Below are 57671 nucleotides of genomic sequence, written 5' to 3'. Positions count from 1 at the left end.
TTTCTTAATATTTCTTTTACTATTTTTGATAGAGACCGGCACTCCCCCTACAATAAAAGTAATTTACCTCGTTCAACTGTTAAGGATGACCAAAGTGTCCAGAAACCTAATAACAATAGTGTTATTATGAATGAATTAATAACCACCCTTGGAAGTTCAGAAATTAGAGAAAGCGAAATTCTAATTCAGAACTATCCTTTCGAACCTTCAGTTGCCTACCCGGGCCGAACTTTTATAGCCTCTGAAATTGAAGGTGTCGTACTCGATTTTGGAAACCCAAAACTCCATGTTACAGGAGATATCGTTTTTGTTGCAGCTAAATATAAAAACGAATTAAAAGCCTTTGCTAAAAAGAATCAAATTTCAATTTTACCTTACAGTTGGAATTGGGACTGGGTATTAGAGCCGTTTTTAGATACTGAATTTTCCAAAGCAGATCAAAGGAAAACCATAGAACAATTGCTTAAAAATGGGTTAAGAGAAAATGAAATAATGGAACTTCGTCAAGAAGTTGGTAATCAGATGATAGCCTATAATTTTAACACATTACTTTGGGAGTGGGTGGGTCTTAGTTTATTTGATGTGCTTTCTGCAATGAAGGCTAAATATGCCAAGGCAAAGTATAGGGATTTTTATCAAAGAGCTTTAGAAATAGAAAAAAGAAGCACAAATCATCCCGGCAGGACATAGCCCCGGAATCTTTGCTGAGTTGCAGTCGAAGTAAGGTTTGATTCATTCAAAATCCCTCAAAAAGAAAAAATAGATGCAGAAGTTAAAAAAACAAGGTGTTTGAGGTTTAAGATATCTTGTATTTGCTTTTAGAAAAGGCATTTTACACTTCTGAAGCCTAAGATAACCAAAGAATAATTATTACGATCACAGAGTCATGTCGATTGCCGGGGAGACGTCTAAAAATAATAAAAAGGCTTGAATACACTTTTTCAAGCGGGAATGATTGAAAAATTAGTACCACTCATTCGGATGGGCTAACAATAAACCTTGCATGGTGTAATATTGTACAAAACCACTATTCAAACCATGAGTTTACCCGCCGACACTTGTGCTACAGTCTTGGAAGAATATATATTCGAACAAATTTGTAAAGGGCTTGAACAAATAGCTATAAATGAAAAAGACAGTATATATGCATATTCGCTGTATTGCTACGACGCTTTTGCAGATCCTCTGAGAGCAAACCTTACCCTGGGGTACAACACAATAGAGCATTATCGATCCGAAATGGATGCGGCTTATAATGATAAAGAACCTGAAACCTTTTTTGATTTTATTAATACCCCACATGATGATATGGAGGCCAAATGGAATTATGCCTTTTGGCTGCAAAACGATATAGTTTCAATAGGTACAGCAGATGATAAAAAGGGAAAGGAGCTCATCACAAATTGGATAAAAGAACAGGGATTCTATTATACCGAAGAAGAGTCGTGGAAAAATTTTGAGGCCTGTATGGAAAAGGCAAGAGCTGTTACGAAGCAATTCCTAAAGATTCTCGTTAAAGTGGTTCAGCGATTGCACCAAAAATTTAATTTAAAAGTTCCAATCCTTATTCATCAGTTAGAATCTTTCGAGGGAATCACAGAATATAACATTGAAGCCAACGGGAAATCCCTGGTAAAAGAGTATTTAGATACCTATGGAGAATATGAGCAGGAATTATATGCCCATATGCTATACAGCTTTTTGGATATTATCGATGGAATTCAGGAAAGTATAGTCGATTCGATTTATGCCTACTCCCTTTTGATTAAACATGAAAATAATGATCCAAGGCGACCGACCTTAACTATTGGGTATAATACTAAATCCAATTATCTGAATCAGATAAAGAATACCCGAAATTGTCAAGAAGCAAAATGGAATCACAACTACTGGTTACACGATAATATTGGTGAAATAGGCAGTGTTAATGATGTTCGGGGAAGAGATTTGATCGAAAAATGGTCTAGATATGAAGCGTTGTTCTATACCTATGAAGAGTATTATCAGGGGAGTATGGAATGCCTTGAAAAGGGAAAAAAAATCACTGATAATTTTATTAAAACTGTAAAAAATGCCATCGAAGGGATGCTGAGTATCCATCGACTGAATAAACCAATGATTATGTATACAGACCAAAACCAGGTAACGCTGATCAATGATTCTTTAGAAGCCGAGGGTGAACAATTGGTTTTGGAGTTTAGAAAATGGGTTTCAAAAAGGAATCAGTAATATTTGAAACATCAGGCTTATGTAAACTGGTTTCATTCGTTCGGATGGAACACTTTTTAACCCGGGTCCCCCTAATATTGTGTGTAAATCAAATCTTTAAAAAATAATTTAATCATGGAACAAATACCCGCAAGTCCAAGCGAAGCTTCGCAATTAGCAGTATCAAGTAAGCAACTTTCAGCATATGGATATTATGTCTTGTCAGACGGACTCTTTTATGCTATTGAGCCGTATTCAATCAAAATGGAATTTGGTTTTAATAAGTTAGGAGGCCTTAAATATGCTCCAGCTTCCAGCGATTTTAAAATTGTTGTTTTCCGTCCGGATTGGTACTATGAACACACTTCATTTTTTGCTCAGGATCTCGATATAGTTAACCACGATTATACAAAACGTATTGAGCCTAAAATTGTACAGGTTGCAGAACATGTATACGAATTGGAATTTCCGGCCCTAGAGAAAGGACAGTTATTGGTGATACGAGATTATAATAATTTATATGGGATTGGTATTGGAAGTATCTCTGATGCTTTAATTGAGTTATTTAATACTACCAAAGCTCCACCACATGCTGTAATTGATAATCTTAAAAAAGCGTTGAAGTCCTTTCCTGATAATTTAGTTATACAGGCATTAAAAGGAGTATGGGAGTATAAGGTTTTAGAAGAAAAAACCGAAAAGGTTTGGAATGCGGTTCAGGAAAAACTTCAGAACTACAAGGGCCGGGAAGATCGTGAAGGGAAACTGGTATTGGCCGATGATGTGCTGCATGAAATTCAATACTATTTGTCACTGGCGGATAATACCCCACGTAAAGTTGAGGCTGAAGCCCTGATTGCAGAAATAGAATCTTATAAAAGCAACAAGCCTCAGGTCGAAAAGCAAGAGCTTCCTGATATATCACAACTGGCAGAACATGTAGTGTGCTACTCAGGAGATACATTTACCTTAACGATGGTAGATGTAGGAGAAGAGGTGTTACTTCGATTTAAAGGAATTCCAAATGAATATGATAATGTGGTGATCCGTCATAAAAAGCAAATTCAAAATGAAGCCACAGGAGCATTTATCCTGCAAACAGACGAGATAAATGGTGAAAATTGGAATACCTTCTGTTATGAGAATGATGGTTGGGGCGGTTTATACACCTATGTTTATCCACCTCAGATAAATAATCAGGTGTATATACAAGAAGGAGGAATAACTGAAGATACCCCATTGAAACTATATAAAGATTATAGCAAACAATAAATGCTTGAATCCAATTAAGTTGTGAATTGGCAATAAAGAGGAGTGATCTGGACTTTTGTACATAATTGCTCCTTTTTCATATGCTTTAATGGTTAACAACTAAAGGTTAAGCCATATGGATAGCAATGGAGACATCCAAAACATGATAATTCTTCAAAAAAAATAACAATTATATAGATTCCTCCGCTTCGGTCAGAATGATTTTTTAAGAAGTCAATCATTTCAACCCAACTTTGTACCTTTACGTTTTAAACCGTAAAAATGAAAGTACTTCATATCGATAGCAATCACCCGCTACTTATAGAACAATTAAAAGCTTTAGGTTTTCGTAATGATGAAGATTATATATCTTCGAAAGAAGCTATAGAGGCTAAAATAAGCGAATATGACGGGTTGGTTATTAGAAGTCGTTTCCCAATAGATAAACAATTCATAGACAAGGCAGTAAACCTTAAGTTTATCGGAAGAGTGGGTGCCGGACTCGAAAATATAGATTGCGATTATGCAGAAAGTAAAAACATTAAGCTAATTGCGGCCCCTGAAGGAAATCGAAATGCGGTTGGTGAACATGCCTTGGGGATGTTACTTTCCTTAATGAATCATTTTAAAAGAGCCGATAAAGAAGTGTCTAATGGTTTCTGGAAAAGAGAAGAAAATCGGGGGGTAGAACTCGATGGTAAAACCGTTGGTATCATTGGCTACGGAAATATGGGAAAGGCGTTTGCAAAAAAGCTACTCGGATTTGACGTTGAGGTGATCTGTTATGATATCCTGAATGGTGTCGGTGATGCCAATGCCAAACAAGTTTCATTAGCTGAATTCCACCAAAAGGTAGATGTGGTAAGTCTTCATACCCCTCAAACACCACAAACCCTGGCAATGATAAATAAATCGTTTATCGATGCCTTTGCAAAACCTTTTTGGTTCATTAATACAGCCCGGGGAAAAAGCGTAGTAACAGCCGATTTGGTTGCTGCACTGAAAACAGGTAAAATTATTGCCGCCGGACTTGACGTTTTGGAATATGAAAAAGCTTCTTTTGAAGATATGTTCGTTGGTAATACCATGCCTGAGCCTTTTCAATACCTGATACAGGCTGATAACGTTATTTTAACGCCTCATATAGCGGGTTGGACCCTGGAAAGTAAAGAAAAGCTCGCACAAACCATTGTAGATAAAATCAAAGCACATTTTTCTTAACTTTAAAGAATAAACAGGTAATCAGCACTCCGTCGGGATAAACCGAAGAGAAACCCTATCGTTAGTATCAAAGTGATGAAAGAAGCTTCGAGTCATCTCGTCCATCGATGTATGGAGTAAACCTGTAATGAGGAGTCGTGAATGGAAAGGCTTTGTTTTAGATTGAAATAGTATAAAAGCCTTGCCTTTTGAACCTTTGAAAATGGAATATTAGTTGTTTATCTATATTTTTTATGCAATACAAAGCCACTACCATTCAGGAATATATAGAGCAGTTACCGGAAGACCGAAAAGGAGCCATTCAAAAACTTTTGGGAATAATTCGTAGTCATATCCCACCAGGTTTTGAAGAAACTCTCAGTTATGGAATGATAGGTTTTGTAGTGCCTCATAGTTTGTATGCTCACGGTTATCATTGCGAACCCAAACTACCACTCCCATTTGTTAATCTCGCTTCTCAAAAAAATTATATAGCACTCTATCATAGTGGGATTTATGCTGACAAAAATTTATATGAATGGTTTGTAGTTGAGTATCCGAAACATGCAACATCAAAGCTAGATATGGGTAAAAGCTGTATCCGATTTAAAAAAATGAGCGATATACCCTATGACTTGATTGGCGATTTAATGACCAAAATGACTCCACAGCAATGGATAGCACTTTATGAAAAAAATGTAAAACGATAACGAATGAAAAAAAGGGTAACAGGTATCGGAGGTTTCTTTTTTAAAGCAGACGATCCGGATAATTTAAAGGACTGGTATAAAAAACGCTTAGGAATCCCAACAGATCAGTATGGTTGGTCTTTTAAATGGAGAAAGGATGATGATCCCGAACAAAGAGCTTTAACCCAGTGGAGTCCATTTGATGCATCCACCGATTACTTTAAACCGAGTCAAAAGCAATTTATGTTTAACTTCAGAGTTGAGAATTTAGAAGAACTTCTGGAAGTGTTAAAAGAAGAAGGAGTTACGGTAATTGGCAGTATAGAGAAATATAGCTACGGGAAGTTTGGCTGGATCTTAGATCCGGAAGGTAATAAAATAGAGCTGTGGGAGCCCGTTGACGAAGAACTATTGTAACTTGTAAAAAAATTACTAATTTTAATTAGCATATTACCCTTAATTCATTTCAAGAGGGACTATTTATTATTCTAACATATTAACGCCACAAAGCGGTGTCAAAACACCTAAGATGGTGCAAACATTAATTATATACAATCATGAGTGAAGAGCACAAAGACTTCGGAGAAAAAGCAAAAGAATTTGCCCACGAAGCAAAAGAAGAAGCCAAAGAAACAGCCAAAGAATTTAAAGAAGGAGCCAAAGAAACATTAGGCGGACCTGAAAATAAAAAATTACTTGCCGGTATTTTAGCCATTGTCCTGGGAGGGTTTGGTGTTCATAAGTTCATTTTGGGATACAATAAAGAAGGAATTATCATGCTTGTTGTTACCTTAATTCTGGGGGCAATTACCTGTGGTGTTTTAGGTGGCGTTGTTTGGATTATCGGTCTGATAGAAGGAATCGTTTATTTGACCAAATCAGATGAAGATTTTTATCAAACGTATCAGGTAGGTAAAAAACCGTGGTTCTAATAAAAATCACTGAATAAAGACTTTTAATATTAAAGAAAACTGCTTATCAATAGTTCTGTTCGCTTCAGGGTCTATGAGACCATAGACCTTTTATAATATGAAGGAGAACTGTTTGGTGAAGGAGACGGAGTTGAAGAGGCGTATGTATATAGGCCTCCTTTTAAGAGGTTGTTTTCTGATCAGCATTAATAATCAACAATGGGTTTTACCAAAAGAGTTATTCATACCATAGAGCAAAATGAGTTGGCAAAAGTATTCAAAGCCTTAAGTCATCCTGCCAGAGTTGCTATTATGGAATTTATCAGCGAGAATCCGGGCTGTATTTGTGCCGAAATGGTACAAGATATGGAACTCGCTCAATCTACCATTTCTCAACATTTAAACGAATTAAAAGCTGCAGACCTGCTTGAAGGAGAAGTAAAAGGAAAAAAAATGTGTTATACCATTAATTTTGATAAATGGTATGAAACCAAGCAAGCTATCAATGATTATTTTATGAGAACCTCCAAATAAAGGAGAGCGCTAAATAGCAACAAAAAGTATACTGAAGATTTGTTATGTCAGATGACAATAATAAAACTTTATTCCGGGGAGGATCCGTTCATAAACTTACGTTCAAGCTCTTCCTGAAACTCTTCCATAACCGGTTTTACAGTACTCTCTGGCAAATCGGCAATACGTATATACATCAAGCCATCCACCGAATTATTAAATAACGGGTCAACATTAAAAGCTACTACTTTAGCATTTTGTTTAATGTATTTCTTAATCAATACAGGTAATCGGAGGTTGCCGGGTTCTACCTCATCAATAAAGCGATCAAATTTATTCAGATCGGCCTCAGTTTCATCAAAAACAAAGTCTTTGTCCGCATCTTTAAGCTTTACCTTAAACTCTTTCTTCGGACGAACATACTGTGCAACATAAGGATCCCAGTAATGCGACTTCATGAATTCGATCATTAGCGATTTGGAAAAACTCGTAAATTGATCACTGATACTTACCCCGCCAATAAGATATTTGTGCTCAGGATGTCGTAAAGTAGTATGAACGATACCCTTCCATAATAAAAATAAGGGCATTGGTTTTTGTTGGTATTCCTTGATGATAAAAGCACGACCCATTTCAATCGATTCGCTCATCATTTTAAATAATTCAGGTTCAAATCGAAAAAGATCCTGTAAATAGAAACCGTCAATCCCATATTTTTCAAAAATTTGAGAACCCAATCCCATGCGATAAGCCCCCACGACCTCTTTGGCCTCATCATCCCAAAGAAACAAATGATGATAAAACGCGTCGAAATGATCCAGATCAATAGGTTGATTGGTGCCTTCACCAACTGCGCGGAAGGTAATTTCTCTTAACCTTCCCAGTTCCTGGAGGATATTCGGTATATCTTGAGCTGCCGCTAAAAAGATCTCATAATTTTTACTGGTAAAAAGTCTGCAATCTTTCTGTCGGATGCTTTCAATTTCTTCAATAATAATTTCCCGATCGATAGGAGTGATGATCGCCTTAGGTGACTTGGGTAGTTTTAAACTGGTTGGCACCATCTTTAATAGACTTTCCCGCTCATACGAGTTTGAAAGCATATAGGTTTTTCGGCGTAGGAATTCTGTGAATTCACCCAGGTCTGAATGTTCCTTTTGAGCATCTACAGAAATAGGACGTCCAATTCGTACTTTGATAACCCTGTTTTTTTGGGTTAACAGTTCCGATGGGAGTTTGGCAGTCCTGAAGGTGTCATTCATTTTCGATAGTCGATAAAAAAGACGACTGTTTTTTGCATGAAAATAAATAGGTACTACAGGTACCTCCGCTTTTTTGATCAATTTCATAGCGGCTTCTTCCCACGGTTTGTCTACGATAAGTTTGCCATCGCGATACGTCGACACCTCCCCCGCTGGAAATATACCTAAGGGTTTGCCTTCTTGAAGATGTTTGAGTGATTGCTTAAACCCGGCAATACTACTTTTCGCATCTTTGTGATCCTCAAAAGGATTCACGGGCATGATATAAGGCTTCAACGGAGCAATGCGATGTAATAAAAAATTAGCAATAATTTTAAAGTCCGTACGCTTCTCCAACATTAACTTTAATAATAAAATACCATCAATTCCTCCTAAAGGATGATTTGAAATGGTAATAAAAGCGCCATCTTTCGGCAGTCGTTTAAAATCTTCTTCCGGAATTTCAAACTTAATCTGAAACTCATCTAATATGGAATTGAGAAAATCGAGATCACTCTTGTCTTTGTTGTTAGAGTAGATCTTATTGAGGGTAGATATTTTAAGGGCTTTCATAAGTAACCAACCCACAAAGGTTCCTAAGAAACCATACTTGTCGAATTTTATAACTTTCGAAACTTCTTTTGCCGTAACTAAGCCCATTAGTAATTTTGTTTAACAAACAAACTTACATAAAAAATCGTCATCTAAAATTAAATAATTTTGGATGACGATCCTATTGGTTTGTAATCAGTGGTTTCTGAATTATTATTTTACCACCAGCTGTACGGTTTTTTGTGTACGTTGTTCCAACAACACTTCTCGTCCGTTTTGTAACGAAGCGATGGCCTCATCGTTAAAATGTCTTATGGTATAAAGCGAAACATCTTCATAATGCGTAACCTTGAATTTTGAACGCAAGGTTTGCAGCAGTTGTTCCAGCTTATTGAACTTATTATCCACACACACCGAAAAACTAATGGCAGAGTTCTGAATGAGGTCTACCTTCATTCTGGAGTCAGCTAATAATTTGAATATCTCACTAATATTATCCTCTACAATAAATGAGAAGTCAAGTGAAGATAACCTGATGAGCGTCTGATTTGTTTTTAAAATAAAACAAGGAGTTTCCGGCTCTATACCTTTTCCTTTGGTCACTGTGGTTCCCGCTTCTTTCGGATGTACAAAAGACTTAACGTGTAAAGGAATCTCTTTACGTTGTAAAGGCTGTAAGGTTTTCGGGTGTATTACCGAGGCTCCATAAAAGGCAAGCTCAATAGCCTCCCTGTAAGATATTTTGTTCAACAAAGCAGTCTTTTCAAAATACCTAGGATCCGCATTAAGAACACCTGGTACATCTTTCCAGATGGTAACCGAAGAAGCATTTAAACAATACGCAAGGATGGCAGCGGTGTAATCCGAACCTTCACGCCCTAGTGTGGTGGTGAAGTTATTTTCATCACTTCCTAAGAACCCTTGGGTAATATTTAGAGACTTTCGATTTACATTTTCGTTAATACTTTCCTGGGTAAGTTCCCATCTAACACCGGCATCTCTGTAGCTGCTATCCGTTTTAATAAGGGTGCGGACATCTACCCAGTTATTCTTGATGCCAATTTCATTTAAATATGCACTAACAATGGTTGTAGAGATTAATTCACCATATCCCACTACCTGATCGTATACAAAGCTATATTTGGGAGACTTGTTCCATGCCAGAAAACCTTTTACCTCCTCGAACAGCGTCTGAACCTTTTTGAATACCGGATGTTTTTCATTCTCGAAAAGATCAAACAAAATAGTATTGTGAAACTTAACGACTTCCTGAATAGATTCCTGAAGTTCCTGCTTGTTTTCAAAGTAATTCTTAACCACAACCTCCATGGCATTAGTGGTTTTTCCCATTGCAGAAATAACAACCATGGTATCGTCATAACCAACGGTTTTTAATACTTCTACGACATTTTTCACTCCATCGGCATCCTTTACCGATGCACCTCCAAACTTGAAAATTCTCATATTTAATGCTGTTCAATAAAGTTTTTAATCGCTTGTTCGTTCATTTGAACGGTATCCCAATCTCTCATCACATCGGCACCATTCTTTTCGTAAAATGTAATGGCAGGTTCATTCCAGTCCAGTACAGCCCATTCAATACGCTTAACACCTTTTTGATGTCCGTATTTAATCACTTCGGTAAAAAGAGCAGACCCTAACCCGGTTCCTCTCATTTTTTCGCTTACAATGAGATCTTCCAAATGAACGGTTTTACCTTTCCATGTTGAATAGCGCTGGTAGACCAAAGCCATGCCAACAATTTTGCCGTTAACTTCCGCCACGAAACAATGAAATGCCGGATGGGCACCAAAACCATCTTCGATCAGATCTTCTACAGTCACCTCAACAGCATTGGGCTCCTTTTCAAAATCTGCCAATTCCTGTATCAGTTCCCGAACGGAACACATGTCCTCTTTATGTGCTTGTCTTATTGTATAATCCATAACTGTTACAAAATTCACAAATAGTTAAATAATACACAAATTGATTTTAGCGAAAACGTTGTAGTTTCACAAAAATATCGATATTTGTTGTTCAAAACACAACTATATTAAACATGGCTAAACAAAACCAGACGCTCGGTGAATTTATCATCGAGAAACAAGCTGAATTTAAATATTCTTCTGGCGAACTTTCCAAATTAATTAATGCTATTCGACTGGCTGCTAAAGTAGTAAATCATGAAGTTAATAAGGCAGGATTGGTTGATATTTTAGGTACAGCAGGAGAAACCAATGTACAGGGAGAGCAACAACAAAAATTAGACGTCCTGGCAAATGATGCTTTTATCCGAACCTTAACCAACAGGGAGATCGTTTGTGGTATTGCATCAGAGGAAGAAGATACCTTTATCAGTATCAATAGTTCCGATAAAAACCACCAGAATAAATACGTGGTGTTGATCGATCCACTCGACGGTTCCAGTAATATTGACGTAAATGTATCTGTCGGAACAATCTTTTCCATATACAGGAGGGTTACCCCTGTAGGAACCCCTGTTACAGAGGAGGATTTTTTACAACCCGGTAAGAACCAGGTAGCTGCAGGTTATGTGATCTACGGAACTTCTACCATGTTGGTATATACTACAGGCCACGGGGTAAACGGATTTACATTGAACCCTGCAATCGGAACCTTTTACCTGTCACATCCCAACATGACCTACCCTGAAAATGGAAGGATATATTCTATCAATGAAGGGAATTATGTGCATTTTCCACAGGGAGTAAAAGATTATATTAAATATTGCCAGGCAGAGGAAGAAGACCGTCCTTACACCTCTAGGTATATAGGGTCTCTTGTTTCCGATTTTCATAGAAATATGATAAAAGGTGGGATTTTCATCTACCCTAAAAGCTCGAAAGCTACCGATGGAAAACTCAGGTTGCTTTACGAGTGTAATCCGATGGCCTTTCTGGCTGAACAAGCCAATGCAAAGGCTAGTGATGGATTTCGACGTATATTGGATATAGAGCCTACAGAACTTCATCAGCGCGTCCCATTTTTCTGCGGAAGTAAAAGAATGGTAGAAAAGGCAGAAGCATTTATGCAACGCTAAAAAATTATAGAATAAAAAAAGCGGCTTTAATTAAAGCCGCTTTTTTTATCTATATATGAATGAATTATCTGTTCATGTGCTTGATCTCTTCCTTGAAAGTCTCAAGGTCAACACCAAGATTTAATAAATACATCGCTTTCTTTACGATAAACTCAGCATTAGCAGCAGTAAAACCTAATCCAATGGCTAAACGAATCATAATTCTCATTTCATCATCATCAGCAATATGATCCACATATACCATACGTCCGATATCATATAAACGTTCTAAACGAGCATCGTATAAAACCGGAGGATTAATTTGGTATGCAGTAGGGTTTTCTAAAACTGCATTAAAATCTTCTTCAGAAATGTCTAGGTTGCTCGCTAAACGATCTAAAAAAGCTCTTTCTTCCTCATTAATAGTTCCGTCAGTCATAGCTACGCGAACTATCGAGGCAAAATGATCGCGGTTACGCTCTCTAAAACCGCTTGAATATAAATCTGAAATCGACATTTTTTTTATAAAATTTTGGTTCGACAAATATAATCAAACCTTTAGGGATTTGAAATATCCGTTTCAATAAAATTTATCGGTCGGCGATATTGATTAAAACGAATCTATTCATAATCTTACAGATGCTTTTCAAATAGCGCCTTTAAAGCGTCATTGGATTGACCTAAACTGATTTTAGTTTTCACAACCGTTCCTTGTTTGTCTACCAGTGTATAATGCGGGATACCCGAAATATTAAATTTGGCTGCCAGATAATTCCATTCATCCTCAGATACCCGATAATGCTCCCCTTTAATCTCCGGAATCATATTATTCCAAGTGGTTTTCGGTGAAGTGTGGTTCGTGATGTAGACAAAGGCAATGTCCTTGTCTTTTAACTCTTCCTTTAGTGGTTTTATACGCTTAATGCCTGATCTGCAGGGTGCACACCAGGTTGCCCAAAAGTCAACATAGACCACTTTTCCTTGGTATTTAGATATAATGGCTTCAAAAATTTTATCGGCTTCGGTAGTCGGAGTGTCATGAACTGTATAGCCTTGATTGTTTTGGTTGGCTGCTATTTTAACCTTGGTGCGCTCGTTTTCATAGCTTAGATATTTCTTTAAATAGGGATCGTGAATTTTCCCTGAGTAATTCTGTAAGGATATATCAGAAATTGGCGTCAACTCTTCGTTTATCGGACCAGATATGGTCTGCATGGTCAACAGATCTTCCATCCAGGTGCTTTTATCCTTGAAGAAGTTGTGGAATTGTTTTATGTATTCTTGTTTGAGAAGGTCCATTGCATATGCCCTCCGGTGTTCTTGGTATTTGTTGTAAAACGCTTCTTTGCCTTTGTTTAGTTGTTCATCTTGATGATATTGCGTCAGTTTACGTTGCTCTTCCTGGTTTAATAAATTCCTGGATGCTTTTTGTATAGCAATTTCTTCTTCTGAAAATGTGACGCCAGCTTCTTTAGCATAGATTAAATAGCTGTCTGTTTTTAGGCTCTTGAATAGATCTTCATGTTTATCTTTAGGTGTTTTTTGAATTAAGGCAGTTAGTTTGTTGCGATACTTTTTTAGGATTTCTTCATTAGACTGATTAAAATCTTCTCGCTTTTTTAATGCGATCGCATTCTCTTTTTTATAAGCTTTTTCCAATTCTAATAACTCCTTTTCATCTTCAGTGAGTTCAATCCCCTTGTTTTTTAATATGGCAGCAAGTTCTATAATTTCCGGGTGTTGGATCATTATTCTTTTTCCGCCTCTTATTCCATTCGAGAATCGTATGCGGTTTAAAAAGCTGGAATAGCTACCGGCTACGGCAGCAAGTTTATTATTGTAGATTTCAGGATTTAAAAAGTCGAGGTACGTGCTATCTATTTTCGGTGCGTTTTTATCCCTTCTGTACATGTCGTAACTCAAGATGTTTTCATAGAGTCCGTAGGAAAGATTTAAGCGTGCTACTTGTTTTGCTTTATTACTTATAAAGCGTTCATCCAATATACTGTCCAACATTTCAGCTTGCGATTGATAAATAGCAATACATTTTTCCTTATAAATATCCGGCGTGTAATTCTGAATATTTTCAACCAATTGGTAATACTGTCTGTTGCCCTGTCTTAGCTTGTGCAGGCTGGATAAATCGGTGTTGAGTTGAGCGCAATCACCGGCAAAAAAGCCTTCGTCCTCCTTGTTTGAATTGATAAGTTGCCAGGTTTCTTTTCCAGGGGCCACACGAATACTTGAAGAGTGTTCCGGGAATCGTACATAGATTTCCTGAGGATAGTAAAGAGGAAATTTAATGGTAAAACTCCCGTCATCTTTAATTTTTACCAGGAACGGTTCCTGATTTCCGGTAAAAACATTGTTGACATAAATTATCCCGGTTTTTTTGTCTGTTTTATTGTTGTATCCCTTGATAATGCCCGAGTAAGTAGCTGAATCTATAGTGAATAAGTTCTCTTCTGTATAAGGGAGATCGTGGGGTGGTTTGTAACCTCCGTCGTTGGTTTTTGTCAAACTGCAAATGGTTAATTCTTTTTTGGAAGGGCCGAATGAAACCGTATGATCTTTATTTACTTTGGCATAAACCATTTTCTCAGCGCCATTATTTTGGAAAGTGATAACAAACCATTTTCCTTTTTTCTTAACCGATTTATAGTCCCATTTAGCTTTATCAATTATAGCATGATTGTAGTAGAAACTGTGTGACCATAAATTGCTTCCATCTGTCTTTAGCCAATTGCCTCTGAGTGTCTTTGGAAATGTAGAAGATATAAAGGCATCCAGATCATCAATGCGCTCGTTAGGATATTCTTTTTTTGCTTTATAGAGGTCGCCATACTTCCCGTTGAAACCAATTTGTAAAAACCCATCCGACCAGTTTTTTAAATAAAAGAGCCAATATTCGTCCTTGTTTTTAGCTACAAACCTGTATTGCGCCTTATCACCTGAATCTAAAAGGACAGCTTCTTCAATGCTGTATGTTTTGTCTTTGAATTTTAGTTGATCTGAAGTTATGTTGAATTCCAAATGATTTTTTAGATCCGTGGTATACCATTCACCTTTAATCATGTCCGGTATTTCGGCTTTCGATATATAGGTACCTCCCTTGGGAGTTTTAGCTTTAATATAGGTGTTAATAGTGTTGTTTTCTTTTTTTATTTCTATGGTATCCCTGGATCGGATATGTAATTGAACAGTGATCGTATTATTGTTGATGTCCTTACCGGAAATTTGATAGTGGTCCTTTTCAGGATTTTCAATAGTAGTATACATGAATGCTTTATATTCCGATTCTATAAAACCGGGGTGGATCAGAAAGCCGTCAAAGCGATGGTTGTTCCCTGTATGATGCCATTCGCCAAAGACATGATCGGGTAACACGGAAGTGGCTTTTTCTTGACCGTTTACTGGAGTTATAAAGGATAAAAAGAGAAATAAGTTAATGGTGGCTAATTTTAATAATGGTGTTTTCATAAGATGGTAATACTAATTCATAGAATATTTATATATATTCCGGATGAGTGGTTCTAATTGAATGCTAGTTAGATATGTTTATAATCAACTCCTCTAATTGATAAAATGAGGTCTCCATCCTCTCGATCCTCCTTAAATAAGAATGTTTTTCTTTTGTTTTTACTTTCTTGAAATTCCAGGGATAAAAATGTCTTAAGATTTAGCATCTCGTTCACCTTCAGTTCTTTAGTAAGTACCCACTTTCCTTTGTATGTGTTGGTGCGATTTCTCGAATCTAGCACGTGAATGGTTGCCGTATAATCTTCTTTGAGTTCAAATCCTTTTAAGGATATGTTATCTGGATTAAGGTTCGTTGTAGCCCAGGAACCGATTAACTCCGATGGGTTTACCGATGGAACATCTTCCTTGTTGGTTTGCTCATTGGATTGACAAGAAGTCAATAAAATTAAGGTAATAAGGAATGAAAAAGTTTTCATAACGTGTTTTTACGATTGATGAATGAAAGCTAAAATAAATTATTTACTATACGGTGCATCATAAAACGTACCAGTTTTATAAGATTAATGTTAAATTATATTGACTTATGAATTTTTGGATGTAAAATTCTTTTACAGAAGCTGGCAATGTCTTACATGGGGTATTAGTTGTTTAACTTCGTTAATAACTCCTGAAAACTCCGTTTTACAGAACCCTAAATTATGCTTAATTTTACCTCATGCCGCCTTGATTCAGAACTGTTTGAATTACAGTTGAGTAAGGCAAAGTGATGTGTGAAAATGCAAGCGGGATAACCTTAAACAAGAAACCTCTATGTACTTAATCTTCGATACAGAAACCACCGGTTTACCTAAACGATGGGATGCTCCGATTTCGGATGTAGACAACTGGCCAAGAGCAATTCAGATTGCATGGCAGTTGCACGACGAGATGGGAAATGTAATTGAACATCAGGATTATTTAATTCAGCCGGATGGATTCAATATCCCCTTCGATGCTGAAAAAGTACATGGTATTTCTACCGAACTGGCACAAGAACAAGGGATACCCCTGCAAGAGGTACTCGAGAAATTCAATGAAGCATTAAGCAAGACCAAGTTTGTAGTAGGTCAGAATGTAGGCTTTGATGTGAATATCATGGGAGCGGAATTCTACCGTTTTGGTGTGGAAACCAATATGACTGAATTACCGGTGTTGGATACCTGTACTGAAGTAACCGCCGAACTCTGTAAAATTCCCGGGGGACGAGGAGGTAAATTCAAACTACCAACCTTAACGGAACTTCATGAGTTTTTGTTCGGCGAACCATTTGCTGAAGCCCACAATGCAACCGCCGATGTGGAAGCTACAACCCGTTGCTTCTTTGAATTGATTCGAAGAGGAGATGGTTTTACCACCGAAGAATTGGATGTTCCTGCCGATTATTTCAATCGTTTCTCAGAGGTAAACCCTCAAACTATTCCACTTATTGGGTTAAAGCATATTAACCTGAAAGCGGAATCAGATAAGATTCGCCAAAGACTCAAAAAAGAGGAGCCGCAAGAACAGCTGTCGAAAGAAGAAATACAGCAGAATATTGCGGAATTAGCAGAAGTGTCCTTTTCGCACCTGCATAACCATACACAGTTTTCAGTACTCCAGGCTACGTCTAAAATTCCAGGTCTTGTTCAGGCAGCTGCCAAATTTAAAATGCCGGCAGTGGCACTAACCGATATAGGGAATATGATGGGAGCCTTTCACTTTGTTCGTGATGTTGGTAACCATAACAAAGCCGCTAAAGCAAAGAATGAAGAGGCTATTGCCAATGGCGAAACTCCTACCGAGACTATAGTAAAGCCAATTGTGGGGTGTGTTTTTAATGTCTGTGAGGATCATACCGACAAGTCCAGAAAAGATAACGGATATCAGATAGTGATGCTGGCCAAAAATAAAAATGGCTATCACAATCTCGCTAAAATGTCCTCTATCGGTTTTACATATGGTTTTTATTATGTGCCTCGTATCGATAAGAAAATTATCGAACAATACAAGGAAGATATTATGGTGCTTACGGGTAACTTATATGGAGAAGTGCCAAGTAAGGTCCTGAATGTAGGTGAAAACCAGGCAGAAGAAGCACTTGTATGGTGGAAAGAGCAGTTCGGAGAAGATCTTTACATAGAATTAATGCGACACGGGCAAGAAGAAGAAGACCGTGTGAATGAAGTGTTGATCCAGTTTTCCAAAAAACACAATGTAAAGCTTGTAGCTACCAATAACACCTATTATATCGATAAAGAAGGTGCTAATGCACATGATATTCTATTGTGTGTTAAGGACGGTGAGAAGAAATCGACACCGATAGGACGTGGTAGAGGCTATCGATATGGATTACCGAACGAGGAGTATTATTTTAAAGGTTCCGACGAAATGAAAGAACTTTTTAAAGATCTTCCGGAGGCCATTATTAATACCAACGAGATAGTAGATAAAGTAGAGCCTTTTGAATTAGCTCGTGATGTGCTTCTTCCAAAGTTTGAGATTCCTGAAGAATTCCAGTTTGAAGAAGATGAGCAAGATGGAGGTAAAAGAGGAGAGAATAAGTTCCTTCGCCATTTAACCTATCAGGGAGCCGAAGAGCGGTATGAGGAAATTACAGATGATATAAGGGAACGTCTTGATTTTGAGCTTCAGGTAATTGAAAAAACCGGTTATCCCGGATACTTCCTGATCGTACAGGATTTTATTGCTGCAGCCAGAGAAATGGGAGTATCGGTAGGTCCAGGTCGTGGATCAGCAGCAGGGTCTGCTGTGGCTTACTGCCTTGGGATTACCAATATGGATCCAATTGCTTACGACTTGCTATTTGAGCGGTTCCTGAACCCTGACCGTGTGAGTATGCCCGATATTGATATCGATTTTGATGATGAAGGGCGAAGTCTGGTAATGGATTATGTGATCGATAAATATGGAGCCAATCAGGTGGCTCAGATTATCACCTATGGTACCATGGCCGCTAAGTCATCTATTCGTGATACAGCCAGAGTGTTGGATTTACCCCTCCAGGATGCCGATCGCATTGCTAAACTTATTCCGAATACCACCTTAGGTAAGATATTTGGACTCGATGAAGCTAAGCTCAAAGAAAAATTACGTTCAGAAGAACTGCTGAAAGTCAATGAACTTAAAAATATAGCAGAGGGTGAAGATCTGGATGCACAAACTATTAATCAGGCACGTATCCTTGAAGGTTCACTCAGAAATACGGGGATTCATGCCTGTGGTGTGATTATTACTCCGGATGATATTACCAAGTTTGTACCTGTCTCTGTGGCCAAAGATTCTGATCTGTGGGTGACACAGTTCGATAACTCCGTGGTGGAAAATGCAGGTCTGCTGAAAATGGACTTTTTAGGGTTGAAGACTTTGACCCTGATCAAGGATACCGTAAAGCTCGTTAAATACAAGCACAACATCGACCTCGTGCCTGATGAATTTCCGTTAGATGATGAAAAGACCTATGAGCTTTTCCAACGAGGTGAAACAGTCGGGGTGTTCCAGTATGAATCTGCCGGGATGCAGAAATATATGAAAGAGCTTAAACCAACCGTTTTTGCCGATTTGATTGCGATGAATGCCTTGTACCGACCAGGTCCATTAGAATATATCCCGAGCTTTATCCGCAGAAAACATGGCGATGAGGAAATTGTTTATGACCTCGAAGCCATGGAGGAATACCTTAAAGAAACCTATGGTATTACCGTTTACCAGGAGCAGGTGATGTTGTTGTCACAAAAGCTGGCAGGATTTACAAAGGGTGAAGCGGATATGCTTCGTAAAGCAATGGGTAAAAAAATATTTGCCCTGCTGGAACAATTGAAACCCAAGTTTCTGGATGGAGGAGAAGCGAAAGGGCATGCCCGGGAAGTATTGGAGAAGGTATGGAAAGACTGGGAAGCCTTTGCTAGTTATGCCTTCAATAAATCACACTCTACCTGTTATGCCTGGATTGGATATCAAACAGCTTATTTAAAGGCGAATTACCCGGCAGAATATATGGCGGCCGTACTATCGAACAATATGAACGATATCAAACAGGTAACCTTTTTCCTGGAGGAGTGCAAGCGTATGGGAATTAATGTACTCGGACCCGATGTTAACGAGTCGTTTTATAAGTTTACGGTAAATGATGAAGGCGCTATCCGTTTTGGAATGGGGGCAATCAAAGGAGTGGGTAAAGGTGCCGTTCAAACCATTGTAGATAATAGAAAAGATGGCAGGTATAAATCCGTTTTTGATATGGCAAAACGGATCGATCTCAGAGCAGCAAATAAGAAAGCCTTTGAAAACCTGGCCTTTGCCGGCGGATTTGATTCATTTAGCGATACGCACAGAGCACAATATTTCCACGAAGAAGGAGATGGGATAACATTCCTTGAAAAGACCATAAAATATGGAGCTAAATTTCAGGAGAATGAAAATTCCTCCCAGGTAAGTTTGTTTGGGGAAGCCAGCGAAGTTCAAATTCCGGAACCTGAGGTGCCCCCTTGTGAAGAATGGGGAACCATGGAAAAGCTTAAGCGAGAACGAGAAGTGGTCGGGATCTATATATCCGGACACCCTTTAGATGATTTTGCAACCGAAATGGAAGTGTTTTGCAATGCAGATTTGTCAATCCTCTCGGAATTAGAAAAATATGTAAATCGCGAAATATCGCTTGGAGGAGTGATATCAACTGTCGATCACAGAGTCTCAAAAAATGGAAAAGGATGGGCTATTTTCATGGTGGAAGACTATAATGAAAGTTATGAGTTTAAGATTTTTGGAGAAGAATACCTTAAGTTCAGACACTTTTTAATACCAAACTCTTTTGTTTATATCAAGGCTTTTATTCGTGAAGGCTGGATTAATAAGGATACCGGAAGAAGGTCAGATCCCAAAATTCAATTTAATAACTTTATGCTCCTGCAGGATGTAATGAATACCTATGCAAAAAAGTTAACCATCCGATTGAATATTGCGGACTTAAAAGAGGAGCAAATCGTAAGTTTAAAAGAATTAATATCATCGCATTCAGGCGATCATATATTGAATTTTATAATTTACGATATGGAAGAGGAAATTAAGCTTACCATGCCTAGCAGGAAGCAAAAAGTGCATATTTCAAATGAGTTGTTAGGAGCCCTGAAGAGCAGTAATGTAAATTACAAGCTTAATTGATAGCAACTATTTCTTTTTAGGTACGCCGTACCAGATCGTCTTTTGTTGTCGACCAAATTCAATGGCTTTTTGAACATCGGTTCCCATGTATAAATCCATTTTATTGCGGTGACGCGAGTGCATTTTGTCTTTTACCAGGTAAACTCCATCCATGCCGTCTATTTTTATTGGGGTATTATGGGAAATGCCCTTTTTCACTAGATCCCGGGAAATAGCAACTGCTTTCATTCCCGGTTTGAGAGTGTCACCCCATGCAGCGATACTTGGGTGATTACTGTTAGTTTGCGATTTCACAGAGTTGTATGCAGACATTTCTACTTCCAATTTTATCCATATATAATCATTTTGTTTATATTGGGCCCCATTATAAGTAAAGGATAAGGGTATTAATGCCAGGAAGAGAGCGAGTGCTTTCATGGGTAAACTTTTGTTGAGATTTGGGTAATGCGAAAGATACTAAAAATCAGTTGATCAGCAATTGTAATAGCCTAATAATCAAAACTGATAATCAGGGTGTAAGTTTTGGTGAAATATTTGACTAAATTTGCGAAGTGAGATTTATAATTATAAAAAACATTTAAAATGGCATTAGAAATAACAGATGCTACTTTCGAAGAAGTAGTTTTAAAAAGTGACAAACCGGTATTGGTAGATTTTTGGGCTGCATGGTGTGGACCTTGTAGAATGGTAGCTCCTATTATTGATGAAATTAGTGGAGAGTATGAAGGAAAAGCAGTAATTGGTAAGGTAGATGTTGATGCTAATCAAGAATTCGCTGCTAAATATGGAGTACGTAACATCCCTACCGTATTGGTATTTAAAGGAGGAGAAGTAGTAAACAGACAAGTAGGTGTAGCACCTAAGAAGACTTATACTGATGCTATCGATGCAGCTGTATAATTGTTGAAATTTTATAGGTTAAGAGCCGGCTTTCGCCGGCTCTTTTTTTTTGTAGCCCCACCAGGAATCGAACCTGAATCTAAAGTTTAGGAAACTTCTATTCTATCCATTGAACTATGGGGCCATTTCCACTTCCAATCAAAAATATATAAAATAAAAACATGTTACCCCAATGTCATTCCACCCCTTTGTCATTCCGTATCCATGTCATTCCGCACTTGTTTCGGAATCTGTTGAAGGGGAAAGGGGAAAGTCGAAACCAACCCGTCATCGCGATCGGAATACAGTGAAGTGCGGCGATCTTTTGAAGGATAGTAACTCTTATTGGTGAGATTGCCACGACTTGCTAGCGCAAGGCTCGCAATGACGTTGCCGTAAACAATTTCTTTCCCCCTGCACCCCTAAAGGGGGAAATTGTTTTATGCCCTGATTTTCATTCTGCACTTCTTTGTCATTCCCTACTTATTACCGAATCCATTCAAAGTGGAGTCAGAACCAAAACATGTCGCTCTTGTGTCATTTCGCATTCATTGCGGCATCCATTAAAATAGGATCCGGTATGCGCATTTATTTTGAAAAAAGCACAAACTAAAAAAGCCACCCTAAATGGATGGCTTTCTGTTTTTTTGCTCCCCCTCTTGGGCTCGAACCAAGGACCCTCTGATTAACAGTCAGATGCTCTAACCAACTGAGCTAAGGAGGAATTTGAGGTTGCAAATATAAGGCTTTTTTATATTTCCCACACAAACTTTTTGGCAGAAATTTTAATTCATAATTTCAATTTTTTTGAATGCCCTAAGGCTCCAATACTTTTATCATCTTAAATGATTTCAGAAGATGAAATAATCCCGGGAGAATCACCAGCCCCCCAACGATTAAAGAAACACCTAATACCCTGATAACGCTATCCGGAGCGACCCCTTCCAATAAGCTCAGTTCTCCTTGTTTTGTAATTAATACATACGGGAAATGAGCGATCATAGCGGCAGCAATAATCATCACAACCTGTAGTCCGGCGTAAAAACGACTCAAGATCTTATGACCTTTTCTGATGTGAATCCAAAGAGGAATTAACACCAGCGCCGAAGCGCCAATCAATGAAATGCTATACGGATTTTGAATGAAATCTTTAATAAAAACAAAGTCGTTAACATATCCGTAAATAATAAGGATACTGCCACTTAAAACAACTACAATAGTGGCAATAGCAGATTTTCTACGGTAAATTTTTTCGTGTGCTTCATCAGCTTCTCCGATTAATAAAGTCGCTGAAAGAAAAGCGCATAAAGCCGAAAAAAATATTCCTGTGAGTAACGAAAACACGTTAAACCATGAAGCAATATAAACCTCACCGAAATTATATTGTGAAAGGTGCTCTGGTAAAATAATCGAGCCGCTAATTACTCCTCCAAAGGTCATTCCAAGTAACAAAGGTGTGAAAACGCTCGAAAATCGAAATAAGCCGTTGTAGATTTTCTGAGATTCATCAACGACAGCATCATAGTGTCTGAAAATAAAAGACACCCCGCGCAGGGTTATACCGATAAGAATCAGGGTTAGTGGGATATGTAAACTGATCATGATGATGTTAAAATATACAGGGAACGCAACCCATAAGATAACCATCACAATGATGATCCAGATATGATTCGCTTCCCAGATAGGACCCATGACCCGGTAAATGGTCTTTTTGGTGATTTGTTGATTCTCTTTAGATGAAAATAACTCTACAATTCCCGCTCCAAAATCTGCGCCTCCCAGTAACACATAGAGGAATAAAGAAAAGGCTAGAAAGAATAAAACAACATAGATCATAACTCAACAGAGGTTTTGTTTAAAACTTTAATTTGTCGCTGCATCAGCCAGGTAACAACAACCGCAAGAATAGTATAAAGAAAAAGGTACATATAAAAACTGTAGATCATACCCGGCATTGGAGTTACTGCATCCTTTGTTTTCATAATATTGTAGATGATCCAGGGTTGCCTTCCTACTTCGGTAACAACCCATCCGGCCTCTAAAGCAATAAAACCTGCAGGCGCTAAGAGTATAAAGAGTAACCAGTACTTTTTTGTATCCATCCAGTGTTTCTTTTTATAGCTCAATAAGAATATAATACCAGCTATAAGTAATATTGTTCCAAGCCCTACCATGGTTTGAAATGCATAGTGTGTGATCGCAACCGGAGGATGCGTATCTTTTGGGAAATCATTAAGGCCTTTAACTTCCGCATCAAAGTCGCCGAACGATAAAAAGGATAAAGCTTTAGGGATGGCAATTTTATACTTTACCTCTTGGGTTTCTTCATTGACAATTCCTCCGATATATAAGGGAGCTCCTTTTTCGGTGTCATAATGAGCCTCCATAGCTGCTAGTTTTACCGGTTGTCTCTGGGCGATGTCCTTGGCAGAGATGTCTCCACTAATGGGTTGCAGTATGGCAGCAATAGCACCAAAGGTTACGGCAATTTTAAATGCCTTTTTATGAAGTGCTACATTACGTTTTTTATAGATCTGATAAGCGTGAACCCCTCCTACGGCAAATCCGGTGGCTGTAAAGGCTGCGAGAATCATATGAAGTGCCTGGGTAAACCAGGCAGGATTTAAAAAGGCAGCAACAGGGTCAATATTTAAGAATTCACCATTGATATAATCAAAACCCGAAGGGGCATTCATCCAACCATTCGCGGAAACGACAAGGATTCCCGAGGCAACTCCGGAAATGCCTATAATGACGCCTGTAATCCAATGAAAGCGTTCGTTTAATTTATTCCAGCCGTAGAGGTAGAACCCTAAAGCAATCGCTTCAACAAAGAAGGCTGCTCCTTCCAGGGAAAATGGCATTCCGATAATCGGACCTGCATGCTTCATGAATTCAGGCCATAGCAACCCTAATTCAAATGAAAGGGCAGTGCCCGAAACCGCACCGGTTACGAAGAATATTGCAACCCCTTTTTGCCAGGATTTGGTGAGGGTTAAATATATTTTGTTACGTGTTTTAAGCCATTTGTAATGAGAAACGACCATAAAAAAAGGCATCACCATACCTATACATGCAAAGATTATGTGGAAAGCTAAAGTGAAGGCCATTTGGAGTCTCGCTGCATCAAGATTTTCCATAGTAGATAATGAAGTAGTTGTACCTAACAAATATACCTATTGCTGTTATCACAAACTAGTATAAGGTCGTTAAAGAATAGGTATTTAACATTTGTTTCATGGGACTTAAATTTTTTATCTTACCATCTGAATAATTAACAATCAATACACATTTATTTATGATCTCATCCCCCGTAAAGTACATCTGTTTAGGACTTGTATTAACCTTAATTAGTTGCTCGAAAAAGAATGCTGTCGATTTAGAACTGGAGGTATTGCCGGTAGACGCAGTGATCAAAGGCGATATTCTTGAAGGACCATCAGTGTTGAATGATCCAGATAGATTTGTTTGGGGCGGTAGTGTTGTAAAAGGTTATGATGGAAAATATCATATGCTTTATAGTACATGGGAGAGTGGAGACTCTGTGCCCCAATTTTCAAATTCCTGGGTGTTAAACTCTAAAATAGCCTATGCGGTATCAGATCAGCCAGATCGAAACTTTAAGTTTCAAAAGGTAGTTCTGACTGGAAGAGAATTACAAGGAGATTCTTTAGCCTGGGATGCGCAAATGGTGCATAACCCACATTTGAAAAAGTTTAATGGCAAATACTATTTATATTATATAGGTTCCAGAGATGAAGGTGAACAGCCTGAAGATTCGAAAGCAGCACAATTGAATAAAAGGAATCGGGTGCAGCAGAATCAAAAGATTGGTGTTGTTGAATTTGATAATTTTGAGAATCTGATGGCTGGTAATTTCAATAGATCTTCCACACCCTTGCTTGCTCCAAGAACACGAGTAAAGCCCAATAACGTATTGAATCCTTCACCTGAAGGTACAGAAGCCAAACCTGATAATTTGATCGTAGTGAACCCGTCTGTTGTTCAGAGGCCCTCGGATGGTAAATATCTCATGTATTTTAAAGGGAATATCTACGACCCTAATTGGAAGGGTGTGCACGGTTTAGCCTTGTCTGATTCCCCAACCGGACCGTTTAAGGCGATAGATGATATAATGTTCAATATTAAAATGGAAGACGGGAAAGTTGCATCCGCCGAAGATCCTTATGTATGGTATCATAAACAAAGAAAAGTGTTCTATGCAGTTATGAAAGATTTTTCAGGAAGAATTACGGAAGGAAAACCAGGTTTGGCCATTTTACAATCTAAGGATGGTGTGGTGTGGAATAAACCGAATAATCCTTTCTTTATGAGAAAGGAAGTTACGCTGGTCAATGGCGATGTCTTACCAATGAATAGGTTAGAACGCCCTCAGATCCTGGCAGATGATAATGGCGATCCACTGGCTTTATTTGCTGCAGGAGCATTGATCGATGTCAATCAAAGAAAAGATGGAACCTCTTTTAATGTTCACATTCCACTACGTCCAAAACATTGATGAATACATTCGTAAGAGTACATAATAATTTTTATAAAAAAGCCATCTTTAGAAGGTGGCTTTCTGTTTTCTGCTCCCCATTCCCGATGGTAATCGGGACAGGCAATGGGCTCGAACCAACCCCGATAGCTATCGGGTCTCTGATTAACAGTTAGATTTATTAAACAGGATGTGAGTAGGTATTATGAAAATAGCGTATAATAAAAAAGCCACCCTAAATGGATGGCTTTCTGTTTATTTTGCTCCCCCTCTTGGGCTCGAACCAAGGACCCTCTGATTAACAGTCAGATGCTCTAACCAACTGAGCTAAGGAGGAGTTTGCTATTGCAATTTTGCGGATGCAAATATATGTATTAGTTTGAATCTTGCAAATAAATATTGGGAATTTTGTATAAAAAAATGAGGAGTACCCCACTCCTCATTTTTTAATCACAAAACAGTAATTTTTATTCTGCAGCTACAAGCTCAAAGTTTTGAGTTGTTTGATTCGCAGCTACAACCTCTACACCTTCTACTGTCTGTGCTGTATAACCATCAATTTCTACCATTACAGTGTATGTGCCTGCATCTAATCCCAATACAGTATAAGCACCTTCTGCTCCTGCTATAGCTGAAGTAACTATTTCTTCACCATTCAAAATGGTTATGGTAGCGCCTTCAAGACCAACAGCTGTCTCCGTTACAGTATCACCTTCAGTTGTAGTCTCGATGGTAGTTACTGCACCTGTTAAAGTACCGGCAGTTGATAAATTAGAAGCTTTGATAACCGGGTTAAAGTTGAAACTTGTAATACCTTCTGCAGCATTAACATCCCCAACAGGAACAAATGACTGACTTATGTCAAAGTCTAATAATAAATCACTTGTCAAACCACCCGAAACAGTAATCCCAGGCTCAAGGAAAATCTTTAAACCTGATGAAGCACCACTGGGAACCTTAAGAGTATAAGGAGTACCGTCAGTTAAAACTACACCTGCTTCTTTTATATAAACACGTACAAGATCGTATGTCCCGGTAGGGATTTCAACGTTTGCAAGAGTCTCTGTAACACCATTAGTAAGTTCTAACAGGTTTAATGTAACCTCTTCCTCCATTAATACCACGAAAGGAGAAGAACTGGTTTCCATACCTTCTTCTTCTGCGCCTTCTTCTGTACCTTCTTCAATTGAGGTGTTTCTTGCCTCAATTTTAGTAATCGTTACGTTTGCCTCGGCTACCATTTCATATGGAAATGGAGCATCTGTCATGTGAACGGCCATAGTACCCGTGCTAGCTTGATCGTTATTGTCTGAACAACTGGTTAAAAAAGCAGTTGATACCATCAATACTAACAATGACATTCTTTTAAGAATCATAATTTTTGAGTTTTAAATTAATAATTAGTTTACGGACAGATTTGGGTGTCCTTTATAGTGTAACAGTTGCAGGAAGAGTAACCCTACCGTGTTTTTGATTTTTTTATAAAAAAAAGGTGCATCGATTCGATGCACCTTTTTTAATTATAATGTTGTTTGATACTATCGCTCAGAAAGCCAGCGGTATATGTCGTTTCCATTGGCAAATAACAATAATGCAATAAGTAGGAAGAATCCAATCATTTGTGCGTATTCTAAAAACTTATCGCTAGGCTTTCTACCAGTGATCATTTCGTATAACAAGAACATGACATGTCCACCATCCAAAGCAGGAATAGGCAGGATGTTCATAAATGCCAGAATAATTGAAATTAGCGCTGTTGACATCCAGAAAGATTGCCAATCCCAAACCGAAGGGAACATTTTGGCAATGGTTCCAAAACCACCAACCTGAGTAGCACCTTCCTTGGTAAAGATATATTTGAACTGAACCACATAATCATGTAAGGTCCAATATCCATAGGCAAACCCCTTCCAAACGGCTTCACCAAATCCAAACTTTTTTTCTTTTGGCGTAACCATGCCTCCTTGTAAACTGTAAATGCCAAGTTTCCCATCCTCATCTGTGGTTGCCGTAATGGTATCGATTTGATTTCCGCGTTCAACAACCAGTTGAGTGTCATAGTTAGGTTTGTCTTTTAGATGACTTCCGATTTCATCAAAAAACGTCACATTTTTACCATCCACAGCCAATACTTTGTCTCCTTTCAAAAGTCCTGCTTTTTCAGCCTGTGAATCAGCAATAATGGTGTCGAGGATCGGATTGGTGCGCAATTGGAACGCCGGCATTAATCCTTTCTTAAAGATATAATCCCCAATGGTGTCTGGTAAACGCAGTGTTTCCTGGGTGCCATCAATATGCTCGACCTTTACATTCGATACATCACGAACCAATAGGTGACTGTTAAATCGAAGTGCATTGTCGAGTTCTTTGTCGTTAACGCTTAAAATTTTGTCGCCATTCTTAAATCCGAATTGTTCCATTTCTTCAACCACAGCAAACCCATGAGGCATGTCTTCAGGTTTTAGTTGTTCCTGCCCCCATACAAAAAGGATCATCATATAGATCACAAATCCAAGGATCAGGTTTACCGTAACACCACCGACCATAATGATAAGACGTTGCCAAGCCGGCTTAGAACGGAATTCCCATGGTTGTGGCGGACCAGCCATCTGGTCTTTGTCCATGCTTTCATCGATCATTCCCGATATCTTAACATAACCCCCTAATGGAAGCCAGCCGATACCGTAAACAGTTTCGCCAATCTTCTTTTTAAAAAGCGCAAACTTAACATCAAAGAATAAAAAGAATTTTTCAACTCTGGTTTTGAAGAGCTTAGCAGGGATGAAGTGTCCCAACTCATGCAATACGATTAATATAGATAAACTTAATAAAAGTTGTAATGTCTTAACTAAAATAGGGCTCATATATCTTAAGTAAATATAAATTCAAAATCGCACAAAAGTAAGGTTTTAGATGTATTATAGGAAACGAATAACCTTGAACCTTATAATTTTATGATACATTTAGCACAGAGATGCATGCAAATAAGGTTTATTCTTTAATTTTGCAATCAAGAAACTTTTTGGTGATGCTTCAATTCTTTGCAAAGTATAAATACTTCTTTATTGTCCTTACAATACTGTCCGCAATAATAATCTTTTTGTTTTACAATGCCTTAAAACCAAAAGAAAGATTACCGGTGTTTCAACCCGCAATGGTGAATGCTGAACTGGTTGATAGTACCGTTCAATATGTGAAGAAATACCATACCATCGCCGATTTTAATTTGATCAATCAAAATGGTGATACCATTACGGAGAGTCATTACAAGAATAAGATCTATATAGCCGATTTCTTTTTTACCACCTGCCCGAGTATCTGTCCGATAATGACCGATAATATGGTTAAAATCCAAAAAGAGATCTTAAACGATAAAGAGGTGATGTTGTTATCACATTCCGTTACCCCTCAAATCGATTCAGTTCCTGTTCTGAAGGCTTATGCCAGGAAGAAAGGAGTGCAGGATGATAAGTGGAACCTGGTTACCGGAGATAAAAAACAGATCTACCAACTGGCTCGAAAAAGTTATCTGGCCGTTAAAACAGATGGCGACGGGGGACCATATGATATGATCCATACCGAGAACTTTATCCTCGTCGATAAAGAACGACGCATCAGGGGGTTCTATAATGGAACCGATGAAGAAAGCATCCGGAAATTAATGCACGATCTCAAAGTGCTGAAAGAAGAGTATCACGATTAAATTTCAATAAATTCCCCATAAGTTGTTAAACGCATAGGCTTTAACGTTAATTTTAGTTATGTAGGTTTCGCCATCCTGTTTTTTTATATTACTTTTGCTTACTTAAAATGAATCTAAATAAGGATGACGTTAACCGTTGCAGATCTAAAAAGAGGTGAGAAAGGAATCATCAAAGATATTTCTCTGGATGAAATTCCGATTAAATTATTTGAAATGGGGTGTTTGCCTGGGAATGAGGTGGAACTTATTCAGCATGCTCCTTTTCGGGATCCACTCTACTTAAATATAAATGGTTCTTTTTTGGCCATCCGTAAGGAGACTGCAATGCATATTACTATCGATGTCATCGATCAAAACGAAGTACTATTATGAGCAAACAGATTAAAGTAGCGCTCATAGGAAACCCAAATACAGGGAAGACGTCAGTATTTAACCAACTTACAGGTTTAAATCAAAAGGTTGGTAATTACCCGGGTATTACTGTTGAGAAAAAGGAAGGAATTTGCAAATTACCCAGGGGAATTAAGGCGCATATATTAGATCTTCCCGGAACTTACAGCCTTAATGCTACCTCACTCGACGAGAATGTTGTTATAGAATTGTTGTTGAATAAAAAGGATAAGGATTATCCGGATGTAGCTGTAGTGGTTACCGACGTCGAAAATCTCAAAAGAAACCTCCTCCTTTTTACACAGATAAAAGATCTTCAGATTCCGACCATATTAGTAATCAATATGGCTGATCGAATGCGTAGTAAAGGGATTTCTCTGGATGTTCCTTTATTGGAAGAAAAATTAAAAACAAAAATAGCTGTAGTCAGTACAAGGAAAAAAGAAGGAATCGACCAGATTAAAGAGTTGATCCTGGACTATAAGAACATTTCTTCTGAACCTTGTGTGAATGCTTCAGTTATTGACGTAGAGTACTTTGAAGGTTTGAGGAATGCGTTCCCTAATCAAGATCTTTACAAACTATGGCTGGTAATTACACAGGATGTGAACTTTGTAAACCTGGATCGTAATCTTGTTAAAGATGCCTCCAGTTTCTCTACCAAGCCTAAATCAGAATTAAAACGATTACAGCAAAAAGAAACCATACTGCGTTACCAATTCATCAATGGCGTGCTCAAGGAAGGCTACAAGCTTGATGTAAATGCAGCAAAAGGCTTCAGAGCATCTTTAGATAAAGTGTTAACTCATAAGGTCTGGGGGTATGTCATATTCTTTATGATTCTGTTGGTGATTTTCCAGGCGATTTACGACTGGAGTAGTTATCCAATGGATTTTATCGATGCAACATTTGCTTCCTTTAGCGAATGGGTGAAAGAAAGTCTCCCGTCAGGGGCCTTTACCAATCTTATTTCTGAAGGGATTATTCCGGGCTTGGGAGGGATTGTTATTTTCATACCTCAAATAGCATTCTTATTCCTCTTCATTTCAATTTTAGAAGAAACAGGTTATATGAGCAGGGTCGTTTTCCTTATGGATCGATCCATGCGAAAATTTGGATTGAGCGGTAAAAGTGTGGTTCCACTAATCTCAGGAACTGCCTGTGCAATTCCTGCTGTAATGGCAACCCGAAATATTGAAAACTGGAAAGAACGATTAATTACCATTCTTGTTACGCCATTTACAACCTGTTCAGCACGATTACCCGTATACCTTATAATCATTGCCCTGGTCATCCCGAACGAACGATTTCTGGGAATGAACCTGCAAGGACTCACCTTAATGCTGCTATACCTTTTAGGATTCGTGATGGCAGTATCATCATCATGGGTGCTGAATAAGATGCTGAAGATTAAAAGCAGATCATTTTTTGTAGTAGAAATGCCTAACTATAAAATGCCGCTTTTTAAAAATGTAGCGTATACTGTTATAGAAAAAACGAAAAGCTTTGTTTTTGGTGCCGGTAAAATAATTTTGGCGATCTCCATTGTACTATGGTTCCTCGCCTCAAACGGTCCAAATGATAATTTTAATAATGCCGAAGAGATCGTAAAAGAAAAGTATGCCGGAGTAGCGGTTGATCAGACAGTTTCTGACGTAGAATTGGACAAAGAAATAGCAAGTTTTAAGCTCCAAAATTCGTATATTGGAATATTAGGGAAGGCTATTGAACCGGCCATACAACCTTTAGGATACGATTGGAAAATAGGGATTGCCCTTATTAGTTCCTTTGCAGCCAGAGAAGTGTTTGTCGGAACATTGGCAACTATTTATAGCGTAGGGAATGATGATGAACAAACCATTAAATCACGAATGCGTGATGAGGTGAATATCCTTACAGGAGGAAAGCTTTTTAACCTCGCCTCCGGGATGTCCTTATTGCTTTTCTATGCCTTTGCCATGCAATGTATGAGTACCCTGGCCATTGTAAAAAGAGAAACCAATTCCTGGAAATGGCCGATGGGACAATTGTTTATAATGAGTGGGATGGCTTATGTAGTGGCTTTAATTGCGTATCAGATTTTAAAATAATTAAAAATGGACTTACAAGTTATTTTGGTATATATAACCCTGGCGATCGCTTTAGGATATCTGTTAAAAAAATTCTTCTGGCCAAAAAAACAGGCAGCCAAATCCTGCGGAAAAAATGACTGTGGTTGTCACTAAAAGAAAACCGCCCTCACAAAAGAATTGTAAGAGCGGTTCCACAACCAATTAACCAACCAAATCACTAATTAACTTCAATAGTTATATCTTTTACACTACTCATCCTTTCAATGTTCATTTCAGGATTACTGATTTTAAAACGCTTTCTTAAAGAGTCGGCTTTTAAGTCTTCTCCTTTCAAATATTGTACAAAACCTCTTCCTTTAAACTCATAAACTGTTCCCGATTTTGGATGGAATAGCTCTATTGTTCTGTCATCTATAACGGTCAATTCAAAATAATCATTGTACAGGAAATCATAATCCAATGTTAAAGTTTTTAAATAGCGGTCGCCACTAACATCATAAACCTCATAAAATCCTTCGTAATCCCAATAAATGCTATTTACTGCAGTTCCTTGCTTATCAATCGAAGAAAGGAATAATGACGTGTCTGATGCCGGTATGAAACTTAAAAAGTTTTCATCATCGAAATCATTCAAAGCACCATAGTTACTGGTATATGTTTTTTCCCAGGCTTCATATTCCTGTAAAAAGTATTCAATATTATCATAAAACACAGCATTGTAATCAAATTCATTTTTCATATAACCGTTAAGAAAGTATGAAGTGTTTGAATTCTTATGGTACAATTCGATCTTGTCGTACCCGTGTTGTATAACCTCCAGATTCATAACGCCATCAAGATCGTGATCAATCTGAAGGGTGCTGTTATAGGTGTCATAATATCCTATGCTGATCCCGAATCCGTCACCCGTACTTCCAAAACCAACAAGGTTGTTATTTGCCAAAAGAGTACCGTTATCAAAAGTTAAGGTAAAGGCCACCTGTAAGAACGGAACCTCTCCGTTTCCTTCAGTTTCATTAATATCAACATACCAAAGTTCGTGCGAATACAATAGGTTCTCTAAAGAGAAATCCTCTTCTGTATGATCATCGATATAAACATCAGCGGTACAAGCCCCAAATAAGCCTCCAACAAGTATAAAAGTTAATAGTAGTTTTATCGTTTTCATAAGCTTAATCTTTTAAATTTGTTAAACCAAATCAACGATTATGCCATAATTCTTAATCTATTGATAATCAACACGTAATGTTGTAGGGTAAATTTTAGTTACTTTTGGTCTCTGTTTATGACATAATTTATGGATAGTTCTAAGAAAATCGCCGTTATTGGAGGAGGTAGCTGGGCCACAGCAATCGTTAAAATGCTATGTGAAAATTTAGACGAAGTAGGGTGGTACATGAGGAGTGTTTATGCTAAAGAACATTTATTAAAAGAGAATCACAATCCTAATTATTTAAGTTCAGTAGAATTCCGAACCGAGCAACTTAAGCTTAGCAACGATATCAATGAGATTGCCGATTATGCTGACTATCTTATCTTCGTTGTTCCTTCAGCCTTCCTGAATAAAGAACTGGAGAAATTAAAAGTTTCTATTAAAGATAAAGTGATCTTTTCAGCCATTAAAGGGATTGTTCCCGAGACAGGACTGATCGTAGGCGAGCATTTTCATAAAGTATATGATATTCCTTATGAGAATATCGGAGTAATCACAGGACCTTGTCACGCTGAGGAAGTCGCATTGGAAAGACTCTCCTACATAACTGTAGCCAGTGCCGATGAAGACAAAGCGAAGTTCATGGCCGAGCAGCTTAGTAGTAATTATATCAAAACAAAGATATCGGATGATATCATCGGTACCGAATACGCCGCAATGTTGAAGAATATCTATGCCATAGCCGCAGGGATAGCCCACGGACTTGGTTATGGAGATAATTTTCAAAGTGTATTAATGAGTAATTCCATCCGTGAGATGAGACGTTTCATTAAAAAGATCCATAAAATGAAACGAAACATCAATAACTCAGCCTATTTGGGAGACCTTTTAGTAACAGGTTATTCCGTATTTAGTAGAAACCGCATGTTCGGTAATATGATAGGGAAAGGATATACGGTAAAAAGCGCAATGATGGAAATGAATATGGTCGCAGAAGGATATTATGCCGCTAAAAGTGCCCATCTGATTACCGAAAAGCTTAAAAGTAAAGCCAAAACCCCGATAATTGATGCCGTGTATCAAGTGCTTTACGAAGGCAAAGACCCTAAGAAAGTATTCGGTAAACTTACCGACAAGCTCGATTAAGGATTCGAATGCGATAGTAACCAATTGTAAATATCTTCACCTGCATAAACCCTTTTCCAGGTATCATGTCCCATATCAGCATGAACGGTAAAGCGAACATCTTTATGACCTAGCGCCTCCAGTTCGTTCAATCCTGCATAAAAGTACTCCGGTTTAATTGTAAGGTCGCGACCACCCGCAAAACACCAAACTGGCAGCTGTTCCTTCGCTATTGATGGCATCAGGTCCGGATGTCCCCAGCCAACAATAGGAGCTATCGCTGCAAATCGTTCCGGATAATTACTCGCCAGGAACCAGGTGCCAAAACCTCCATAGCTTAAACCACTGAGATAAATACGGTTGTTATCTGTACGGTAGTTTTCCTGAACATGATCCAACATGCCGATAAGGTCATGCTCCACACGGTCCCAACCATCAGGTAATACCGTTGAAGTAATGCTGTCGAATCGCATTGCTGGCAGTGGGTTCATGGGCTGACCAGGCCTGGCTGCTTGATTAGGCTTTGGAGTGCCCTCAGCAAGGCGTTGAGGTATGGACTCCTTAGAACGATTTTTAATATAACTCACCTCTCCCATAGTAAACATATGCAATTGGGGAGAAATGATGATAAATGGGAGGTCCCGCTTCTGTATCCATACTTCGTTCAGCGGACCGTGAATCATGGTAAAACCCAATTCGTCCTTGCCGTTGCCACGCTCACCATTACCATGTAGAAATAGTAATACAGGCCACTCTTTATCTGGATTAGCATCATAGCCTTTCGGTAAATACAAAAAGAAGTCCCGTTCCTCATGGGCAATTTCACTCGTATAAGGAACTCTGAGGAGCTGTTCTTCAGAGGTGGTTTTTGTGCAGGAAAAGAAACTTAAGGCAAGAATAGCCAGGGTAATTGTTCGCATAATTACAGATCTTTTTTAACTTTTAATGGAATGTCAGGTTGATTTTTGTATAGTTTAATTTCTTTAACATCTGCAGGCAGGTTAAAGTCTGCCTCTTCAAGCTTCTGTTTAACTTCCTGAATGATTTTACCTCTTAACACCAACGACGATACACCGTAATCCAGGGTGGTGTTCCAGAAATAAACCTTGAGATTTACCGTACTCGGAGCCAATTCATCTTCTGCTACAAAATTCGTGTGTAAGTCACTGCTTACAATAAGTTTATTATTATCCAGAACCCCTTGAATGATCTTTTTCGCCTGTTCGATATCATCTTCATATCCAATACCAACAATAAACTCATTTCTTAAAAACCCATCCGCCGTATAATTGCTCACCGGCTTCACCAATACATCAGCATTGGGAATATAGATATCGCGGCCGTCAAAAGTCTTGATATGAGTGTAGCGGAATTGTAAAGCCTTCACCTTCCCGAACATCTCTTCAATTTTAATGGTATCGTCGATATTAAACGGACGATTAAAAGCCAGGATAATTCCCGATAAGAAGTTTTTCCCAATATCCTGGAAGGCAAAACCCAATATAATAGCTGCGCCACCCGCAGCGGTAAGGATTCCGGTCGCTATATTGCTCAAGCCGGCCGCCTCAAGAGCGAGCATCGAGGCAATTAAGATCAGTGAGATTTTAAAAGCCTGGATAAGGAAACGGGCCATCAAAGGATCATCCGTTTTTTTTAGAATCCTTTTACGGAAAAAGTTAGAGATAATTTTTGCCGTAAGAATCCCGATGATAATGATTAGAATCCCAATGAAAATTCGGGGAATCGTCTCAAGTAACTGATGATAATATTCCTGAAGTGAATTATAGATGGTTTCGGTGGCTTTCTTCATAAAGCTGTTTTACATCAGTAAGTTACTAAAAAAGTTGAAACCACTATGAAGTCGTTTCAATTTTAATCCTGCGCTGTAGCTCGTTACCGAATTCATCAATAACAGTCAATACATGATTACCTTCTTTGGGTAGTATGGATAGTTCGTGAAAATCTTTGGTCGAACCAATAAAATCATTGTCTAAATACCAAAATACCATCGTAGCAGGCTTCGAGTGGGCAAGCTTAAATACAAGTTCATTACGGGTGCCATCGAAATCTTTGGTCACCACCATTGTTGAATTTCCTTTGGGAATAATAAATTCCATAGATGGCATTACTTCAGCTATACAGTCTTCCTTAAAGGGAGGGAGTTCCCTATAGGCAGAATTGATGTCTTTATAGTAATAGGCCATTAAAGGAGGTAATACAAACCACGATTTGTTAACGATGTCTTCAATAGGCATACACGATGAGTTAACCCTGAACTGTTCATTCTTGTCTAAGTGAATCAGCTTATGAAACGGACAAACTTTGAATCTTTGTCCGTTCGGTGAATTGTATAAGGAAACTTCAGTACAAATATCCGAAGCCAGGTAACCGCTTTTAGAGCATACCTTAATCTTGGTAAGATCGTCATAGGGCGCATCAAACCACCTAACATCAGGGAGCCGGTCAAATACGTCAAATAGAATAGGGGCGGCACTACCGACACCCGTCAGAGCAGGGCGACCTTCCCCGTCAGCATTACCAACCCAGACACCAACAGCATATTTTTGAGTAACCCCGATAGCCCACGCATCCCTGTTCCCGAAACTGGTGCCCGTCTTCCAGGCAATTTGTTCCGAAGAATCATAAAACTCCCAGGCTTCTTCTCCTTCCGGACGGTTCACCTCTTTCATAGCCTCAAAGGCAAGATAAATGCTGCCGGCTCCATATAAGTTCTTTTGTTGCAGCCTGTGTTCAAAGACGATCGAATCATGGTTTATTATGACAGGCTCCTGAATTTCGTTCGAATAATATTCACTGGAAGATTCATTGAAATGGTTTAGGGTAGAAGCAAGGTTAGCGTATGTCTTGGTAAGATCCCATAAACTACTCTCAGCCCCACCCAAAATAAGTGTTAACCCATAATAATCTGCAGATTTATCGAGATTCTTGATATTGAACATGTTAAGCTCATTTCTGAAACGCTCCAAACCATATTCACGTAGTAAGCGCACCGATGGAATATTGAGGGATCTGGCGAGGGCTTTCTTTGCCGGTACAGCCCCATGATAACTTTTATCAAAATTTTCTGGTTGATATCCTGCAATGGTGGTGGGGATATCAGCGACCAGCGTGTTTGGAAGCAGCTCGCCGGCATCCAGCATTGCTGTATATAGCAATGGCTTTAATATACTTCCTGTGCTTCGCGGTGCATCAATGATGTCTACATCTTTTTGGTGTGCATTATCTGTAGGAGTATTACCAACATAAGCCAATACTTTCCTGGATGCTATATCCATAACCATTACTGCGGCATTGTGAACTTCATTCTGACGAAGGAGTTGGTAATGCTGCTCCACAATTTGGTTCACCTGGGATTGAAGGTTAAAATCAATGGCCGTTTGTATGCGCTTCCCTTTTTGCGTTTTATCGATCCGCTGTAATAAATGAGGCGCTTTTTGAGGTAAAGGAAAAGGCTTTTGAGGGAGCGCTTCAAGTATAGATAGTTGATAGGTAAGAGAATCAATAATATGCTCCGTATATAGTTTTCTTAAAAGGGTGTTGCGCTTGTTGAGTAGTTGCGCCTGGTTTTTCCCCGGATATATTAGTGCAGGGGCATTGGGTAAGACCGCTAAGGTAGCACTCTCTGCCCATGATAATTGATGTGGTTGTACTCCAAAATAACGCCAGGCGGCAACATCGATCCCCACAACATTCCCTCCGAAAGGAGCATGAGAAGCATATAACCTTAAAATACCTTCTTTAGAAGTCCTTAATTCCAATCGGGTGGCGAGAACGAGTTCTATAAGTTTCTCGAAATAAGTCCTGCTTTGTCCCTTTCTCGAAAGTCGAATAACCTGTTGCGTTAAGGTACTGCCTCCACGAACCACCTTGCCGGCCTTAATGTTTTCAATAAGGGATTTCACGATGGAAACAGGATTGAAGCCCGGATGCTCATAAAAGTAAGCATCTTCAAATTGAACGATACAGCTGGCGAATTTACCGGGCACACTGTCCGTTTCAGGAAATCGCCACTGCCCGTCATCAGCAATCTTAGCCGCTAATAGCTTCCCGTCTTTACTTTCAATTACGGTCGCTGTCGGATCATCAAAAAGCTGCTTGGGTAAACAATAATAATAAGCCATTGACACTATGAGTAGTGCCAATAGCTTTTTAGGATGCCTTTTAATGAATAGGACAATTTTTTGCTTCATGCTTTAATTAAGAACGCTTATTGCGTTACCTCGATCCATTTCCCTTGCGTGCGGACCATATAGTCGTTATCATACATCGCCTCACATTGAATACCCGGCAGATAATATTTTCCTAGATAAGAAGCGTTTAATAATACCCTAACTGTTTTTGATTCATGCTTTTTCAGATCAAAATAGAAAAGGGCACGATCATCTCTGAGGTCAGTATGGGTCACCTGATTGGCAGCAAAAGCTCCAAAATCAGTAAATCGCGTATTGATAATTTCCCATCCGCTAGGGAATATTTCGGTTAAGGCAATATCTCTGATGTCCTCTCCTTTTTTGTTCGTAACGGTTACCTCTGCTATAAAGTTGGTCCCTTGGGTGAGCTTGTTGATATCCAATACACTTCCATCCCTTCCCTTAAATACAACCTGAACAGTTAAATTACGTTGCTCCGTTTTTTCTTCACCAACAGGCAATATGCCGGATGAAATAACTTTAACAAAGAGGGTCGCCTCTTTGTTGTTCTTAACAACAAGGCTGTTGCTCCCTTTTTTAACAGGCAGACTCCTGTTCGCCAGGGTCTTTTCAGAACTGATAGACTCCTCCTTTCCATTAAGGGTATAAGAAGCCGTAATGCCCTTTCCTCCGATATACGCCGCAAATTGAGCCATGCCCAGTAAGCTGTATGCCGTAGTCTGGGTGCTCATCCAACGGTTCTCATTCAGTCTTTTAGCAATGGTTTCAGCAAGCTCCTGTGCCTTTCCTTTTTCATCTAAAAGGATGAGCGTTTCCAGAGCCATAGCCCTGTTTCGGTCCGGTGAGCCATAGGTGTGGCGATCACTGCGCTGAGGTTCAAAACTGATGTTTGCGGTATTGAAAATTTCTTTTGCCGCTTGCTCCTGCCCAATTAAAGCGTAGGCTGCCGCAAGGCGATGTTTGGTTTCGTTCGATATGCCTGAGGTTTCACGTAACCTGTTCATTGAAGAAACATCCGCATTACCGGACAAAGCCAGCGTATACAGACGGTAAGCTTGTGCAAGTCCCGACCTGGTGCTCGATTTTCGCCATTGTTTAGCCGCTTGCTTTTGGTAACTGATCCAGTTTTGCTTAAATGAAATTGGTAATACGTAACCCTGCTTCTCAGCCTCTAACAAGAAGTGGCCCGCATACGAAGTGCCCCAGTCATTAGCATGATTTTGACCATACCAATAAGAGAATCCGCCGTTTGGCAACTGATGATCACCCAGTCGTTTAATGGCCTTCTCAATATTACCCTGAATCTGTTTCTTTTTATCGAAAGTGAGGTCAAAGATATTGGCCAGATATAACTGCGGGAAAGCAGCAGAAGTCGATTGTTCCACGCAACCATGTGGATATCTGATGAGATACTGCATCCTGCCCGAAAAATCCATTGGAGGAAGCGTAGAGAATTCTATCTGTGCAGTATTCGATCCCGTGATCCCAAAAGTTTCAATATTGGTCGTTTGGGAACCGTTAGGATCAAGTGTTAGCTCTTCGGTTGAGTTGGTAACCGGATTTGGATTGATGACATCGATTTCTACTTCGTAGGAAGCACGTTCTCCATTTCCTCTGGCCTCAATCACTACTTTTCCAATTCCAGAAAAGTCAGAGATGTCCAAGTCGAAATACACCATTTTTTCATCCGGCTCGGCAAACGATAATTGCTGCGTTGGCGCTCCTGCAATGGTAAATGCATTGTTCTTTTTTAAGCTGATAGTAACATCTTTAACCTTGTTTTCCATAGCAAAAACAGTAACAGGGAGTTGCACTCTTTCTCCAGGCGTGATCTTTCGTGGTAAGGAAGCCAATACCATCAGTGGTTTTCGAACCGGAGTTGTTTTTTCTGCTTGTCCATATGCTTCACTTTCCGGATTGCCGGCAACTATCATAGTGCGGACAGACCCTATGTACTTAGGAATCTTTACTTCGTGAGTTTGGGTAGCACCCTCTTTAAGTTCAAAAGGACCCAGATAAACCACCATAGGTTTAAATCGGTTTGCTTTTTTGTTGCGGGCACCAGCCGCATCTTCATCACCTCCAATACTAAATACCTGGTCAATACGCCCTCCAAAAGCCCCAATAACATCATCGTAAATATCCCAGGTCTTAACTCCCAAGGCTTCTCGTGCGTAAAAAGTGTTTCGTGGATCAGGAGTTTTAAATCGGGTGAGGTCTAATAAACCTTCATCCACAATAGCAATCGAATATGTCATTGGTTTTCCGGTTTTTTCAGCAACCTTAATAGAGATTTCTTCCTCCGGACGTAGGACGTCAGGCATACTGATTTCCGGTTGAAGGATGGTCTCAGGGTTTTCAACCATTATAGGAACCACTCCATATAATCGAAGCGGTAAGTCGTTCTCCGTCGTAGCATGAGGTTGTATCAGGGAGATATGCATAAAAACATTCGGCGCATAAAGCTCGCTGATTGGAAGTTCGAATTTAGTGGCTTCCTTTTGTGTGTTTATCCACATAGATTTTAATACCTCAGTTCCATTTTCAATGGTCACGAGGGCACGGCCATCTTCACTGCTTGGAAAAGTAACAACAGCCTCTTCCCCAACATTATAGGTGTCTTTGTCAGTAGAAAAAGCAAGTACGGTAGCTGCAGAAGGATCTGTTTTTCTCGATTTTCCAGCCCATCCAGGCCAATCGATATATACGGTTTGTCCCGTAGCATGCCCCCCTTTTGGATCTTCAACCCGTACTAAGTACCGCCCCCATTCAGGGTATTTAAGTTCAAAATCAAAAGAAGCCTTACCTCCCTTGTCAGTTGTAATCGTTTTAGTGAAAATGCTTTCGTGTTCTTGAGAACCGCTGTAAGAAGAGAGATTGTCTTCTCCGGAATCCCACCACCAGCGCCAACGGACTTTATAAACGGTAACTTTTAGACCATTAATAGATTTAGGATTACCGTTTTCATCAACAGTAGCCACATCAAAACGATGTTTGACATCCGTGAGAAGCATACCCCGCGTTTTATCGCCCTTTGGAACACTCAATCCTACATAAGTAGCATAGGGCGAATAGGTTTTACTAAAAACATCCGTGCTAAAGTCACCCCCGTTTTCATATACTTTGGTGATAAACGACGCTTTAAGCATTCCCGGTGCTTTATGCTTCAGCTGAGGTTGAACGGTATATGAAGCTTTTCCCTCTGCATCGACAGTCCCTTCGAATACCGCTAGTTCCTCAGAAGAGAATTTACGCGTAGGATCGTCAAAAACATAATTCGGAAAAGAATTAAATGCAGTGCTTTTTTGGCTATAACGAGATACAACATCCGTTTTTAAGTTCTTGGCAATAGCCCCGTGTAGCCACGCGACCTCCATATTAGCCTTAATAGGTCCTTCGGAAGATAAAATTTCCGAGTCGAAGCTTGTTTTGATTTTTAAACGATTAGGTTTAATGGTCTCGATCTTTATGGCCTTGCTAAAACGAGCTCCGCCAACAGTCACTTGTGCAGTCCAGTTCCCCGTAGGCGCATTGTCTGCAGTTTTAATCGGGAAATAGTATAAGTTGTTTAATCCAAAGGTTTTGACAACCCTGTTAGTCACCTTTCCAAATGGGTCTTTTAGCTCAAATTTTACCGGGTGGTTAGGCGGTAGCGGATTCGCTTTATCGTTCAGCATAAAAGAAAGGAATAAAGTGTCTCCAGGACGCCATACTCCGCGTTCCCCATAGATATATCCTTTAATTCCCTTTTGTAAAGTTACACCGGAAACATCAAATTTACTCACCGATAGCGCATTGCCATCATTCAGTTTAACATAGGTCTTTTGATTGTTCTTTTCTGCAATGGCAAAAAAGGCCAGATGTTCAGAATCATAAATATTAAACCCATCTTCATCAGAAACTACAGAGCCCAGTTCCTGTTGTTGGTAGTTGTAAAAAGTAATCTTTACCCCCGCAATTGGTTTTGCAGTCACCAGGTCGGTAGTGCTCACAAAATAACTCTTGTTTTTTCCTGATTTTACGGTAACGCCGATATCCGAAGCGAGAACATTAGTACTGATCTTTTTGCCGTAATAATATGATGGGCTGCACGGATTTTCTCTTTCAGACCAATTATATCCGTAATAGTAGTCGTTATAATAACTTTCACTATTATCCCAATAGCTTTCCTCATCAGCCTCCTCGTCGTAATTAGCTTCTTCCGGAACGGCTTCATTCGTGCCAGCTTCCCCTTCACAACGGTAGGTACTGTATTTTTTTCCAAAGTTAAATTCAACACGGTAAATAGCCCCGGGTTCCGGAGAGATAAGCGTTTTTAAATCGATGGCATAGGCCTTCCATTTACCGTTGTTTTCCGTAAGATTGCTTTGTAGTTCGATGGTTTGTCTGGCAATTGGTCTCGCCACTCTTCTGAGATCACTGCCTCCATTCAAATCGTTGTATTGAAGAAACTGAAGCACATTATTTTCAAATACCTTGATTACTGAAACGTCCACAGCGCTGAGGTTAACGGCCTCAAAGTTTACCTTGAGATTGTTAGATGAAGGTAAAATGGTCCCGCTTTGCAGCAATCGTACCTGAGGTTTTATCTGCTCGAAAGCAATACGCTCATCGAAAGTATTTTTCATTTTATACCCGTCCGTACTTTCAATTCCCTGGAAAATTTCAAGCGAAAGTGTCCCTTTCAATGTTTTGTTCGGATAGGCCTTAAGAAGATTCCCCTCAACGGAAAACTTAAGCTTTTCTGCTCCCTCCAAGACTACCAAGCCATCAAAGGGCTGGTTTCGTTTCAGAGGATCAGAGAAATTAATTTCCAGGTATTGCTGGTCACCGTCAACTACCGTTACGTTAACCACCGAAAAATTGTTCTTCCCGGGAATATTGATCGCTGTTTCCCCCTTAGAGTCAATTTGAAAGGAAGATCCATCCCAGTTTACCAGTACTTCCGAGTCATCTTCAAAACGTTGTATACTGTCAATCGTAAAGGAGAATTGCGTACCTTTTGAAACCCCTTCCTCAAACTTTATAGAGATTTGTTTTTTGTTTTGGGTGGCAGTTACCAACCCTCTGGCAGTTTCAAGATTCAATACATCACTGCTCCTTAGCGTAGCTTTAATATATTGCCAATCCTTGCTGTATGATTGTAAATGATCCGTAGTGATATTAAACTCTTGCTTCAGGGTTCTGGTGGTGAATTTGAACACTTCAAATTCATCAGGGATATCAGGGATGATATCTTCCAGGTTGAAAGCAATGGTGTATTCCGTATGCTGTGTAAGAGGAGCGTCGGGAATAAATGAAACGGTCTGGTTGTTTAAAGCAACTACCTTCCCTTTTACATTCGGAGTGATTTTTATAAGGTTGTCGTCTAAAGGCATATCATTTGTCCATCCCTCAACCGGATTTCTCAATACAATCCTGAAGTCATCGTGAGTTGAGATCATCCCGGGAGAAACATCTGAAATGTATTCCCTGAATTTATAGAGGTTCTCAACCTGCTCTTTAATTTCGTCTTTTTGGTCTTTACACGAGAAAATAATCAACGCGAGGAGGGGGAGTAGATAAAAGTAATTCAGACGCATGTTTTGTTTGTTAAAAGAGTTTTTATGAAGTATTATTCTTTGTAGATACCGATGTAGAGTTCCCCGTCGTTATTCATCGAGGCACGGTACATCCCGGCAGTATTAAATTCCATAGCCACATTTCCTTGATGGTCGATAGCAATAATACCACCGGTTCCACCAAGCTCCACTAGTTTCTTTTGAATAACTTCCGAAGAAGCCTCCTGGAGTGAACTGTTCTTGTATTCCATCATGGCCGAGATATCGTAAGCTACCATACCCCTGATAAAATACTCTCCCCATCCTGTCGATGAAACGGCGCAAGTATTGTTATTAGCATAAGTACCCGCTCCGATGATCGGAGAATCTCCTACACGACCCCATTTCTTATTCGTCATACCACCCGTTGAGGTTCCCGCAGCAAGATTTCCGTTTTTGTCCAGGGCCACACACCCCACGGTTCCGAATTTGGAGTCCTTGATCGAAGGATCGTAAAAGGCAGACTTATCATCATGGTCAAGTTCGATCTGCTCACGTTCTTTAGCACGTTCAAGCGATTTCATTCTTGATTCAGTATAAAAATAGGAAGGATCTACCAATTCAATGTTCTGCTCTTTGGCAAAAGATTCTGCTCCCTCACGGGCAAACATAACATGCTCAGATTTCTCCATAACCGCACGAGCAAGGTTAATAGGATTCTTCACTGTAGTCACTCCCGCAACTGCTCCTGCATTGAGCGTGTTCCCATCCATGATCGAAGCATCCAGTTCGTTTTTACCCTCATTGGTGAAAACCGCACCTTTACCTGCATTAAACAACGGAGAATTTTCCATTATGTTGATAGTTTTTTCAATAGCGTCAAGGCTGCTTCCCCCTTTTTCAAGAATGGCATAACCCGTTCTGATCGCTTCCTCTAATTTCTGTTTGTATTGAGCCTCAAGTTCATCGCTCATATTTTTTTTCAAAATGGTACCCGCACCTCCATGAATAACAATACCAAAGTTTTCGGTATTGGAGGTTGGTGTTTCTGCTTGAACCGATTCAGCAGCAGGACTTCTCGAAGTGTCGTTTTTGCATCCAATAAAGAGTAATAAAGAGATTGATAGGTAGATAGCGTATTTCATAAACGTGTTTTAAAGACTGATAAAATTAAACATTAGGATCTTTTTATGGTAAAAATCTTACTCATTTTTATGAAAAAATTTTATTTTTCGTTTAGCGCTATTTCAAGTACATTTATCTTTTAAGAAACTATGTCAATGGATATTGGGAAGGAAGTAAATAAGGTACACCTCTATAAAAACCTGGAGCTTTTAGCCGAACAAGTGGTGGAAGGGTTTATTAGCGGATTACATAAAAGTCCGTTTCATGGATTTTCATCAGAGTTCGCAGAGCATAAAATCTACAATTCAGGAGAAAGCACCAAACACATCGACTGGAAGGTATTTGCCAAGACCGATCGCCTATACACCAAGCAGTATGAGGAAGAAACGAATCTACGCTGTCACCTGATCATAGATAATTCATCTTCCATGCATTACCCGGAAGTGAAAACCATGGATGTGTCACACCTGAATAAGATCGGTTTTTCAGTACTTGCTGCTGCAGCCCTGATGAATTTACTTAAACGTCAGAGAGACGCCGTTGGACTCAGTGTATTCTCAGACCATTATGAGTATTATGCTCCTGAGAAGGGGAGTGAAAGGCATCATAAAATGCTGCTCAATAACCTGGAAGAAGTGTTGCAATCTGAAAGTCAGGGTAAAGAGACCAGGCCTTACACCTATTTACATCAGATTGCTGAGAAGATACACCGCAGAAGTATGATCTTTTTGTTTACTGATATGTTTCAAACGGAGACTGATCAAAAAGAGTTGTTCGATGCGCTGCGACACCTAAAATATAATAAGCACGAGGTGGTACTTTTTCATGTGATGGATAAAGAAAAAGAGCTTCATTTCGATTTTGATGAGGTACCGAAGCGATTTATAGATGTAGAAACGGGAGCACACATCGACCTGTATGCTAAAAATTTTAAAGAAGTATATGAAAAGGAGGTGAGTAAATATTTTAAAGAGATCGCATTGAAATGCGCCCAGTATAAAATCAAGTACATAGAGGCCGATATAGCAAAGGATTTAAATAAAATCCTTACAACATATCTTATTGAAAAACAAAAGTTTAGTAGGTAGTACTATAATCTTTTAAATTTTTTAAAGAAAAACATTTGCGGAATAAAAAATGGGGTGTATATTTGCAACCGCAAAAGAGATGCAGGTCTGGTAGTTCAGCTGGTTAGAATACATGCCTGTCACGCATGGGGTCGCGGGTTCGAATCCCGTCCAGACCGCCAGCAAAAAGCTTCGAAGAAATTCGGAGCTTTTTTCATTTATAGCAAAATCACTGCAGATCATAGCATTTCATTCATTCCTCCGGACTCCACCAAAGAGGTCTCACTTAACATATAATCACTAGATTTCACAATAAATGCGGAATGACAAAGAAGTCCAGAATGACACTAGTGAGAAAAACAATTTCCCCCTTTAGGGGTGCAGGGGGTAAGAAATTGTGTTACGTCATTGCTATAACCATTCGTTTATAATATTATATTCCTTGTTCATTTTGCCTTGATGCAAAACGAACCAAAAAATCAAGAAGGTTTATAGGAATTTTTTGCTATCGCAAAACCGCTGATGTCTCTAGCGTTACATGCTTTGTTAGCTATCGCTAACGCACTTCCACTTGAGCCACATCTATTTCATGAAAACCTTCATATATATCCGATTAGAAATTTTGATAGAGGTTTACCCCCGTCGGCAGTATATATGGATTTAATCCGTTAAAAATGGTCGAAGCCTTGGAGACCATTTAGGATAAAATTCATGGTTTTGCGCTAGCAAAAATACCTCTCGACGGGCGTCCTTTTCTTTGGTTCGTTTCTTTTGGACGGTCAAAAGAAATGAATAGAGAATTGTGTTTGAATGAAGATTATAATTGGGAATAATTTTAACCTTGGGAACAAGTGTTTAGAAACCACACGAAAAAATGGATCCCGCAACAAGTGCGGAATGACATATAATAAATACTCTGATTAAACTAGTTAATTTCAAGAACCTACAGGCATTTGGATAATGAATTGTTCGGTATATTTATTTAAACCGCCATGGGCTTTGGAAGTGGGGACCCATTCATTGAAGAATCCGTATAAATTAAACGCTGTTTGAGTCTGTTTCGGGAAACAGACGAGTTCGGTTAATTTAGGATTTAAAATGAAAATGGGTCACTGAAAAGCCAAGGCTAGCGTTTTTTGTTACTTTTTTGGGCAATGCAATTGCGTAGCACATCATGAGCTCCTATATAACACAATAGAAACCAGCGCGAATAAAAAAGTAAGGAAAGATTAAATAGAAAGCAGCGCGAATAAAAAAGAACAGAACATTGTATTGCGATGAATATAACTATTACCTAAGGATTTGATTCAATAAAAATGACATATGAACCCCACTTGGAAAACAGGTAATCACTAGATTTCGCAACAAGTGCGGAATGACAAAGTAGTCCAGGATGACAGAAAGTAAAGAAACAATTTCTCCCTTATTTCATTTGTATTCATAAATTCATAAAATGTGTTGTATAATTAAAAAAGGAATGTATATTTGCAGCCGCATAAATGAAATGCAGGTCTGGTAGTTCAGCTGGTTAGAATACATGCCTGTCACGCATGGGGTCGCGGGTTCGAATCCCGTCCAGACCGCAAAAAGCTTCGAAGAAATTCGGAGCTTTTTTATTTATAGCAAAATCACTTCAGAAAAAAGTATCGTATTCATTCCTCCGGACTCCACCAAAGAGGTCGCACTTAACATATAATCACTAGATTCTGCAACAAGTGCGGAATGACAAAGTAGTACAGAATGATAGAAGGTATAAAACAATTTCCCCCCTTTAGGGGGTTCAGGGGGTAAGAAATTGTGTTACATCATTACGAACCTTGCGATAGTAGGGCGAGGCAATCTCTTGAGGGAGAAATAGATTAAGTTTTGAGTGAAGAGATTCCGCAACAAGTGCGGAATGACATATAATAAATACTCTGATTAAACTAGTTAATTTCAAGAACCTACAGGCATTTGGATGATGAATTGTTCGGTATATTTATTTAAACCGCCATGGGCTTTGTAAGTGGGGACCCATTCATTGAAGAATCCGTATAAATTAAGCGCTGTTTGAGTCTGTTTTGGGAAACAGACGAGTTCGGTTAATTTAGGATTTAAAATGAAAATGGGTCACTGAAAAGCCAAGGCTAGACTTTTTTGTTACTTTTTTTGGCGATGAAAAAAAGTAAAGAAAGTTTGAAAAAGAAGTTATAGGGGATGTTACTTTTTTATTTATAATCTTAGTTATTGTTTTATAAGGTATTCATGAATGCAAAGCATTCGGCAATGCAATTGCGTAGCACATCATGAGCTCCTATATAACACAATAGAAACCAGCGCGAATAAAAAAGAATAAAGAATAATCATGCCTTAGACATTCAGTGGGCAATAACCCATCAGGAAAAAAATCAATCAAGCATTGAATCAATAGATTCCGTAATAAATACAGAATGACAAATAATATTATAACTAACTCCAATCAGTTCTTATATCTAATTTACCCCACGTTTTCTTCCATTGTTTCTTTTCAATCCTGGCGTTGTAAACCTCCAGATTAAAATTAGGGGTAGGTTTTACTATAAGATTGAATAAATCATGCAATCCATAAGGAGCTATATATGCAATTTGATCATTAGAGTTTAGTTTCACGGCAATTGCAGTCGCTGTTTCAGGCCAAAAGGAAATGGCATGATGACAATCTGTATATGGATGGTGTCCATTTCTTAAATGCATCCTGAATTGGTTTTTGACCGACCATTTCAAATTCGGATGTAGCTTTTTAAGTCTGTTTTCAAGTTTCAGGTCGTATGCTTCTGTAGAATTTGAAGGATCAAAATGTATGATATCAATATCGTTGAGTTCTGTTCTTTCCTTTCCGTGATTAACATCCCATATTTTGTTTCTCACAAAGCCCGCTCCAATCCACCAATCATTGAGGTTAAGTGATCTGACAACTCTTAAAACTTCAATCATCCAGGCGTCATTGTCAACAATCGCTATGAATTCATTTTCTAAGTTGCGATTATATAAATTAGTATCGGTGCTACTCATTTAAATGTTCTTTCAGTTCCTCTTTTAGTTTATAATAGGTCTTTAATTTATGAGCTATGAGATCCTTATCTTTAAATGCTTTTCTTTCCGTGGCAGGAGGGTCAAAACCATTACTTATAACCTCGATAGATATTTTGTCACCTTCTTTTAATGAGTCTTTGAACCAATCTACCTGGTGATTAGTATCGGAATTTAAACCACTAATATGAATGCTTAATTCTTCAGAATTTTCATTCTTTCGTCTTACAGAGTCAAGTATGCATGTAACAATTGAATGCTCATTTTCAAATCCTGCCCGACAAATCAGTTGGTCATTAACAGCTACTTTAAATCCGAATGCTTTTTTCATTTTCTATAATTCTGATGGTTTTAGAGTTTCAATAATTTTAGCATCTACCCAATACATATTAACGTCATCATATTGGTCAGTTGGATTTATTTTACCAACGTTCCTGTTAAAGAATAGATATTTACCATCTGGAGTAACGCGAGCACCGTTTTCAGAAGCGGAGGTGTTGATCTTATCACCTAAGTTGATGGCCTCTCCCCAGGAACCATCTTTCTGTTTAAAACTAATATAAATATCCGCATTGCCATATCCATTTTCTCTTCTGCCATCCCAAAGAATATAAGATTCATCAGGAGCTATATAGGGGTGAGCGTTAGCGGTCCCGCTATTAATTTCTTTTCCAAATAGTTTAGGTTCTTCACGTATGCCATCCACTACACGAGAATATCGTAAGACACCTTCACCCATGGCATCGAAGACATAGGTGCCTTTGGCAGAAGAAGCAAGCTGCATTATAGGAATACTGTCAAATGCGGTGTCGAGACTTTTTAACTCAGACCAATCACCATTTTCCAATCGTTCCTTATATTTTTTGCCCAGATGCATGATCTGACCATTTGGAGAAATTAATGGTTCACCCACTCGTGGCGATATTATGGATTCTTGCCATTGGTGATCTTTATATTGATATAACATAAATTGCATTGCTTTTTCTTCATCCGTCTCCCCAACTTCTCGAATGAAATAAAACTCTTTGAGGTCAGGGGTAAAAACACCACTTATTTCCCAGTTATCCGTTGATATAATTCCGGGTGCGAAAGGTTCTGGAGAAAGCCCGGGTGACTGTTGACCGAAATAAGCGTTTTCAAAAGTTACAGGATTCTCTTCATTTGAGTTTTTACAAGAATTCAAAACCCCCACCATTACAAGTGCTGTTAATGTTATACTGTTTGTTTTTATCATGTTATTTAAGTTACCGTGGAACTTCTTTAATCTTCCCTTCAATAATTATGAGTGCCGTGATAAGTTTATTAAAATGCTCAACACTTTCTAAGCCATACTCAGGTGTAAGTATAATTTGTCTCGGTTTAGATCTGAACAGAGAAATATATATAAACTCGTTAAGGATGGAACTGCAGAACCTACTATCTGCTACTATTTTTTTTATTAACTCTTTATCGCCTCTGAAACTAAATTGTTGCTTTATTTCCTTGGGGATATTTAAGTTTTTTGGTTGAGCAAGAAGGTCCGTTAAATAGTTTAAATAAGTACTGGGATATATGCTTAGGTTGTTTTTGATATCATTTTTTAGCTTTAGGATAATTCTAATAGGTTCAACGGAACCAGAGACGCCTCCAGATTCTTTAAAATGAATTTCGATTTGCGTTCCATTAACCTCTATTTTACCTCTTTTGGGTTGATACGTTATGAGTCCCTTAGGAGAGTGAACCCTTTTCAAAGGCTCTTGCGAGTATTCGCCTCCATGAGATTCTACAATTTGTTGGACGAAATTCATTTATTGAAAGGGTTGTGTATTGGTGTTATGAATATAATTAAAAGTACCAAATGTGTATTTACTTATATAACACATCAAGCTATGTTGGATTGTTTTGTGTTAGCTGCCAATGGGATCAAGTCCAAGTTTTTCTACAAGATGTCTAAACCCATGCCAGATACAGCTTTCATCAATAATTTCGACGCTTTCCGAATTTTGTGCATTTGTCAATTTGTAAGTGTCAACTGTCGTACATTCATTAGATTCAATTTCTCGAAGTTCTATTTCGAATTCTTTTATCAACTGGAGTTGAGCTGCCGAAAGAATCATTTTTTTATCGCCTAGTTTTGCTAAATATTGCTCATTGGTTCGAGTTATTTCCAATACGGACTTATTAAAATGGAAACATCCTAAAGACTGGAAATCAATTTTTAACGATTGATTAGGGTTTAGGTTGTTTATTAATAAGTCACTGTCAGTGAGATCATAATTAAGCTTATCCTTACAAAGGATTACTTCTTCAATGTTGTTTTTAATTTCTATTTCAACAGATTCCTGCAAACCGTAAATTGATTCAAACGTAATCTGATATTTTCCATAAGGTAAGTTTTTATATTTCGAGAATCCATTAAATTCTATAGTATCATTTGCAATATGTTTCCCATTTTTAAATAATTGAAATGCTAAGCTAAAGAAATCATCATTGGGATATTTACAATATTTACCGGTTAGAATTAATTCTCCGGTTTCAGGTTTTTTATTCGTACCACAGTTATATAATAAAAATAATATGGCTATCCCGATTATATTCTTTATTAGATTCATCTTATTATAGCTAAAGCTATGATATTGATTTGTTAGGTTTTGAGAACTAATTTAATAAAAAGAAAGAATTTGGAAATTCTCTACTAGTGTTTTCGGATTAAAACAAATTAATTGATAAGGGTATAGATAATTTTTAATAATTCAGCTCAATTGGATAATAAGAGGTGTTTGCAATAACATCATCTGATTATTTCAGATAAATATACAATTCCAAATATCCAACCTATATAAAGCGCAGTATAAGATATGGAGTATACTATTGAGATTCCAACAGATCCTTTAGTGTCTTTAGATCTTTTGAAAACAAGTTTTAACGCTCTAAAGAAAACCCAATAAAGCATATCTAGAAGTATGAATAAAGAAAACCAAAAAACCGCTTCCAGTATAATTAGCAAGACTATGAATATAATAGTCATTACGATCCACAGGAAGATCGATAATATCAAGCCCCCAATACCATCCCCTACATTAGTATTTGGTAGGTCAGGAAACGCTCCGGATTGCATGAAAATCTCACCCCTTTTAAAGTTTCTGAATTTAGGAAAATTGTCGATCAAACCAATTCCGTTATATAAACCATAGGTCATAAATATAAATAGAGCTGAAGCAATAATTCCAAGTGATAAATACAGGTTGGAGGTCAAACTCCGGTTGTAATGTATTCCACTAAGATAAACGGTTAGGATGGTAATTCCGATGACAAGCAATGATACTATAAAAACGGATTTTCCTTTAAGATATGTGAGTTTTGATTCCACGATATTATTAATTCATCGATTAAATCTTATTACTTATAAATAATATTGCCACCAGCTTGTTGCACTTCCTTAGCTAGTTTTGTTTCCATTTTTGAGAGTTGAAATACAATTAAAATAACTAATAGGGCTTCTGGAATTTGCATGAAATCAGATAGTAATAGTGCCTGTGATCCCTCAATTAATTGTTCAACGGTTTCAGCTTTAAAGACAGTCTTCAATACATATCTTCCTATAATATTCGAAATTATAAATAAAGCCCACCATAATCCAATTATCAATCCTCCATTTTTAATGATATAAGTAGAATCAAACTTTTTAATTTTTTCCTGTGTTTCGTTCCATATTTCGTTCATGATTTGAACGGGTCTAAAAAGAACAATAATAGGAATAAACCAAGCCCAAACAGCCATAGATTCTTTATGCTTTAAATAAGAGATTCCTAACCTGTGTAAATTCCCATAGGCTCTTCGAAACCAGTTTAAAAATAAAATTATGGAAGTAATGTATATTCCGGTTTGAATAATTCCAATTATTCCCTGGCGTAAGTCGTTTGCATAGACCTCACTTTCGTCGGGAAATATTCCGAGTTTTACGTTTTCCAGTAATTGCAATTCAAAATAACCAGAAATTATTGCAATAAATGTTAGTCCTGTCAAAATCCAAAATATGATCATTAGATTTTTGGCTCTTTTTGTATTGTCCCAAATTTCTATTTTGACAGATAAGCCATTTTCTTGAGTGTTTTCTATTATATTCATTTCTTACTTTTTACAATATGGTTTTTTTCTATAAGTTTATTAATCTCCTTAAAGTTGCCCGGATAAGTTCCGAAACGAACTTTTTCGCTGATTTTTCCATTTGAATTTATAATATGATGATGTGGAAACCCATGAACTCCGAAGTACTTCTCAAAAAAGGCTAATTGGTTTTTTGTAAGTAAGTGATGTTTGCCTTTTAGTTTTAATTTTTCAATGGTGGCTCTCCATTCGTCTTTTTCCATGTATGCGCCATAAAAAATGAACTCAACCTTCTTTTGATTTGTTGTGGCAATAAGGTCATTATAATTAGGGAGTTCTTTCATACAAGGTGCACAATTCGTAAACCAGAAATCGTGATAAATAACTTTGCCTTTTGATTCTTTATAAAGCGCTAAAAGTGCAGCCTTTTCATTGTCAGGTATATCGTAATTCTCAATGAGCGTTATAATATCAAGAGTTTCAATTTTATCTAATGATTTGACTTGACTTAATATGTCATCACTTACAAAAAATTGTAAACTATCTTTATATTTTTCGGGTATTTGATTATTATTACGATATATATAAGCCATCAAAAATTCTCGTTCCTTATTTTTTGGAAGCTTTTTGATCATTTTAAATAAAATTGGAAAATTCGAGGAACTATTCTCTTTTAATTGTTCTCTTTTCGAGGAATACTTATCTGCAATGTTGCTTATGATTTTATACGAGGTTGATAGTGTCTCTAGATATTTTAGGTATGACTGATAGGTTAATTCTTCATTGTCATTTGGGTTGAGTTCATTTATGAAATTGAAATATTCTTTTTCATCATCAATTTCTTTGTTCATTATTCCGAAGAACGGAAACAGGCTTAGATCAAATCCAGCACGGTATCTTATTTGAGATCTACTCCAATCGATAAAGGTTTTGTCTTTGATTTTATTTTCCCTTATAAATAAGTCAAAAGCATTTAATTGATTTTGCATTTCTGACATTCGTTTATTCTTATAATCAATGTCAACCGATTTGCCATCATTGCTAAATCCGTTAGGAGCTTGTTTGATCAAACTGTCGAGGTAAGATGTATAACGAAGAATCAAATTATTTGTAATACTATTTTCACCTGAGGTTATCTTAAACCCTTTAAATGTTGAATTCCAGTCCGTCAATTCGGCTACGGAGAGATACGCATTTAATTCTTCATTAGGTGAAACGATCAGACTAAATTCCCTATTTTCATATTTAAAAACTAGCTCTCGCTTTTTTTCATTTATAAAGCTATAAGAAACGATTCCACTATCAGAAATTTTCAATTGTTGTTCAATTGGATGTACTCCGTTCTCAATAGTAAGGTCAATAAAACTCTTATGTTTGTGGGGCTTATAGTCTTTAAAATTCAAATTGACTTCAGTATAGTTCTCGACCTTGTTTTTTGTAACCTTCCTTTGACAAGAATTTAAAAGAAAAAGGGATAGCAAAAAATAAAATAGTATTCTCATAGGTTATTTATAATGGTAGCTAATGGTAAATTTAGAGGGGGTTCATATCAAGAATTCTCCTACGTCAACTTCTATAGTATGTTTTCGCTGGAAATTAATTTAAAAGCTCTAATGCTTTTAATCTCACTTTTTTCTCTTTATCAGTTTTAGCAATATGTTTAATTGAATTTTGATCAGTGAGCTTAACCAAAGCAGCGAGTCTTATGGTGCTATCCTCGTCTGTGAAGGCAACGTGTCTGATGGCATTCTGGTCAGTCAGTTTTTTTACTGCTTTTAGTCTAACGTTGTTATCTTCATCTGTGTAGGCAACATGTTTAATTGAATTTTGGTTGGTTAGCTTGTCTAAAGCGACGAGCTTTACAAAGTTGTTTTCATCTGTGTAGGCAACGTGTTTAATGGCGTTTTGGTCAGTCAGTTTTTTTACAGCTTTCAGTCTGATATTATTGTCTTTGTCGGTATAAGCGAGGTGTTTGATTGCATTCTGATCTGTTAGTTTCTCCAAAGCGGCAAGCCTTATTATACTATCCTCATCTGTGAAGGCAACGTGTTTAATAGCATTCTGATCAGTTAGTTTTTTAAGGGCTTCAAGTCTAACCGTACTGTCTTCATCGGTATATGCAATATGCTTGAGGGTGTTCTGTGAACTGTTTTTTTGGGCAATACTAATGACAACCGATAAAAGACAGAATAATAATGTGATTGTTTTTTTCATGATGGTATTATATGGTTAATTATGGAATATGGTTGTAATTCATTTATTTAAGGAGTGTTTTACAATTTTTTCAACATGAATTTTTGTAGTGTCGAACACAGGAAAGTCAAAGTCCTCCTGATCGATTAACATTGATATTTCTGTACACCCTAAAATAAGTCCTTCTGCACCTCTTTCTATTAATTCATTGGCAAATTGTCTGAATTTTGATTTAGACTCTTTATTGATAATTCCTTTTCCGAGTTCATTTTTGACAATTTCCTGAATTTCTTCAATATCCTTTTTACTGCTTGGAACCATGGTTTCAATACCATATTCTTTTAATTTGTTTCGGTAAAAATCCATTTCCATGGTGAATTTGGTGCCTAGGAGTCCTACTTTTCGCAGTTTATGCTTTTTTATTTCCTCTGCGGTAGCTGAAGCGATATGTATAATAGGGATGTCAATTTTTGATTGAATTTCGTCAGCAAATAAATGAGCTGTATTGGCACATAAGACTATGAAATCGACATTGTTGGAAGTTAAACTTTTACAAGCATTGAAGATCAGGTCATAAGAGTTGATCCACCCTTTATCCTGAATATCAGAGAAATTTAGTGAATGTATGATACATTCAGCCGAATTTAGGCCACCTAATTGTTCATTGATACCCTGGTTTATATATTTATAATAGTCTAAAGTTGAAGTCCAACTGATTCCTCCTACCAATCCTATTTTTTTCATTTTAATGTGCTTTTTTATTACATTACTCTATCAATCATAGACATACTGTTCAATATACAATGAGCAATTATTAATGGCCATAGGTTTCGGCCAAATTTTACATAAGCTATACCCATTACTAAACCAATAAGACCAACAGTTATTGACCTTTCGGAGAAGTCGTTTGAATGTCTAAACCCAAATATGATTGCTTGTAATAGTACAGCTATGATTGTGGCAAATGAAGTTGAAGAAAACAATTTTTCAATCCAATTCATCAAAAAGCCTCTGTCTAGTAGTTCTTCTAACATAGATTCGAGCCAAACGAAAGGAATGATTATAAAAAACTGTATCCAATTTCCTTTAAGGTCCCCAAATTTAGACACTGAACTTTCGGAGGAGGTATCTGATGCTAATGAAAATGGTAATTGGTCTTTTAGAAGTTCAAATAGTATGACAGCAATCATTACGGAAACAAAAATAATAACGGACACTCCTAATGTTCTCCACATTGATTTAGGTTTTATTAATCCCAGGTCTTTCCAGGTAACACCTCTGATTTTCATTCTCCAACTGGCTATAATCAAAGTGGTCAGCGACCAAAAAAGGCCATTAGCAATGAAGCCAACTTTTGGTAAATAAACCTCCCTGATCAGGAACATTATAGAAATGTAAATAATAAGGTCAAACAAAACCCCGAGGGTATTATTCGATCTTTCAGTGGAGTTGGTAATGTTGTGATTCATTTTAACGGTTTGGTTTATTTGTGACGATGTGGTTATGCGAGTGTTCCCAAGGGTATTGTGTATAGATTTTATTGATTTTGAAACTCCTCAATGTTTTTTACCTCCACAGTGGTATTGTTGAAATGATTGATATAAAGTCCAGCAGTAAGAATTAGGATTTGAATAATCAAGGGCATTATTTTACTTAAAATCTCATCACCTAACAAGACTTTAATAGTATTTCCGAGAATGGAAAGAGAAGGTCCGGCAATCAGTATTATTGCCCAAATTTTAATTGCCAATTTGGCCTGTTTGTTTTTTGTAAAAATAAGTCCAAGAATGATGATTTGAATAATGGCAGGAATAAGGGCAATCAAATTTTTAGAATTCCAAAATGTCCATAAATTCCAACATAGTAGAATCCCTGGAAATGTAATTAATAAAATGTAAAAGTTTTGATTCTTAAATACGGTTCTTTCCATTGGTGTTGTTTAAGGTTTTGCAACGGTATTGTATTTGATTTCACCAGCACCTCTCATGAATCCCAAAATGGCATCAGCAAAACCCCTCCGAAAATAATCGAAATTTCTTAATCCTGCAATGTAGGAAAACGAAAATTTTGAAATTCCTAACCCTTTGGTTTATGGACGCCTGCTAATCCCCAAAACAAGACAGCAATCCAACCATCATATTTTTCAAGCCTAAAAAATGAATCAACAGATTCCGCAACAAGTGCGGAATGACAGTTATTGGTTTCGACATCCTTGTTATAATAGATTTAGTATATTTTTTAAACCGCCCTCATTTCCGACTTCGGGCCCCGTAGCTGCAGCCTGCGTTAAGAACGAAACGCTGTTTGAGAAGTCCTGATAAGGCTTCGAGTTCGTTTTG

Annotated in this window: 46 protein-coding genes and 5 tRNA genes; 19 read left to right on the top strand and 32 right to left on the bottom strand. The window is 38.0% G+C overall.

Going from position 1 to position 57671, the window contains the following annotated elements; genetic code table 11:
* Positions 1-126 precede the first annotated feature (126 nt).
* From BM361_RS01145 to BM361_RS01110, 8 genes are all read left to right on the top strand, one after another.
* Entirely contained in the window at positions 127-690 is a 564-nt protein-coding gene (locus tag BM361_RS01145; RefSeq protein WP_074976369.1) for a hypothetical protein, read from the top strand.
* Positions 691-1038: 348 nt separating this feature from the next.
* Positions 1039-2229 (top strand): hypothetical protein, encoded by a 1191-nt coding sequence (locus BM361_RS01140; RefSeq protein WP_074976368.1) that lies wholly within the window; start codon positions 1039-1041, stop codon positions 2227-2229.
* A gap of 114 nt (positions 2230-2343) precedes the next feature.
* A complete protein-coding gene (locus BM361_RS01135; protein WP_074976366.1) occupies positions 2344-3480 on the top strand; it encodes a hypothetical protein in 1137 nt (378 codons plus the stop codon).
* Positions 3481-3741: 261 nt separating this feature from the next.
* Positions 3742-4680 (top strand): 2-hydroxyacid dehydrogenase, encoded by a 939-nt coding sequence (locus BM361_RS01130; RefSeq protein WP_074976364.1) that lies wholly within the window; start codon positions 3742-3744, stop codon positions 4678-4680.
* Positions 4681-4913: 233 nt separating this feature from the next.
* A complete protein-coding gene (locus tag BM361_RS01125) occupies positions 4914-5369 on the top strand; it encodes a DUF1801 domain-containing protein (protein WP_074976363.1) in 456 nt (151 codons plus the stop codon).
* A gap of 3 nt (positions 5370-5372) precedes the next feature.
* Positions 5373-5765 carry a VOC family protein gene (locus BM361_RS01120; RefSeq protein ID WP_074976361.1) on the top strand — a complete coding sequence of 131 codons (393 nt, stop codon included), beginning with the start codon at positions 5373-5375 and terminating at the stop codon, positions 5763-5765.
* A 140-nt stretch (positions 5766-5905) separates the two neighbouring features.
* Entirely contained in the window at positions 5906-6280 is a 375-nt protein-coding gene (locus BM361_RS01115; protein WP_038268634.1) for a TM2 domain-containing protein, read from the top strand.
* 198 nt (positions 6281-6478) lie between these two features.
* Entirely contained in the window at positions 6479-6793 is a 315-nt protein-coding gene (locus BM361_RS01110) for an ArsR/SmtB family transcription factor (protein WP_038268635.1), read from the top strand.
* Positions 6794-6861: 68 nt separating this feature from the next.
* On the opposite strand, the gene BM361_RS01105 is transcribed toward BM361_RS01110, so the two are convergent.
* From BM361_RS01105 to BM361_RS01095, 3 genes are all read right to left on the bottom strand, one after another.
* Entirely contained in the window at positions 6862-8673 is a 1812-nt protein-coding gene (locus tag BM361_RS01105; protein WP_074976360.1) for a GNAT family N-acyltransferase, read from the bottom strand.
* A 105-nt stretch (positions 8674-8778) separates the two neighbouring features.
* Positions 8779-10029, bottom strand: coding sequence for an aspartate kinase (locus BM361_RS01100; protein WP_074976358.1), 1251 nt, complete (start codon positions 10027-10029; stop codon positions 8779-8781).
* A gap of 2 nt (positions 10030-10031) precedes the next feature.
* Positions 10032-10511: a GNAT family N-acetyltransferase gene (locus BM361_RS01095; protein ID WP_074976356.1), complete on the bottom strand. Its 480-nt coding sequence runs from the start codon at positions 10509-10511 to the stop codon at positions 10032-10034.
* 113 nt (positions 10512-10624) lie between these two features.
* On the opposite strand from BM361_RS01095, the gene fbp reads away from it, so the two are divergent.
* Entirely contained in the window at positions 10625-11626 is a 1002-nt protein-coding gene (gene fbp, locus BM361_RS01090; protein ID WP_038268641.1) for a class 1 fructose-bisphosphatase, read from the top strand.
* Positions 11627-11690: 64 nt separating this feature from the next.
* Here fbp and BM361_RS01085 read toward each other — a convergent pair whose 3' ends face one another.
* The 3 genes from BM361_RS01085 to BM361_RS01075 form a co-directional block, all read right to left on the bottom strand.
* Positions 11691-12122: a tellurite resistance TerB family protein gene (locus BM361_RS01085; protein WP_038268710.1), complete on the bottom strand. Its 432-nt coding sequence runs from the start codon at positions 12120-12122 to the stop codon at positions 11691-11693.
* A gap of 116 nt (positions 12123-12238) precedes the next feature.
* Positions 12239-15085: a TlpA family protein disulfide reductase gene (locus BM361_RS01080; RefSeq protein ID WP_074976355.1), complete on the bottom strand. Its 2847-nt coding sequence runs from the start codon at positions 15083-15085 to the stop codon at positions 12239-12241.
* Between the two features lie 68 nt (positions 15086-15153).
* Positions 15154-15561 carry a hypothetical protein gene (locus BM361_RS01075; RefSeq protein ID WP_074976353.1) on the bottom strand — a complete coding sequence of 136 codons (408 nt, stop codon included), beginning with the start codon at positions 15559-15561 and terminating at the stop codon, positions 15154-15156.
* Positions 15562-15895: 334 nt separating this feature from the next.
* Here BM361_RS01075 and dnaE point away from each other — a divergent pair, with 334 nt between their 5' ends.
* Positions 15896-20281 carry a DNA polymerase III subunit alpha gene (dnaE, locus tag BM361_RS01070; protein ID WP_038268713.1) on the top strand — a complete coding sequence of 1462 codons (4386 nt, stop codon included), beginning with the start codon at positions 15896-15898 and terminating at the stop codon, positions 20279-20281.
* 6 nt (positions 20282-20287) lie between these two features.
* On the opposite strand, the gene BM361_RS01065 is transcribed toward dnaE, so the two are convergent.
* A complete protein-coding gene (locus BM361_RS01065) occupies positions 20288-20698 on the bottom strand; it encodes an RlpA-like double-psi beta-barrel domain-containing protein (protein ID WP_074976351.1) in 411 nt (136 codons plus the stop codon).
* Between the two features lie 165 nt (positions 20699-20863).
* On the opposite strand from BM361_RS01065, the gene trxA reads away from it, so the two are divergent.
* Positions 20864-21181, top strand: a complete 318-nt coding sequence (trxA, locus tag BM361_RS01060; RefSeq protein ID WP_038268718.1) for a thioredoxin — start codon at positions 20864-20866, stop codon at positions 21179-21181.
* 52 nt (positions 21182-21233) lie between these two features.
* Here the strand turns inward: trxA and BM361_RS01055 are convergent.
* The 4 genes from BM361_RS01055 to BM361_RS01040 form a co-directional block, all read right to left on the bottom strand.
* A tRNA-Arg gene (locus tag BM361_RS01055) sits at positions 21234-21305 on the bottom strand.
* Between the two features lie 505 nt (positions 21306-21810).
* Positions 21811-21884 (bottom strand) — tRNA-Asn (locus BM361_RS01050).
* A gap of 92 nt (positions 21885-21976) precedes the next feature.
* Positions 21977-22996 (bottom strand): cytochrome d ubiquinol oxidase subunit II, encoded by a 1020-nt coding sequence (locus tag BM361_RS01045; RefSeq protein WP_074976349.1) that lies wholly within the window; start codon positions 22994-22996, stop codon positions 21977-21979.
* Complete coding sequence (locus BM361_RS01040) at positions 22993-24300, bottom strand: cytochrome ubiquinol oxidase subunit I (RefSeq protein ID WP_074976348.1); 1308 nt, start codon at positions 24298-24300, stop codon at positions 22993-22995. The genes BM361_RS01045 and BM361_RS01040 overlap by 4 nt, the downstream gene beginning before the upstream one ends.
* Before the next feature lie 158 nt (positions 24301-24458).
* Here BM361_RS01040 and BM361_RS01035 point away from each other — a divergent pair, with 158 nt between their 5' ends.
* Positions 24459-25679, top strand: coding sequence for a glycoside hydrolase family protein (locus BM361_RS01035; RefSeq protein ID WP_074976346.1), 1221 nt, complete (start codon positions 24459-24461; stop codon positions 25677-25679).
* A 242-nt stretch (positions 25680-25921) separates the two neighbouring features.
* On the opposite strand, the gene BM361_RS01030 is transcribed toward BM361_RS01035, so the two are convergent.
* The 3 genes from BM361_RS01030 to rseP all read right to left on the bottom strand — a co-directional run bounded on the left by BM361_RS01030 (position 25922) and on the right by rseP (position 28522).
* A tRNA-Asn gene (locus BM361_RS01030) sits at positions 25922-25995 on the bottom strand.
* A 130-nt stretch (positions 25996-26125) separates the two neighbouring features.
* Positions 26126-27034: a DUF4382 domain-containing protein gene (locus tag BM361_RS01025; RefSeq protein ID WP_074976345.1), complete on the bottom strand. Its 909-nt coding sequence runs from the start codon at positions 27032-27034 to the stop codon at positions 26126-26128.
* A gap of 162 nt (positions 27035-27196) precedes the next feature.
* On the bottom strand, positions 27197-28522 hold the full coding sequence (rseP, locus tag BM361_RS01020) for an RIP metalloprotease RseP (protein ID WP_074976343.1): 1326 nt from the start codon (positions 28520-28522) through the stop codon (positions 27197-27199).
* Positions 28523-28686: 164 nt separating this feature from the next.
* On the opposite strand from rseP, the gene BM361_RS01015 reads away from it, so the two are divergent.
* From BM361_RS01015 to feoB, 3 genes are all read left to right on the top strand, one after another.
* On the top strand, positions 28687-29361 hold the full coding sequence (locus BM361_RS01015; RefSeq protein ID WP_074976694.1) for an SCO family protein: 675 nt from the start codon (positions 28687-28689) through the stop codon (positions 29359-29361).
* A gap of 123 nt (positions 29362-29484) precedes the next feature.
* Positions 29485-29733, top strand: coding sequence for a FeoA family protein (locus tag BM361_RS01010; RefSeq protein WP_038268725.1), 249 nt, complete (start codon positions 29485-29487; stop codon positions 29731-29733).
* Positions 29730-31841: a ferrous iron transport protein B gene (feoB, locus tag BM361_RS01005; protein WP_038268726.1), complete on the top strand. Its 2112-nt coding sequence runs from the start codon at positions 29730-29732 to the stop codon at positions 31839-31841. The genes BM361_RS01010 and feoB overlap by 4 nt, the downstream gene beginning before the upstream one ends.
* Positions 31842-32040: 199 nt before the next feature.
* Here feoB and BM361_RS01000 read toward each other — a convergent pair whose 3' ends face one another.
* Complete coding sequence (locus BM361_RS01000; RefSeq protein ID WP_074976341.1) at positions 32041-32991, bottom strand: nicotinic acid mononucleotide adenyltransferase; 951 nt, start codon at positions 32989-32991, stop codon at positions 32041-32043.
* Positions 32992-33120: 129 nt separating this feature from the next.
* Here BM361_RS01000 and BM361_RS00995 point away from each other — a divergent pair, with 129 nt between their 5' ends.
* Positions 33121-34122 (top strand): NAD(P)H-dependent glycerol-3-phosphate dehydrogenase, encoded by a 1002-nt coding sequence (locus tag BM361_RS00995; protein WP_074976340.1) that lies wholly within the window; start codon positions 33121-33123, stop codon positions 34120-34122.
* Here the strand turns inward: BM361_RS00995 and BM361_RS00990 are convergent.
* Genes BM361_RS00990 through BM361_RS00970 form a run of 5 tightly spaced genes read right to left on the bottom strand, consistent with a single transcriptional unit; the run spans position 34119 to position 44958 of the window.
* Positions 34119-35021, bottom strand: a complete 903-nt coding sequence (locus BM361_RS00990; protein ID WP_074976338.1) for a carboxylesterase family protein — start codon at positions 35019-35021, stop codon at positions 34119-34121. The genes BM361_RS00995 and BM361_RS00990 overlap by 4 nt on opposite strands.
* A gap of 2 nt (positions 35022-35023) precedes the next feature.
* Positions 35024-35911, bottom strand: a complete 888-nt coding sequence (locus tag BM361_RS00985; protein ID WP_038268733.1) for a mechanosensitive ion channel family protein — start codon at positions 35909-35911, stop codon at positions 35024-35026.
* 43 nt (positions 35912-35954) lie between these two features.
* Positions 35955-38312 carry a penicillin-binding protein 1C gene (gene pbpC / locus BM361_RS00980; protein WP_074976336.1) on the bottom strand — a complete coding sequence of 786 codons (2358 nt, stop codon included), beginning with the start codon at positions 38310-38312 and terminating at the stop codon, positions 35955-35957.
* 17 nt (positions 38313-38329) lie between these two features.
* On the bottom strand, positions 38330-43855 hold the full coding sequence (locus tag BM361_RS00975; RefSeq protein ID WP_074976334.1) for an alpha-2-macroglobulin family protein: 5526 nt from the start codon (positions 43853-43855) through the stop codon (positions 38330-38332).
* A gap of 32 nt (positions 43856-43887) precedes the next feature.
* The gene (locus tag BM361_RS00970) at positions 43888-44958 is read right to left on the bottom strand and encodes an isoaspartyl peptidase/L-asparaginase family protein (RefSeq protein ID WP_074976333.1); all 1071 of its coding nucleotides are present in this window, start codon (positions 44956-44958) and stop codon (positions 43888-43890) included.
* Positions 44959-45093: 135 nt separating this feature from the next.
* On the opposite strand from BM361_RS00970, the gene BM361_RS00965 reads away from it, so the two are divergent.
* From BM361_RS00965 to BM361_RS00955, 3 genes are all read left to right on the top strand, one after another.
* Positions 45094-46026, top strand: a complete 933-nt coding sequence (locus BM361_RS00965; protein WP_074976331.1) for a DUF58 domain-containing protein — start codon at positions 45094-45096, stop codon at positions 46024-46026.
* 84 nt (positions 46027-46110) lie between these two features.
* Positions 46111-46187, top strand: a tRNA-Asp gene (locus tag BM361_RS00960).
* Positions 46188-47514: 1327 nt separating this feature from the next.
* Positions 47515-47588, top strand: a tRNA-Asp gene (locus BM361_RS00955).
* An 865-nt stretch (positions 47589-48453) separates the two neighbouring features.
* Here BM361_RS00955 and BM361_RS00950 read toward each other — a convergent pair.
* From BM361_RS00950 to BM361_RS00895, 12 genes are all read right to left on the bottom strand, one after another.
* On the bottom strand, positions 48454-49035 hold the full coding sequence (locus BM361_RS00950; protein ID WP_074976329.1) for a nucleotidyltransferase family protein: 582 nt from the start codon (positions 49033-49035) through the stop codon (positions 48454-48456).
* A complete protein-coding gene (locus BM361_RS00945) occupies positions 49028-49384 on the bottom strand; it encodes a hypothetical protein (protein ID WP_074976327.1) in 357 nt (118 codons plus the stop codon). The genes BM361_RS00950 and BM361_RS00945 overlap by 8 nt, the downstream gene beginning before the upstream one ends.
* Before the next feature lie 3 nt (positions 49385-49387).
* On the bottom strand, positions 49388-50287 hold the full coding sequence (locus BM361_RS00940) for a TolB-like translocation protein (RefSeq protein WP_074976693.1): 900 nt from the start codon (positions 50285-50287) through the stop codon (positions 49388-49390).
* 10 nt (positions 50288-50297) lie between these two features.
* Positions 50298-50840, bottom strand: a complete 543-nt coding sequence (locus BM361_RS00935; RefSeq protein WP_074976326.1) for a hypothetical protein — start codon at positions 50838-50840, stop codon at positions 50298-50300.
* 99 nt (positions 50841-50939) lie between these two features.
* Positions 50940-51644 carry a hypothetical protein gene (locus BM361_RS00930; RefSeq protein WP_074976324.1) on the bottom strand — a complete coding sequence of 235 codons (705 nt, stop codon included), beginning with the start codon at positions 51642-51644 and terminating at the stop codon, positions 50940-50942.
* Between the two features lie 179 nt (positions 51645-51823).
* Complete coding sequence (locus BM361_RS00925) at positions 51824-52402, bottom strand: hypothetical protein (protein ID WP_074976322.1); 579 nt, start codon at positions 52400-52402, stop codon at positions 51824-51826.
* A 29-nt stretch (positions 52403-52431) separates the two neighbouring features.
* Positions 52432-53160 (bottom strand): DUF4328 domain-containing protein, encoded by a 729-nt coding sequence (locus tag BM361_RS00920; RefSeq protein WP_038268758.1) that lies wholly within the window; start codon positions 53158-53160, stop codon positions 52432-52434.
* Positions 53157-54542, bottom strand: a complete 1386-nt coding sequence (locus tag BM361_RS00915) for a TlpA disulfide reductase family protein (RefSeq protein ID WP_175496532.1) — start codon at positions 54540-54542, stop codon at positions 53157-53159. The genes BM361_RS00920 and BM361_RS00915 overlap by 4 nt, the downstream gene beginning before the upstream one ends.
* 193 nt (positions 54543-54735) lie before the next feature.
* Positions 54736-55353 carry a HEAT repeat domain-containing protein gene (locus BM361_RS00910; RefSeq protein WP_074976319.1) on the bottom strand — a complete coding sequence of 206 codons (618 nt, stop codon included), beginning with the start codon at positions 55351-55353 and terminating at the stop codon, positions 54736-54738.
* A 39-nt stretch (positions 55354-55392) separates the two neighbouring features.
* Complete coding sequence (locus BM361_RS00905; RefSeq protein ID WP_074976318.1) at positions 55393-56076, bottom strand: aspartate/glutamate racemase family protein; 684 nt, start codon at positions 56074-56076, stop codon at positions 55393-55395.
* A 17-nt stretch (positions 56077-56093) separates the two neighbouring features.
* Positions 56094-56801, bottom strand: a complete 708-nt coding sequence (locus BM361_RS00900; RefSeq protein WP_074976316.1) for a CPBP family intramembrane glutamic endopeptidase — start codon at positions 56799-56801, stop codon at positions 56094-56096.
* Between the two features lie 68 nt (positions 56802-56869).
* A complete protein-coding gene (locus BM361_RS00895) occupies positions 56870-57262 on the bottom strand; it encodes a hypothetical protein (RefSeq protein ID WP_074976315.1) in 393 nt (130 codons plus the stop codon).
* Positions 57263-57671: the final 409 nt, after the last annotated feature.

The sequence above is a fragment of the Zhouia amylolytica genome (assembly GCF_900116365.1).
Lineage (GTDB): Bacteria > Bacteroidota > Bacteroidia > Flavobacteriales > Flavobacteriaceae > Zhouia > Zhouia amylolytica.
The sequence above is the reverse complement of the archived record's forward strand: the minus strand, read 5'-3'. Positions and strand labels throughout refer to the sequence as shown.

Bases quoted from the DNA above. Each gene is read 5' to 3' on its own strand.
- BM361_RS00945 (WP_074976327.1), bottom strand. From the start codon at position 49,384: ATGAAAAAAGCATTCGGATTTAAAGTAGCTGTTAATGACCAACTGATT.
- BM361_RS01025 (WP_074976345.1), bottom strand. From the start codon at position 27,034: ATGATTCTTAAAAGAATGTCATTGTTAGTATTGATGGTATCAACTGCT.
- BM361_RS01140 (WP_074976368.1), top strand. From the start codon at position 1,039: ATGAGTTTACCCGCCGACACTTGTGCTACAGTCTTGGAAGAATATATA.
- BM361_RS00995 (WP_074976340.1), top strand. From the start codon at position 33,121: ATGGATAGTTCTAAGAAAATCGCCGTTATTGGAGGAGGTAGCTGGGCC.
- BM361_RS00940 (WP_074976693.1), bottom strand. From the start codon at position 50,287: ATGATAAAAACAAACAGTATAACATTAACAGCACTTGTAATGGTGGGG.
- BM361_RS01085 (WP_038268710.1), bottom strand. From the start codon at position 12,122: ATGTCGATTTCAGATTTATATTCAAGCGGTTTTAGAGAGCGTAACCGC.
- BM361_RS01110 (WP_038268635.1), top strand. From the start codon at position 6,479: ATGGGTTTTACCAAAAGAGTTATTCATACCATAGAGCAAAATGAGTTG.
- pbpC (WP_074976336.1), bottom strand. From the start codon at position 38,312: ATGAAGCAAAAAATTGTCCTATTCATTAAAAGGCATCCTAAAAAGCTA.
- dnaE (WP_038268713.1), top strand. From the start codon at position 15,896: ATGTACTTAATCTTCGATACAGAAACCACCGGTTTACCTAAACGATGG.
- BM361_RS01130 (WP_074976364.1), top strand. From the start codon at position 3,742: ATGAAAGTACTTCATATCGATAGCAATCACCCGCTACTTATAGAACAA.
- BM361_RS00965 (WP_074976331.1), top strand. From the start codon at position 45,094: ATGGATATTGGGAAGGAAGTAAATAAGGTACACCTCTATAAAAACCTG.
- BM361_RS01080 (WP_074976355.1), bottom strand. From the start codon at position 15,085: ATGAAAACACCATTATTAAAATTAGCCACCATTAACTTATTTCTCTTT.
- BM361_RS01120 (WP_074976361.1), top strand. From the start codon at position 5,373: ATGAAAAAAAGGGTAACAGGTATCGGAGGTTTCTTTTTTAAAGCAGAC.
- BM361_RS00935 (WP_074976326.1), bottom strand. From the start codon at position 50,840: ATGAATTTCGTCCAACAAATTGTAGAATCTCATGGAGGCGAATACTCG.
- BM361_RS01095 (WP_074976356.1), bottom strand. From the start codon at position 10,511: ATGGATTATACAATAAGACAAGCACATAAAGAGGACATGTGTTCCGTT.
- BM361_RS00990 (WP_074976338.1), bottom strand. From the start codon at position 35,021: ATGCGAACAATTACCCTGGCTATTCTTGCCTTAAGTTTCTTTTCCTGC.
- BM361_RS01035 (WP_074976346.1), top strand. From the start codon at position 24,459: ATGATCTCATCCCCCGTAAAGTACATCTGTTTAGGACTTGTATTAACC.
- BM361_RS01115 (WP_038268634.1), top strand. From the start codon at position 5,906: ATGAGTGAAGAGCACAAAGACTTCGGAGAAAAAGCAAAAGAATTTGCC.
- BM361_RS01040 (WP_074976348.1), bottom strand. From the start codon at position 24,300: ATGGAAAATCTTGATGCAGCGAGACTCCAAATGGCCTTCACTTTAGCT.
- BM361_RS00910 (WP_074976319.1), bottom strand. From the start codon at position 55,353: ATGAAAAAAACAATCACATTATTATTCTGTCTTTTATCGGTTGTCATT.
- BM361_RS00895 (WP_074976315.1), bottom strand. From the start codon at position 57,262: ATGGAAAGAACCGTATTTAAGAATCAAAACTTTTACATTTTATTAATT.
- feoB (WP_038268726.1), top strand. From the start codon at position 29,730: ATGAGCAAACAGATTAAAGTAGCGCTCATAGGAAACCCAAATACAGGG.
- BM361_RS01105 (WP_074976360.1), bottom strand. From the start codon at position 8,673: ATGGGCTTAGTTACGGCAAAAGAAGTTTCGAAAGTTATAAAATTCGAC.
- BM361_RS00900 (WP_074976316.1), bottom strand. From the start codon at position 56,801: ATGAATCACAACATTACCAACTCCACTGAAAGATCGAATAATACCCTC.
- BM361_RS01125 (WP_074976363.1), top strand. From the start codon at position 4,914: ATGCAATACAAAGCCACTACCATTCAGGAATATATAGAGCAGTTACCG.
- BM361_RS00975 (WP_074976334.1), bottom strand. From the start codon at position 43,855: ATGCGTCTGAATTACTTTTATCTACTCCCCCTCCTCGCGTTGATTATT.
- BM361_RS00920 (WP_038268758.1), bottom strand. From the start codon at position 53,160: ATGAATATAATAGAAAACACTCAAGAAAATGGCTTATCTGTCAAAATA.
- BM361_RS00905 (WP_074976318.1), bottom strand. From the start codon at position 56,076: ATGAAAAAAATAGGATTGGTAGGAGGAATCAGTTGGACTTCAACTTTA.
- BM361_RS01015 (WP_074976694.1), top strand. From the start codon at position 28,687: ATGCTTCAATTCTTTGCAAAGTATAAATACTTCTTTATTGTCCTTACA.
- BM361_RS01135 (WP_074976366.1), top strand. From the start codon at position 2,344: ATGGAACAAATACCCGCAAGTCCAAGCGAAGCTTCGCAATTAGCAGTA.
- BM361_RS00970 (WP_074976333.1), bottom strand. From the start codon at position 44,958: ATGAAATACGCTATCTACCTATCAATCTCTTTATTACTCTTTATTGGA.
- BM361_RS00930 (WP_074976324.1), bottom strand. From the start codon at position 51,644: ATGAATCTAATAAAGAATATAATCGGGATAGCCATATTATTTTTATTA.
- BM361_RS01045 (WP_074976349.1), bottom strand. From the start codon at position 22,996: ATGATCTATGTTGTTTTATTCTTTCTAGCCTTTTCTTTATTCCTCTAT.
- trxA (WP_038268718.1), top strand. From the start codon at position 20,864: ATGGCATTAGAAATAACAGATGCTACTTTCGAAGAAGTAGTTTTAAAA.
- BM361_RS01010 (WP_038268725.1), top strand. From the start codon at position 29,485: ATGACGTTAACCGTTGCAGATCTAAAAAGAGGTGAGAAAGGAATCATC.
- rseP (WP_074976343.1), bottom strand. From the start codon at position 28,522: ATGAGCCCTATTTTAGTTAAGACATTACAACTTTTATTAAGTTTATCT.
- BM361_RS01075 (WP_074976353.1), bottom strand. From the start codon at position 15,561: ATGAAAACTTTTTCATTCCTTATTACCTTAATTTTATTGACTTCTTGT.
- BM361_RS01145 (WP_074976369.1), top strand. From the start codon at position 127: ATGAATGAATTAATAACCACCCTTGGAAGTTCAGAAATTAGAGAAAGC.
- BM361_RS00950 (WP_074976329.1), bottom strand. From the start codon at position 49,035: ATGAGTAGCACCGATACTAATTTATATAATCGCAACTTAGAAAATGAA.
- BM361_RS00985 (WP_038268733.1), bottom strand. From the start codon at position 35,911: ATGAAGAAAGCCACCGAAACCATCTATAATTCACTTCAGGAATATTAT.
- fbp (WP_038268641.1), top strand. From the start codon at position 10,625: ATGGCTAAACAAAACCAGACGCTCGGTGAATTTATCATCGAGAAACAA.
- BM361_RS01100 (WP_074976358.1), bottom strand. From the start codon at position 10,029: ATGAGAATTTTCAAGTTTGGAGGTGCATCGGTAAAGGATGCCGATGGA.
- BM361_RS01065 (WP_074976351.1), bottom strand. From the start codon at position 20,698: ATGAAAGCACTCGCTCTCTTCCTGGCATTAATACCCTTATCCTTTACT.
- BM361_RS01000 (WP_074976341.1), bottom strand. From the start codon at position 32,991: ATGAAAACGATAAAACTACTATTAACTTTTATACTTGTTGGAGGCTTA.